Source organism: Priestia sp. D51 (assembly GCF_053345675.1).
Genome location: NZ_JBLTIR010000005.1, coordinates 1 through 54,773, shown reverse-complemented (window position 1 = coordinate 54,773; position 54,773 = coordinate 1). Strand labels below are relative to the sequence as shown.

65 protein-coding genes and 1 riboswitch (1 of these 66 running past the window's edge) are annotated in these 54,773 nt (G+C 38.1%); of the genes, 37 read left to right on the top strand and 28 right to left on the bottom strand.

Going from position 1 to position 54,773, the window contains the following annotated elements; all coding sequences use genetic code 11:
* On the bottom strand, positions 1–853 hold the 5' portion of the coding sequence (locus ACNHOZ_RS19985; protein WP_305120079.1) for a M23 family metallopeptidase. It extends 149 nt beyond the left edge of the window; only the first 853 of its 1,002 coding nucleotides appear in the window; the start codon lies at positions 851–853; its stop codon lies off the left edge, out of view.
* A gap of 316 nt (positions 854–1,169) precedes the next feature.
* Between ACNHOZ_RS19985 and lipA the strand changes: the two genes are divergently transcribed.
* Positions 1,170–2,069 carry a lipoyl synthase gene (gene lipA / locus ACNHOZ_RS19980; protein WP_013059637.1) on the top strand — a complete coding sequence of 300 codons (900 nt, stop codon included), beginning with the start codon at positions 1,170–1,172 and terminating at the stop codon, positions 2,067–2,069.
* A gap of 342 nt (positions 2,070–2,411) precedes the next feature.
* Here lipA and ACNHOZ_RS19975 read toward each other — a convergent pair whose 3' ends face one another.
* Complete coding sequence (locus ACNHOZ_RS19975; RefSeq protein WP_033580449.1) at positions 2,412–3,053, bottom strand: YhcN/YlaJ family sporulation lipoprotein; 642 nt, start codon at positions 3,051–3,053, stop codon at positions 2,412–2,414.
* 196 nt (positions 3,054–3,249) lie between these two features.
* Between ACNHOZ_RS19975 and ACNHOZ_RS19970 the strand changes: the two genes are divergently transcribed.
* Positions 3,250–3,525, top strand: a complete 276-nt coding sequence (locus tag ACNHOZ_RS19970) for a YutD family protein (protein WP_447697279.1) — start codon at positions 3,250–3,252, stop codon at positions 3,523–3,525.
* Positions 3,526–3,573: 48 nt separating this feature from the next.
* On the opposite strand, the gene ACNHOZ_RS19965 is transcribed toward ACNHOZ_RS19970, so the two are convergent.
* The gene (locus ACNHOZ_RS19965; protein WP_033580450.1) at positions 3,574–3,840 is read right to left on the bottom strand and encodes a DUF3055 domain-containing protein; all 267 of its coding nucleotides are present in this window, start codon (positions 3,838–3,840) and stop codon (positions 3,574–3,576) included.
* 162 nt (positions 3,841–4,002) lie between these two features.
* On the opposite strand from ACNHOZ_RS19965, the gene ACNHOZ_RS19960 reads away from it, so the two are divergent.
* Together ACNHOZ_RS19960 and ACNHOZ_RS19955 are read left to right on the top strand one after the other, a co-directional pair.
* Positions 4,003–4,440 (top strand): DUF86 domain-containing protein, encoded by a 438-nt coding sequence (locus ACNHOZ_RS19960; protein WP_013085332.1) that lies wholly within the window; start codon positions 4,003–4,005, stop codon positions 4,438–4,440.
* 74 nt (positions 4,441–4,514) lie between these two features.
* Entirely contained in the window at positions 4,515–5,285 is a 771-nt protein-coding gene (locus tag ACNHOZ_RS19955; protein WP_013059632.1) for a TIGR01457 family HAD-type hydrolase, read from the top strand.
* 37 nt (positions 5,286–5,322) lie between these two features.
* Here the strand turns inward: ACNHOZ_RS19955 and ACNHOZ_RS19950 are convergent, their stop codons facing one another.
* Positions 5,323–5,823: a phosphatidylglycerophosphatase A family protein gene (locus tag ACNHOZ_RS19950; protein WP_013059631.1), complete on the bottom strand. Its 501-nt coding sequence runs from the start codon at positions 5,821–5,823 to the stop codon at positions 5,323–5,325.
* Between the two features lie 176 nt (positions 5,824–5,999).
* Here ACNHOZ_RS19950 and yutH point away from each other — a divergent pair, with 176 nt between their 5' ends.
* From yutH to thrB, 5 genes are all read left to right on the top strand, one after another.
* A complete protein-coding gene (gene yutH, locus ACNHOZ_RS19945) occupies positions 6,000–7,001 on the top strand; it encodes a spore coat putative kinase YutH (RefSeq protein ID WP_447697278.1) in 1,002 nt (333 codons plus the stop codon).
* Between the two features lie 117 nt (positions 7,002–7,118).
* Positions 7,119–8,108 (top strand): 2-hydroxyacid dehydrogenase, encoded by a 990-nt coding sequence (locus ACNHOZ_RS19940; RefSeq protein ID WP_168761556.1) that lies wholly within the window; start codon positions 7,119–7,121, stop codon positions 8,106–8,108.
* A 241-nt stretch (positions 8,109–8,349) separates the two neighbouring features.
* Entirely contained in the window at positions 8,350–9,651 is a 1,302-nt protein-coding gene (locus ACNHOZ_RS19935; RefSeq protein WP_013059628.1) for a homoserine dehydrogenase, read from the top strand.
* Complete coding sequence (gene thrC, locus ACNHOZ_RS19930; protein WP_025752680.1) at positions 9,651–10,712, top strand: threonine synthase; 1,062 nt, start codon at positions 9,651–9,653, stop codon at positions 10,710–10,712. The genes ACNHOZ_RS19935 and thrC overlap by 1 nt, the downstream gene beginning before the upstream one ends.
* Complete coding sequence (gene thrB / locus ACNHOZ_RS19925) at positions 10,706–11,620, top strand: homoserine kinase (protein ID WP_221833770.1); 915 nt, start codon at positions 10,706–10,708, stop codon at positions 11,618–11,620. The genes thrC and thrB overlap by 7 nt, the downstream gene beginning before the upstream one ends.
* 89 nt (positions 11,621–11,709) lie before the next feature.
* Here the strand turns inward: thrB and ACNHOZ_RS19920 are convergent, their stop codons facing one another.
* Entirely contained in the window at positions 11,710–11,940 is a 231-nt protein-coding gene (locus ACNHOZ_RS19920) for a NifU family protein (protein ID WP_013059625.1), read from the bottom strand.
* Positions 11,941–12,133: 193 nt separating this feature from the next.
* Between ACNHOZ_RS19920 and ACNHOZ_RS19915 the strand changes: the two genes are divergently transcribed.
* Entirely contained in the window at positions 12,134–12,460 is a 327-nt protein-coding gene (locus tag ACNHOZ_RS19915) for a YuzD family protein (protein ID WP_028412620.1), read from the top strand.
* Between the two features lie 43 nt (positions 12,461–12,503).
* On the opposite strand, the gene ACNHOZ_RS19910 is transcribed toward ACNHOZ_RS19915, so the two are convergent.
* Entirely contained in the window at positions 12,504–13,568 is a 1,065-nt protein-coding gene (locus tag ACNHOZ_RS19910; protein ID WP_028412619.1) for an NAD(P)/FAD-dependent oxidoreductase, read from the bottom strand.
* A gap of 381 nt (positions 13,569–13,949) precedes the next feature.
* On the opposite strand from ACNHOZ_RS19910, the gene ACNHOZ_RS19905 reads away from it, so the two are divergent.
* From ACNHOZ_RS19905 to ACNHOZ_RS19890, 4 genes are all read left to right on the top strand, one after another.
* The gene (locus ACNHOZ_RS19905) at positions 13,950–14,189 is read left to right on the top strand and encodes a YuzB family protein (protein ID WP_255906002.1); all 240 of its coding nucleotides are present in this window, start codon (positions 13,950–13,952) and stop codon (positions 14,187–14,189) included.
* Positions 14,190–14,491: 302 nt separating this feature from the next.
* The gene (gene dapF / locus ACNHOZ_RS19900; RefSeq protein WP_255905998.1) at positions 14,492–15,346 is read left to right on the top strand and encodes a diaminopimelate epimerase; all 855 of its coding nucleotides are present in this window, start codon (positions 14,492–14,494) and stop codon (positions 15,344–15,346) included.
* A gap of 74 nt (positions 15,347–15,420) precedes the next feature.
* Positions 15,421–15,786: a HesB/IscA family protein gene (locus tag ACNHOZ_RS19895; RefSeq protein ID WP_025752687.1), complete on the top strand. Its 366-nt coding sequence runs from the start codon at positions 15,421–15,423 to the stop codon at positions 15,784–15,786.
* A gap of 149 nt (positions 15,787–15,935) precedes the next feature.
* Positions 15,936–16,454 (top strand): hypothetical protein, encoded by a 519-nt coding sequence (locus tag ACNHOZ_RS19890; RefSeq protein WP_255905993.1) that lies wholly within the window; start codon positions 15,936–15,938, stop codon positions 16,452–16,454.
* 26 nt (positions 16,455–16,480) lie between these two features.
* On the opposite strand, the gene ACNHOZ_RS19885 is transcribed toward ACNHOZ_RS19890, so the two are convergent.
* Positions 16,481–17,473: an NAD(P)/FAD-dependent oxidoreductase gene (locus tag ACNHOZ_RS19885; protein WP_013059618.1), complete on the bottom strand. Its 993-nt coding sequence runs from the start codon at positions 17,471–17,473 to the stop codon at positions 16,481–16,483.
* 493 nt (positions 17,474–17,966) lie between these two features.
* Between ACNHOZ_RS19885 and ACNHOZ_RS19880 the strand changes: the two genes are divergently transcribed.
* The 3 genes from ACNHOZ_RS19880 (at position 17,967) to ACNHOZ_RS19870 (ending at position 20,356) form a co-directional block, all read left to right on the top strand.
* On the top strand, positions 17,967–19,181 hold the full coding sequence (locus ACNHOZ_RS19880; RefSeq protein ID WP_033580456.1) for an NAD(P)/FAD-dependent oxidoreductase: 1,215 nt from the start codon (positions 17,967–17,969) through the stop codon (positions 19,179–19,181).
* A gap of 122 nt (positions 19,182–19,303) precedes the next feature.
* Complete coding sequence (locus tag ACNHOZ_RS19875; protein WP_033580457.1) at positions 19,304–19,627, top strand: YuiB family protein; 324 nt, start codon at positions 19,304–19,306, stop codon at positions 19,625–19,627.
* 81 nt (positions 19,628–19,708) lie between these two features.
* On the top strand, positions 19,709–20,356 hold the full coding sequence (locus ACNHOZ_RS19870) for a 3D domain-containing protein (RefSeq protein ID WP_034264182.1): 648 nt from the start codon (positions 19,709–19,711) through the stop codon (positions 20,354–20,356).
* A 42-nt stretch (positions 20,357–20,398) separates the two neighbouring features.
* On the opposite strand, the gene ACNHOZ_RS19865 is transcribed toward ACNHOZ_RS19870, so the two are convergent.
* Positions 20,399–20,875 carry a divergent PAP2 family protein gene (locus ACNHOZ_RS19865; protein ID WP_013085319.1) on the bottom strand — a complete coding sequence of 159 codons (477 nt, stop codon included), beginning with the start codon at positions 20,873–20,875 and terminating at the stop codon, positions 20,399–20,401.
* Between the two features lie 245 nt (positions 20,876–21,120).
* On the opposite strand from ACNHOZ_RS19865, the gene ACNHOZ_RS19860 reads away from it, so the two are divergent.
* Together ACNHOZ_RS19860 and ACNHOZ_RS19855 are read left to right on the top strand one after the other, a co-directional pair.
* Positions 21,121–22,614 carry a leucyl aminopeptidase gene (locus ACNHOZ_RS19860; RefSeq protein ID WP_168761560.1) on the top strand — a complete coding sequence of 498 codons (1,494 nt, stop codon included), beginning with the start codon at positions 21,121–21,123 and terminating at the stop codon, positions 22,612–22,614.
* Positions 22,615–22,882: 268 nt separating this feature from the next.
* On the top strand, positions 22,883–24,202 hold the full coding sequence (locus ACNHOZ_RS19855; protein WP_033580460.1) for a Na+/H+ antiporter family protein: 1,320 nt from the start codon (positions 22,883–22,885) through the stop codon (positions 24,200–24,202).
* Positions 24,203–24,255: 53 nt separating this feature from the next.
* On the opposite strand, the gene ACNHOZ_RS19850 is transcribed toward ACNHOZ_RS19855, so the two are convergent.
* From ACNHOZ_RS19850 to ACNHOZ_RS19840, 3 genes are all read right to left on the bottom strand, one after another.
* Entirely contained in the window at positions 24,256–24,447 is a 192-nt protein-coding gene (locus ACNHOZ_RS19850; protein WP_033580461.1) for a hypothetical protein, read from the bottom strand.
* Between the two features lie 116 nt (positions 24,448–24,563).
* The gene (locus ACNHOZ_RS19845; RefSeq protein ID WP_013059610.1) at positions 24,564–25,100 is read right to left on the bottom strand and encodes an HD domain-containing protein; all 537 of its coding nucleotides are present in this window, start codon (positions 25,098–25,100) and stop codon (positions 24,564–24,566) included.
* Positions 25,101–25,276: 176 nt separating this feature from the next.
* Complete coding sequence (locus ACNHOZ_RS19840) at positions 25,277–25,645, bottom strand: hypothetical protein (RefSeq protein ID WP_033580462.1); 369 nt, start codon at positions 25,643–25,645, stop codon at positions 25,277–25,279.
* A gap of 106 nt (positions 25,646–25,751) precedes the next feature.
* On the opposite strand from ACNHOZ_RS19840, the gene ACNHOZ_RS19835 reads away from it, so the two are divergent.
* Both ACNHOZ_RS19835 and kapD read left to right on the top strand, forming a co-directional pair.
* Positions 25,752–26,135 (top strand): hotdog fold thioesterase, encoded by a 384-nt coding sequence (locus tag ACNHOZ_RS19835; RefSeq protein ID WP_033580463.1) that lies wholly within the window; start codon positions 25,752–25,754, stop codon positions 26,133–26,135.
* 345 nt (positions 26,136–26,480) lie between these two features.
* Entirely contained in the window at positions 26,481–27,095 is a 615-nt protein-coding gene (gene kapD, locus ACNHOZ_RS19830) for a 3'-5' exonuclease KapD (RefSeq protein ID WP_013085312.1), read from the top strand.
* Between the two features lie 36 nt (positions 27,096–27,131).
* Here kapD and ACNHOZ_RS19825 read toward each other — a convergent pair whose 3' ends face one another.
* On the bottom strand, positions 27,132–27,512 hold the full coding sequence (locus tag ACNHOZ_RS19825; protein WP_063248386.1) for a kinase-associated lipoprotein B: 381 nt from the start codon (positions 27,510–27,512) through the stop codon (positions 27,132–27,134).
* 85 nt (positions 27,513–27,597) lie between these two features.
* Here ACNHOZ_RS19825 and ACNHOZ_RS19820 point away from each other — a divergent pair, with 85 nt between their 5' ends.
* Both ACNHOZ_RS19820 and ACNHOZ_RS19815 read left to right on the top strand, forming a co-directional pair.
* Positions 27,598–27,795 carry a hypothetical protein gene (locus ACNHOZ_RS19820; protein ID WP_033580465.1) on the top strand — a complete coding sequence of 66 codons (198 nt, stop codon included), beginning with the start codon at positions 27,598–27,600 and terminating at the stop codon, positions 27,793–27,795.
* Between the two features lie 103 nt (positions 27,796–27,898).
* Entirely contained in the window at positions 27,899–28,423 is a 525-nt protein-coding gene (locus tag ACNHOZ_RS19815; protein WP_033580466.1) for a superoxide dismutase family protein, read from the top strand.
* Positions 28,424–28,458: 35 nt separating this feature from the next.
* Here the strand turns inward: ACNHOZ_RS19815 and ACNHOZ_RS19810 are convergent, their stop codons facing one another.
* Positions 28,459–29,631, bottom strand: a complete 1,173-nt coding sequence (locus ACNHOZ_RS19810) for a MalY/PatB family protein (protein ID WP_165635032.1) — start codon at positions 29,629–29,631, stop codon at positions 28,459–28,461.
* 169 nt (positions 29,632–29,800) lie between these two features.
* Positions 29,801–30,649 (bottom strand): alpha/beta fold hydrolase, encoded by an 849-nt coding sequence (locus ACNHOZ_RS19805; RefSeq protein ID WP_048021850.1) that lies wholly within the window; start codon positions 30,647–30,649, stop codon positions 29,801–29,803.
* 158 nt (positions 30,650–30,807) lie between these two features.
* Between ACNHOZ_RS19805 and ACNHOZ_RS19800 the strand changes: the two genes are divergently transcribed.
* The 3 genes from ACNHOZ_RS19800 (at position 30,808) to yugI (ending at position 33,077) form a co-directional block, all read left to right on the top strand.
* A complete protein-coding gene (locus ACNHOZ_RS19800) occupies positions 30,808–31,308 on the top strand; it encodes an Lrp/AsnC family transcriptional regulator (protein WP_013059601.1) in 501 nt (166 codons plus the stop codon).
* The gene (locus ACNHOZ_RS19795) at positions 31,308–32,468 is read left to right on the top strand and encodes an aminotransferase (RefSeq protein WP_048021853.1); all 1,161 of its coding nucleotides are present in this window, start codon (positions 31,308–31,310) and stop codon (positions 32,466–32,468) included. Before ACNHOZ_RS19800 ends, ACNHOZ_RS19795 begins: the two co-directional genes overlap by 1 nt.
* A 207-nt stretch (positions 32,469–32,675) precedes the next feature.
* Positions 32,676–33,077, top strand: a complete 402-nt coding sequence (gene yugI / locus ACNHOZ_RS19790) for a S1 domain-containing post-transcriptional regulator GSP13 (RefSeq protein ID WP_013059599.1) — start codon at positions 32,676–32,678, stop codon at positions 33,075–33,077.
* Between the two features lie 35 nt (positions 33,078–33,112).
* On the opposite strand, the gene ACNHOZ_RS19785 is transcribed toward yugI, so the two are convergent.
* Positions 33,113–33,343 (bottom strand): DUF378 domain-containing protein, encoded by a 231-nt coding sequence (locus tag ACNHOZ_RS19785; RefSeq protein ID WP_013059598.1) that lies wholly within the window; start codon positions 33,341–33,343, stop codon positions 33,113–33,115.
* A 220-nt stretch (positions 33,344–33,563) separates the two neighbouring features.
* On the opposite strand from ACNHOZ_RS19785, the gene ACNHOZ_RS19780 reads away from it, so the two are divergent.
* A complete protein-coding gene (locus ACNHOZ_RS19780) occupies positions 33,564–34,727 on the top strand; it encodes an iron-containing alcohol dehydrogenase (RefSeq protein ID WP_013085305.1) in 1,164 nt (387 codons plus the stop codon).
* A 43-nt stretch (positions 34,728–34,770) separates the two neighbouring features.
* On the opposite strand, the gene mnhG is transcribed toward ACNHOZ_RS19780, so the two are convergent.
* Genes mnhG through ACNHOZ_RS19745 form a run of 7 tightly spaced genes read right to left on the bottom strand, consistent with a single transcriptional unit; the run spans position 34,771 to position 40,524 of the window.
* Positions 34,771–35,133: a monovalent cation/H(+) antiporter subunit G gene (gene mnhG / locus ACNHOZ_RS19775; RefSeq protein WP_048021855.1), complete on the bottom strand. Its 363-nt coding sequence runs from the start codon at positions 35,131–35,133 to the stop codon at positions 34,771–34,773.
* A complete protein-coding gene (locus tag ACNHOZ_RS19770) occupies positions 35,117–35,401 on the bottom strand; it encodes a Na(+)/H(+) antiporter subunit F1 (RefSeq protein ID WP_063248384.1) in 285 nt (94 codons plus the stop codon). The genes mnhG and ACNHOZ_RS19770 overlap by 17 nt, the downstream gene beginning before the upstream one ends.
* Positions 35,402–35,878, bottom strand: a complete 477-nt coding sequence (locus tag ACNHOZ_RS19765) for a Na+/H+ antiporter subunit E (protein ID WP_255905948.1) — start codon at positions 35,876–35,878, stop codon at positions 35,402–35,404.
* A gap of 6 nt (positions 35,879–35,884) precedes the next feature.
* Complete coding sequence (locus ACNHOZ_RS19760) at positions 35,885–37,369, bottom strand: Na+/H+ antiporter subunit D (protein WP_075421593.1); 1,485 nt, start codon at positions 37,367–37,369, stop codon at positions 35,885–35,887.
* Entirely contained in the window at positions 37,359–37,700 is a 342-nt protein-coding gene (locus ACNHOZ_RS19755; protein WP_013059592.1) for a Na(+)/H(+) antiporter subunit C, read from the bottom strand. The genes ACNHOZ_RS19760 and ACNHOZ_RS19755 overlap by 11 nt, the downstream gene beginning before the upstream one ends.
* Positions 37,700–38,122: a Na(+)/H(+) antiporter subunit B gene (locus ACNHOZ_RS19750; RefSeq protein WP_013085301.1), complete on the bottom strand. Its 423-nt coding sequence runs from the start codon at positions 38,120–38,122 to the stop codon at positions 37,700–37,702. Before ACNHOZ_RS19750 ends, ACNHOZ_RS19755 begins: the two co-directional genes overlap by 1 nt.
* Positions 38,119–40,524, bottom strand: a complete 2,406-nt coding sequence (locus tag ACNHOZ_RS19745; RefSeq protein WP_255905944.1) for a Na+/H+ antiporter subunit A — start codon at positions 40,522–40,524, stop codon at positions 38,119–38,121. The genes ACNHOZ_RS19750 and ACNHOZ_RS19745 overlap by 4 nt, the downstream gene beginning before the upstream one ends.
* Before the next feature lie 214 nt (positions 40,525–40,738).
* Between ACNHOZ_RS19745 and ACNHOZ_RS19740 the strand changes: the two genes are divergently transcribed.
* The 3 genes from ACNHOZ_RS19740 to ACNHOZ_RS19730 all read left to right on the top strand — a co-directional run bounded on the left by ACNHOZ_RS19740 (position 40,739) and on the right by ACNHOZ_RS19730 (position 43,087).
* Positions 40,739–40,987, top strand: a complete 249-nt coding sequence (locus ACNHOZ_RS19740; protein ID WP_231099262.1) for a hypothetical protein — start codon at positions 40,739–40,741, stop codon at positions 40,985–40,987.
* A 245-nt stretch (positions 40,988–41,232) separates the two neighbouring features.
* Positions 41,233–42,582: a glucose-6-phosphate isomerase gene (locus ACNHOZ_RS19735; RefSeq protein ID WP_028412606.1), complete on the top strand. Its 1,350-nt coding sequence runs from the start codon at positions 41,233–41,235 to the stop codon at positions 42,580–42,582.
* Positions 42,583–42,682: 100 nt separating this feature from the next.
* Entirely contained in the window at positions 42,683–43,087 is a 405-nt protein-coding gene (locus ACNHOZ_RS19730; RefSeq protein ID WP_033580473.1) for a YugN-like family protein, read from the top strand.
* A 9-nt stretch (positions 43,088–43,096) separates the two neighbouring features.
* Here ACNHOZ_RS19730 and ACNHOZ_RS19725 read toward each other — a convergent pair whose 3' ends face one another.
* From ACNHOZ_RS19725 to cdaS, 3 genes are all read right to left on the bottom strand, one after another.
* Positions 43,097–43,885, bottom strand: a complete 789-nt coding sequence (locus ACNHOZ_RS19725; protein WP_033580474.1) for a potassium channel family protein — start codon at positions 43,883–43,885, stop codon at positions 43,097–43,099.
* A 67-nt stretch (positions 43,886–43,952) separates the two neighbouring features.
* On the bottom strand, positions 43,953–44,336 hold the full coding sequence (locus ACNHOZ_RS19720; RefSeq protein WP_255905933.1) for a VOC family protein: 384 nt from the start codon (positions 44,334–44,336) through the stop codon (positions 43,953–43,955).
* 97 nt (positions 44,337–44,433) lie between these two features.
* Positions 44,434–45,060 carry a sporulation-specific diadenylate cyclase CdaS gene (gene cdaS / locus ACNHOZ_RS19715; RefSeq protein WP_028412605.1) on the bottom strand — a complete coding sequence of 209 codons (627 nt, stop codon included), beginning with the start codon at positions 45,058–45,060 and terminating at the stop codon, positions 44,434–44,436.
* A gap of 313 nt (positions 45,061–45,373) precedes the next feature.
* Positions 45,374–45,476, top strand: a riboswitch (SAM riboswitch).
* Between the two features lie 253 nt (positions 45,477–45,729).
* Here cdaS and ACNHOZ_RS19710 point away from each other — a divergent pair.
* The 7 genes from ACNHOZ_RS19710 to ACNHOZ_RS19680 all read left to right on the top strand — a co-directional run bounded on the left by ACNHOZ_RS19710 (position 45,730) and on the right by ACNHOZ_RS19680 (position 51,599).
* Positions 45,730–46,443, top strand: coding sequence for a phosphoadenylyl-sulfate reductase (locus ACNHOZ_RS19710; protein ID WP_028412604.1), 714 nt, complete (start codon positions 45,730–45,732; stop codon positions 46,441–46,443).
* Between the two features lie 19 nt (positions 46,444–46,462).
* Positions 46,463–47,542, top strand: a complete 1,080-nt coding sequence (locus ACNHOZ_RS19705; RefSeq protein WP_080754495.1) for an inorganic phosphate transporter — start codon at positions 46,463–46,465, stop codon at positions 47,540–47,542.
* Between the two features lie 52 nt (positions 47,543–47,594).
* Positions 47,595–48,746, top strand: a complete 1,152-nt coding sequence (sat, locus tag ACNHOZ_RS19700) for a sulfate adenylyltransferase (protein WP_014457931.1) — start codon at positions 47,595–47,597, stop codon at positions 48,744–48,746.
* A 12-nt stretch (positions 48,747–48,758) separates the two neighbouring features.
* The gene (gene cysC, locus ACNHOZ_RS19695; protein WP_028412601.1) at positions 48,759–49,358 is read left to right on the top strand and encodes an adenylyl-sulfate kinase; all 600 of its coding nucleotides are present in this window, start codon (positions 48,759–48,761) and stop codon (positions 49,356–49,358) included.
* Positions 49,359–49,449: 91 nt separating this feature from the next.
* Complete coding sequence (cobA, locus tag ACNHOZ_RS19690) at positions 49,450–50,229, top strand: uroporphyrinogen-III C-methyltransferase (RefSeq protein WP_033580477.1); 780 nt, start codon at positions 49,450–49,452, stop codon at positions 50,227–50,229.
* A 13-nt stretch (positions 50,230–50,242) separates the two neighbouring features.
* The gene (locus ACNHOZ_RS19685) at positions 50,243–51,010 is read left to right on the top strand and encodes a sirohydrochlorin chelatase (protein ID WP_033580478.1); all 768 of its coding nucleotides are present in this window, start codon (positions 50,243–50,245) and stop codon (positions 51,008–51,010) included.
* Positions 50,991–51,599 (top strand): NAD(P)-binding protein, encoded by a 609-nt coding sequence (locus ACNHOZ_RS19680; RefSeq protein WP_255905912.1) that lies wholly within the window; start codon positions 50,991–50,993, stop codon positions 51,597–51,599. The genes ACNHOZ_RS19685 and ACNHOZ_RS19680 overlap by 20 nt, the downstream gene beginning before the upstream one ends.
* 26 nt (positions 51,600–51,625) lie before the next feature.
* Here the strand turns inward: ACNHOZ_RS19680 and ACNHOZ_RS19675 are convergent, their stop codons facing one another.
* The 3 genes from ACNHOZ_RS19675 to ACNHOZ_RS19665 form a co-directional block, all read right to left on the bottom strand.
* Complete coding sequence (locus ACNHOZ_RS19675; RefSeq protein ID WP_013059577.1) at positions 51,626–52,303, bottom strand: MgtC/SapB family protein; 678 nt, start codon at positions 52,301–52,303, stop codon at positions 51,626–51,628.
* A 119-nt stretch (positions 52,304–52,422) separates the two neighbouring features.
* Complete coding sequence (locus tag ACNHOZ_RS19670) at positions 52,423–54,009, bottom strand: AMP-binding protein (protein ID WP_033580479.1); 1,587 nt, start codon at positions 54,007–54,009, stop codon at positions 52,423–52,425.
* 243 nt (positions 54,010–54,252) lie between these two features.
* Positions 54,253–54,447, bottom strand: coding sequence for a hypothetical protein (locus ACNHOZ_RS19665; protein WP_033580480.1), 195 nt, complete (start codon positions 54,445–54,447; stop codon positions 54,253–54,255).
* Positions 54,448–54,773: the final 326 nt, after the last annotated feature.

Here is a 54,773-nt window from a genome sequence, read left to right as displayed (position 1 = left end):
AACCTGAACTTCCTACTCCGCCAATAAGTGTTCCTGGTTCTACAATTTGTCCTACTTTTAAATTTTTTGCAAATCCGCTTAAATGAGCTAAATAGTGATAGTTATTATGAAGGTCACGAATACCGATTCGCCAGCCTCCATATTTATTCCATCCTTTAAGCTCAATAATGCCATAGCAAGGGGATTTTACTGGAACTCCATAATCTGCAAAAATGTCTGTTCCTTCATGGATTCGTTTTCCACCCCAGCCGCGCGCATCTCCCCATGTACTGCGATAACTGTAGTTCGCACGGAGAGGGACAGGAAATGAAGAACCTTTTAAATCAATGCGACCGTAATGGCGAAAAATTTTAGCATTCCCTAAAATAATATCAACCGCTTTAGCCCGGTGATAATAGTTCCAAAGCGCAATTTTAATATAGTCTTCGGACACCCCGAACGTCCGAATATAATCTGCCATGGTAAAAAGCATATCTTCATCATTAAATTGGTCTGCTTTTTTGTCTCCGTTCCCATCTTTACCCATTCCCCCGAGAAGAGAAATAGTAAGTGGGTTTGTATCTTCCAAATTTGGATTTAAAGAACCTGACCATTTTTCTGGAGGATAATAAATGGCGATCGCACCTTTTTCTCTTGGAATATCTTTATGAGAGCGTCGAATATTTCGTTCATACTGGTCAATCCCAGCAAAGTAATACCAAGGAATTGTAGTAGCGGCTTCCATTTGGTTATACAGCTCTAATCTCTTTTGAATAAGCATTTTTTCTTGATCTGCTGAAGATTCAGCTGTTACGTGGTGCCATCCTGTGAATACAGACATGAACATAAAAAGTAAGATAATCGTTTTGCGCATCGTGTTTCCCCCTTTCTAAAAATAGTGTGTAACACTAGTTTGCAGCGAGAAAAAAGATTTCATAAATATTAATTAATGGAAATCGCTTCAAAACTTTTTAAAAGAATTTTATTCAGAAGATAAATGGAAATTATACGGACGATGAAAACGCACACATTTGGATGGAAAATAGAAGAAAACTGAGGAAAATAAAGAGCAGACAACTTGTCGAATCTCACTTTTTTATGATAAAGTGACATATAGTTATGTTTTTAATATGTAGTTAAAATTAAGCATATAGGTTATAGACATTTTCTAGATTGGTGGAGTTGATAATATGGCAACAAAAGAAGAGCATGTCCGCAAACCCGAGTGGCTGAAGATTAAGCTAAACACAAACGAAAATTACACAGGCTTAAAGAAAATGATGCGTGAAAAAAACCTTCATACAGTTTGTGAAGAAGCAAGATGTCCGAATATTCATGAGTGTTGGGCTGTTCGTCGTACGGCAACTTTTATGATTTTAGGAGAAGTATGTACACGTGCCTGTCGTTTTTGCGCGGTTAAGACAGGTTTACCAACAGAATTAGATTTAGAAGAGCCAGAACGCGTAGCAGATTCTGTTCAGCTAATGAACTTAAAACATGCGGTTATCACAGTAGTAGCTCGCGATGATTTAAAAGACGGAGGAGCAAGCGTATTAGCTGAAACAATTCGTGCGATTCGTCGTAAAAATCCATTCACAACAATTGAAGTATTGCCTTCTGATATGGGCGGTGTGGAAGAGAACTTACGTATTGTAATGGACGCACGTCCTGATATTTTAAACCATAATATTGAAACAGTACGCAGCCTTACGCCTCGTGTTCGTGCTCGTGCTAAATATGAGCGTTCTCTTGAGTTCCTTCGCCGTGCAAAAGAAATGCAGCCGGATATCCCTACAAAATCAAGTATCATGCTTGGTCTAGGAGAAACAAAAGAAGAAATTATTGAAACGATGGATGATTTGCGTGCGAACAATGTAGATATTATGACGCTAGGCCAATATCTACAGCCAACTAAAAAGCACATAAAAGTTCAGAAATATTACCATCCAAATGAGTTTGAAGAGCTAAAAGAAATTGCATTATCAAAAGGATTCAGCCATGTCGAAGCAGGTCCTCTTGTACGTTCTTCTTACCATGCAGATGAGCAAGTTAACGCTGCTGCCAAAAACAAAGCACAAGAAAGCAAATAAGGTAAAAAGAGGCTGGGACGAAAGTCGTTTAGCCGAAGTGAAAAACGAACCATTAATCAAATTGTTTGATTAGTGGTTCGTTTTTTTTGTTACGGTTAACGTAAAATTTATCTGTTTTGTTCCTTCTAGCAGTTGATTGGAGGGCAAGGCGAAGACTCCTGCGGGAACAGCGGAACAGGTGAGACCCCACAGCAGCGCAAGCGACGAGGAGGCTCAGCGGCCGCCCGCGGAAAGCGAAGCCTTGCACGGAAATCAACTGCGGTGTCACAAGCGGTTCAGCTCATGTGTCTCATTTCTTCGTCTTTCGATTACATTCTTTTAGTTACGTCTCAACTTTTTTGTCTATTCCACCATATCTTTGTCCGTCATCGGTTCATTCAATTCGTTTTTCTCTCTTCCATTTGCATCTTCTCCGCCGTTCATTTTACGCCCTTGGGGAGATTTTAGCATTTGTTGAATAACAGCATCGATTCGTTTTCTAGCATCATTTGTTTGTGTATTCATTTCACTGATATTTTCGATTTGGTCCATCTGTTTCGGATTATCTGAGACGTATACATGATAATAACGAGGGACTACAGACATAGCTGTACGTTTTACCTGATCGGCTGCGTTATTCCTGTTTTTAGCATCTGTTTTATAAGCAACAAGCACATCTTTATCCGTTACTAGCGTAGCGGCTTGTTTAATATTTGGGATAGCGGTGCTCAGTTTACTAATATTGTCGGCTGCTTCCTCTCGGTTAAATGTTCCTACTTGGTTCATATTGGAACTTTGTTCATTTGTGTTTTTAGTGTATCGGACATATCCATAATTTGTGCCGCTATTATTATTTGGATTATAATAATGATTAGGCTCGTTTACATTAATGGCATCTGGGTTGTTTGGTGATAAATTTTCATTTTCAGCTGTGTTTTTATTTTGACAGCCAATGGTTAAAATACTTGTTATTAAAGCGATTCCAAGAATAGATTTCTTCACCATTTCCACCTCCTGTAGTTAAATATCGTACGCCAGGTAAACCGGCGAACCTTCATGTGGAGCATAAAAGATCAGTAGGTATAACGATAAAACTCCTACAGGATTAGAGTGCTGCTTATACGTGAAAAATTTCATGTTAATTGATGGTTTCATCATCATAATTATGGTATGGTAAATTTTAAGAGAAGAGGTGTGAGCAATGGTCTGTATCAATAATATTTGTTATGAAGTATTAAAAGATGAGCGCGAGGCATTTAATGAAGAGGCGTTTAGAGGTCGCTTTATCGACGTGCTGAGCCGCTATGACTATATTGTGGGAGATTGGGGATACAATCAGCTTCGACTGCGAGGCTTTTTTGATGATCGTAACCAGAAGGCAACGTATGATACGAAGATTAGTACGCTTCAAGATTATTTACATGAATATTGTAATTTTGGCTGTGTGTATTTTGTCTTAAAAAAAGTCCATAAGTAAAAAAAGGCAAGCCGAAGACACTAATTGTCCTTCACGCTGCCTTTTTTTTTAGATGATTTCATATAAAAATTCGCGAAGTTCCTGACCATCTTCGCTGTTTAGTTTAAATACTTCTTCAAGATAGTGGGGTTCTTCAAGGTCATCTTGTCCAATAATGGCAAAGCGTCCTCCTTGAATATCAAGAACAACTTGTTTGCCATAATAACGGTCGGTTTGGATAATAGCTAAATCAAATCGTTGATTTTCGCCCATAAAGCTGACAAACCGGGTCTTTGTAGAGACGACATCGTCATATAGATAAAAGCGTTCGCTCATAGGTATACTCCTTTCATAGGTTGTATTTGTATCATATCAAATAAGGTCAAAAACAAAAATGAATTTATCAAATGGATAATGGGTCATGATAAAATAGAACAGGAACCCCGTTTGTTTATGAAAGAAGATTTATACAGAGCTGACAACTAGGGAGGAAATAATATGTACTTTGTAGATCGTGAAAAAATAGAAGCCACGCTTGTTTTTTTTGATGAACACGTTCGTTTGTTTGCTGAGCATTCGAGCTGGAACACAGAAATAGAGAAAAAGGCATTAGAGAGAATTGTACATCTTTTAATTGAAAACGTTTTAGATGTAGGAAATGCAATGATTGATGGTTTTATTATGAGAGACCCAGGCAGTTACGATGATATCATTGACATTTTAGTTGATGAGAAAGTGGTTAAAAAAGAGGAAGAAACACCATTAAAAGAGATTGTTCAATTGCGTAAAAGCCTTGTTCAAGAATATGTGGATGTTAATCATCAGGATATTTATCAAAAAGTGATGCAGCATAAAGACGTGCTGGCGGCATTTTCAGAGCGCGTAAGGACATATCTAGAGACAGAGTTAGGACCTGTGTCTGCTTTTCGTAACTAAAGGCAAGCAATTTGTAGTTGTATAAAAAATAAGCTATGATTTCAAGTATGAGACTTGAAAGGAGATCACACAACATGAAGGAATATAAAGGATATTTGATTGATTTAGATGGAACCATGTACAAAGGAACAGAGCTAATTGCCGAGGCGCGTGATTTTGTTATTAAATTAAAGGAAAAAGGAATTCCTTATTTATTTGTAACAAACAACTCAACAAAAACGCCCGATAAAGTAGCTGAAAAGCTAGAGGCATTTGGCATTCCTGCAACAGAAGAGCAAGTTTTTACAACGAGCCAGGCAACAGCTAATTATTTGCATGAACGCAAAGCAAACGCTTCAGCTTATGTAATTGGTGGAGAAGGAATCCGACATGCGTTGCTTGAAAAAGGATTTACCATTGAAGAGGAAGATACGGATTTCGTAGTTGTTGGTTTGGATCAGGAAATTACATATGAAAAATTAGCAAAAGCATGTTTAAACGTTCGAAACGGGGCCTTTTTTGTTTCGACGAACGGAGATATTGCGATTCCTACTGAAAGAGGCTTACTGCCTGGTAATGGATCTATCACGTCCGTTATTACGGTTTCTACTCAAACAAATCCAGTATTTATTGGTAAACCAGAAAGTATTATTATGGAGCAAGCCCTTGAAGTCATCGGTACGCCAAAAGAAGAAACAATTATGATTGGTGATTACTATGATACAGATATTTTAGCAGGGATGAATGCAGGCTTAGATACATTATTAGTCCATACAGGGGTAACAACAAGAGAGTTACTAGAAGGATATGAGAAAAAGCCAACTTATACGGTAGATTCACTAAAAGAGTGGATGGAGCGAATTTAAAAAGCTGTCAATTGACAGCTTTTTTTGTTTTTAAAACCTATTCTTGACTGGCAGCCCGATGCGCTAACCGGCTAGAAGCAGCGGCAGCAATTGCGCCTACTAAATCATCTAAGAAAGTGTGGCACTCTCCAGTAGATTTATCATTTAATCTTTCTAAAATACCCGGCTTTTGTTTATCAATATACCCGTAATTGGTAAAGCCGATTGATCCGTACACATTTACAATCGATAATGCTAAAATTTCGTCGATACCGTATAAACCTTCATCTTTCTCAAGAATATCCAACAGAGGCGGCTCAATCACTTTTTTTTCCGTGAGGACATCTAGTTGAATACCCGTTAAAATAGCATTTTGAACTTCTCGTTTAGAAATGACGCGCTCAACGTTATATAGACAGTCTTCGATTGTTAAGTTTGGGTGATACTTTTTTTGCAAGTAATAGACCAGTTCAGCAATGTCTGTAAGAGCCACGCCGCGTTCTATTAACCATTCTCTTGCTTTTTTTTCTAATTCACTTTGTGTATGTTTTTTCTCCAAGTATCATCACCTGTTTTCTATATATTTTTAAGTCTAAAGTTGTTTCATACTACTAACCCGGAGTAAATAACTATAAATGGTGTATTTCTAATCTATTCATTCCTCCGTAAATATTATGACAAGTAATGTTGTTTTCCATCATATAATTTCTTGAATGAATGAAGAGAGGGATTAAAATGATACAAACCATTTATGAGCATTACGGATTACGTCCAAATGAATTTATGCCCGTTGGTAAATTTGAAGGTTTTCAGTATCGAGATATTTTATATACAATCATTAATGTAAAGCAAATGGAACAAGACGAGTTAAATGAACTATATCAAATGAGTCAATTTCTGATGGGCCAAGGTGATCGCCATGTGGCAACATTTATGCCTAATTTAAATGGAGAAATGATTACAGAAACTGAAACTGAAAAATTTATCATTTGCCGATGTCTTGCGGAAGAGAAAAACCCCAATTTTTCACCTGGGCACGAGCTAGCTGTTTTTCATCAAAAAGGGAGGCTGTTTCCTTATGAAATGGAAAAAGCAAACCGGCTAGGGCAATGGAAGTCCATGTGGGAGAAGCGTCTCGACCAGATGGAGCAATTTTGGTATGGAAGATTACGTGCTTTACCTAATCAAGAGATGGAAAAACGTTTTTTAGAAACTTTTCCTTATTACCTAGGATTAACGGAAAATGCTATTCAATACCTAGTAGACACGGAAATTGACGATTTGCCCCGGTCAGTTGACGCTGCGACGATTTGTCATCATCGGTTCGGCCAAAAAACATGGGGGGAAGACCACGTTTACAAGCTCCCGGCAGACTGGGTTTTCGATCACCCTAGCAGAGATATAGCTGAATATATAAGGGAACAATATTTATTAACATACGCTGTCGATGAAAGGCACATGCATCAGTTTTTAAGTGAATACGAAAAGGTCAATCCACTTTCTTCTTTTTCATGGAGACTGTTATATGCTAGACTTCTTTTTCCCGTTCATTATTTTGAGGTCATTGAAGGATACTACAGTGTACAAGATGAGCGGGAAAAACAAAAGTATTATGAGAAGCTTGAAGGAGTATTAGCTCATTCTTCTCACTACGAAGCTTTTCTGAAGCGCTTTTACCAGTCGGTAGGCATTTCAACGTCTCGTTATCACATTCCTGAATTAACATGGATTCATTAAAAAGCGATTACTATAGAATATGATAAAATAGAAAAATAGGTGTTGGATAATCCAAACCCGTTTTTCTATTTTGTTTTTGTGCATGCAGTTTAAAAAGGATAAAGAGGTGGCGTACATATGGACAAGCCGTTTGTATTTATTACGAGAAAAATACCGAATGAATTAATTGAACCTTTAAAGGCAGTAGCGAATGTGGAAATGTGGGATAAAGAAGATGAGGCAGTTCCTCATGAGCTGCTTTGTGAAAAAGCTAAGCACGCACATGCTCTATTAACAATGCTTTCAGACCGTATTGACAGTGAATTGCTTACGCAAGCTCCTCATTTAAAGCTTGTAGCTAACTTAGCGGTCGGATTCGATAATATTGACATAGAAGCGGCAACTGAACGCGGAGTTATCGTTTCTAATACACCCGATGTTTTATCTGATACAACAGCGGATTTAACGTTTGGTTTGTTAATGAGTGTAGCTAGACGTTTAGTAGAAGCTGCTGAATACGTGAAAGAAAATCAGTGGAAAAGCTGGAGCCCATTTTTGTTAGCGGGTAGAGATGTTCATCATAAAACATTAGGTATTGTTGGAATGGGGAAAATTGGAGAGACGCTTGCGAAACGTGCTACAGGTTTTGATATGGAAATCTTGTATCACAATCGGAGCCGCAACCTCCAAGCAGAACAAAAGCTCGATGCAGTTTACTGTGAGTTAAATGAGCTGCTTGAGCGATCTGATTTTATTGTTTGTTTGACACCGTTAACGGACGAAACCAAACATTTATTTAATGCTGAAGCATTTAAACAGATGAAAACAACAGCGATTTTTATTAATGCTTCAAGAGGAGCAGTGGTTGATGAGCAAGCACTGTTACATGCAATTCAATCAGGTGAAATTGCCGGAGCTGGCTTGGATGTATTCGATCAAGAGCCTATTTCTGCTTCTCACCCTCTTCTTCAATTGCCTAATGTTGTAGCGCTTCCTCACATCGGCAGTGCGAGTATCGAAACGCGCATGGAAATGATTTCTTTATGCGTAAAAAACATTAAAGCAGTGCTCACAAACGAGTCTCCTATTACAATTGTAAATAAAGAAGCGTTTGCGAAAAAATCATAATGGAAAAAGGCAATTTCATTTCAGTGAAATTGTCTTTTTTTTATTAAAAAACAGTGGTAGCCATGTTATGATAATAAAATGAAATATTTTAAAAATTTACATTTATCTTTATATACCAATTTTTTTAACAAGTTTACGAGAAAAGATGGCCAGTAAACCTTGTAAAAAAGAAAAATAAGGTCTATAATGTCCTCTATAAGAGAACAAATGTATACGTAGAAAGAACACAGAGGTGAGGAATATGACAAAAAGTATTTCAGTAGGATTATTAGGGTTAGGAACGGTAGGAAGCGGAGTAGTCAAAATTATTGAAAATCATCAGGATAAATTAAGTCATCAAGTCGGATGTCCTGTAGAAGTTAAAAAAGTAGTAGTTAAAGATATTGATAAGAAACGTGACGTGGAGATCAGTGAAGATAAATTAACAACGAATGTTGAAGACGTTTTACATAACGCGGAGATTGACGTTGTCATTGAAGTAATGGGTGGCGTTGAAGAAACAAGAGACTATATCTTAACAGCCCTTCGTAATAAAAAGCATGTGGTAACGGCAAACAAAGATTTAATGGCGGTTTACGGCTCAGAATTGTTAACAGTAGCTTCTGAAAATAATTGTGATTTATTTTATGAAGCAAGTGTAGCTGGCGGTATTCCAATCCTTCGCGGATTAGCAGATGGATTAGCATCTGATCGTATTACGAAGATGATGGGAATTGTCAATGGAACAACAAACTTCATTTTAACGAAAATGACAAAAGAAGGAAGCGCCTATGATGAAGTGTTAAAAGAAGCGCAGGATTTAGGATATGCTGAAGCGGATCCAACTTCTGACGTAGGTGGTTTAGATGCTGCTCGTAAAATGGCAATCTTGGCTACACTAGGGTTTTCAATGAAAATTGATTTGGATGATGTTCGTGTTCAAGGTATTACAGAAGTAACGGAAGAAGACTTGCAATATAGTAAACAACTAGGCTATACGATGAAACTGATTGGATATGCACATCGTGACGGTGACAATGTAGAAGTGAGTGTTCAGCCAACTCTTTTAGCAGATACACATCCTCTTGCTTCCGTAAGCGATGAGTACAATGCTGTGTATGTATACGGAGAAGCTGTCGGAGAGACGATGTTCTACGGACCGGGGGCAGGAAGCCTGCCAACTGCCACTGCTGTCGTATCCGATTTAGTAGGCGTTATGAAAAACATGCGTTTAGGTGTGAATGGTAAAAGTGCGGTAACACCTCAGTATCCAAAACAGTTAAAAGCAGAAGATGAAATGTTCTCAAAGCATTTCTTACGTATTCATGTTAAAGATCAAGTTGGCGCATTTGCAAAATTAACAACACTATTTTCAGAGCGTGGCGTGAGCTTCGAAAAAATTATCCAACTTCCTGTGAAAGGAAGCGAATTAGCTGAGATTGTTGTTGTTACACACAAAACATCTCAAAAAGATTATGAGGAAATCCTTCAGCAGCTTAGGGATTTACCAATTGTAGAAAATGTAAAAAGCAGTTACCGCGTAGAGGGAGTTGGCACAGTATGATGTGGAAAGGTCTATTAGCTGAATATAAAGAATTTTTACCTGTAACAGAGAAAACACCTATGCTTACGCTACATGAAGGAAATACGCCTTTAATTCATCTTGCTCATTTATCAAAAGAGCTAGGCATTGACTTACATGTAAAAGTAGAAGGGCTAAATCCAACGGGGTCATTTAAAGACCGCGGAATGGTAATGGCTGTAGCCAAAGCAAAAGAAGAAGGAAGCAATACGGTTATTTGTGCATCTACAGGTAACACATCCGCAGCTGCCGCAGCTTATGCATCACGCGCTGGCATGCGCTGTATCGTTGTTATTCCAAATGGGAAAATTGCGATGGGGAAATTAGCTCAAGCTGTTATGTATGGTGCAGAAATTGTAGCAATTGAAGGAAACTTTGACCAAGCGCTTTCTATGGTTCGTAAGCTAAGTGAAACATCACCGGTTGCACTTGTAAACTCTGTGAACCCATACCGTATTGAAGGGCAAAAAACAGCTTCTTTCGAGATTTGTGAACAGCTTGGAAAAGCGCCGGACGTTTTAGCTATCCCAGTGGGGAATGCAGGGAATATTACAGCTTACTGGAAAGGATTCAAAGAATACAGTGAGCGTCACCAAACGTCTCTTCCTCACATGCATGGTTTTGAAGCAGAGGGTGCAGCGGCGATCGTGCGTAATCAAGTTATCGAAAATCCAGAAACAATTGCAACGGCTATTCGAATCGGAAATCCAGCAAGCTGGGATTATGCTGTAAACGCAGCAAAAGAATCAAACGGAAAAATTGATGAAGTGACAGATGAACAAATCTTAGAAGCATATCGTACAATTGCACGCAAAGAAGGCGTATTTGCAGAGCCAGGTTCTTGCGCTTCAATTGCTGGTGTGTTTAAAGATGTAGCTTCTGGTAAAATTGCAAAAGGTTCAACGGTTGTAGCTGTACTAACAGGTAATGGATTAAAAGATCCAAATGTAGCAATCGATGCTCATAACGTAAAGCCAGTGGTTTTACCAAATGATGAAGAAAAGGTATTTGAGTATATCCAAGGTGTCGTTGCTTCATGCTAGAAAATGAGCGTTTTGTCATTACGGTCCCAGCTAGCTCTGCTAATTTGGGGCCAGGATTTGATTCCATTGGAGTGGCTTTATCCCGCTACTTAAGATTAACAGTAGAGCGTCATGACGAATGGGTTTTTATCCCTGAAACGAAAGAAGTGCAAAGTATTCCTACAGGTACAGATAACTTAATGTATGAAGTGGCACAAGACGTGGCTCGTCAATTTAACATTGATCTTCCAAGTGCGAAGGTCAATGTTTGGAGCAACATTCCATTAGCAAGGGGACTTGGAAGCAGTGCATCGGCTATCGTAGCTGGAATCGAACTGGCCAATGTACTGTGTGACTTGCGTTTATCACAAAGAGAAAAGCTTCGCATCAGCAGCTTAATGGAAGGACATCCCGATAACGTCAGCCCGTCTATTTACGGTGGCATCGTTGTTGGTTACCATCATGAAGATGAAACATATATTGCTCAAATACCTGAATTTGATGTCGATATCGTGATGGCTATTCCAGAATATGAGTTAAAAACAACGGATGCCCGTGATGTGCTGCCTTCCGATATTAATTATCGTCATGCAGTAGAAGCAGGAGCGATCGGCAATATGCTAGTAGCAGCCTTGTTAAATAAAGATTTGCCTCTGGTAGGCGAATTTATGGAGAAAGATTTATATCACGAACCATATCGCATGAGACTCGTGCCAGAACTTTCTCTTGTGCGAAAAGAAGCAAAAGCTCTCGGCGCATACGGTGTGTCACTAAGCGGAGCCGGTCCGAGTGTATTATGTTTAGCACCAAAAGGAAAAGGAAAAGCGATTGCTGAACATATGTATGCTTTACTGCCGAACTGTGAAATAGATGTTTTACAAATTGACCGCAAAGGTGTATTTGTAGAAGCTGAAGTCACAACGAGCTAATAAAAAAATCCTCATTCATTTGAATGAGGATTTTTCATTTGCAAGCCCCAATAAAATGGGAGGTTGCTTTTATAATAAAATCAAAGAGATTAGAATACTTGTTCTACTTCAACTACACCAGGTACTTCTTCTAAAAGGGCACGTTCGATACCAGCTTTTAGCGTAATTGTTGAACTTGGGCAGCTTCCGCAAGCGCCTAAAAGACGTAATTTTACAATACCATCCTCTACGTCTACTAGCTCACAGTCTCCACCGTCGCGAAGTAAAAACGGACGAAGTTTTTCTAATACTTCTTGAACTTGCTCGTGCATTTCTGACATAACTATCGACTCCTTTCTTCTACTCTTATTATAAACGGTCTTTCATGAAAAATCTATTGGAGTATACATCGTAATGTTACCTTAAAAGAAAAAGATGTGCAATAAATCAGTTTTGTGTAAAATAGTATTCATAATGAAGTAAAAGTGTGAATAATCGTACAGTTTATATGTAAAGATTCAAGGGGGATGTGCTATGCAGTCAACTGAGGTAGAAGTGTGTATTTATGGAGCTGAAATTGTTTGTGCAAGCTGTGTTAACCTGCCGTCTTCAAAAGACACCTATGATTGGCTAGAGGCAGCTATTTCTCGTAAATATCCGAACCAACCGTTTGCTATCACGTATGTAGATATAAACGAGCCGCATACGGATCCGGAAAAAGCAGCTTTTGCCAAGCGTGTGATTGAAGAAGATTTATTCTATCCTGTAGTGGTCATTAATGGAGAGATTGTTGGGGAAGGCAATCCGAAATTAAAGCGCGTATTTGAGGAAATGGAGAAGTATGGTTTCCGCGCATCATAACGAAAAAAGCCGTTAGATTGTCAGTCATCTAACGGCTTTTGTTTTATCCACTGTGGTGTTTATACATCCAAAGAATACCTGATTTCAATAATCGAGCTACGCGTCCTGTAATCGGACGTTCGGCAACTAAGCCAAACCCATGCTTTTTGCCTAATGAACCAAGTATGCCTTTTAATTTAATAGTTGGCAATTCATCAGGAAGCGCTTCGCCTTTCCAGCGGTGAAGAAGCACTTGCACAATTTGTTCAGCCTGACCTTCTGCAAGCTGAGCACTTGGGGCGTGCGGTAGGCTTGCACAGTCACCCAAAATGTAGACATTTTCATCGTCAGGCAAGTTATGGTATTTTGTCAATACGACGCGTCCTTGAGGATCTTTTTCCACGTCTAAATCGCGTACCACTTTATTTGGCTGAATGCCTGCTGTCCACACGATTGCATCGCTTTGAACGGGCTCATCATGATTATAAAGAATGTTCGGTTCTACTTTTGTAATATTAGCACTATTTACAATTTCGACACCGTTTGAAGTAAACCAAGTTTGAACGTAATTGCTTAAACGTTCTGGGAAAGCAGATAAAATTAATTTACCGCGGTCAAATAAGATGATTTTTAAATCCGGGCGGCTTTCTCTTAGCTCACTTGCCAGTTCTACTCCGCTTAATCCAGCTCCGACAATTGAAACAGTAGCGTGGGCCGGTAAGTTGTTTAATGTCTGATAAGTTGCTCGTGAAGCATCAATGGATTGAATGCTGTATGTATGCTCAAGAGCTCCGGGAACTCCATGATATTTATCTTCGCATCCGAGTCCTACAATCAGGTCATCGTAAGCGATCATTTGATCATCCACATAGACGCATTTCTCTTTCAGGTCTATTCGTTTTACACAGCCGTAGCGGATTTTTAAGCGAGGGTGTTCAGGAAAAGCAACACGGACATGTTGATCAGAGATTGTTCCAGCTGCAAGTGCATAGAATTCAGTTTTTAGTGAGTGATAAGGTGCTTTGTCAATAAGCGTTACTTCTACATCGTTAGGCAATTGATTCGGAAAAAGGCGCTGCAAAATGCGCATACCACCGTATCCGCCGCCCAGTATGACAAGGTTCTTCATGTGAATTTCCCCTTTAGCTTCATGCATTTTTGTTTTCTCTCTATTATTCTTGCTTTTAAGAATAGGAGGGTACAAATTACCGTTAATAAGGATGGTTGCCAAAAAGATATGAAAGGCTATATAAGATAACATATTTTACTTAAATAATAATTTAATATAACCTCGTTTGGTTTTCTATACATAAAAGTATAACTAAATTAATAAAAAACCACAATATGTTTCAACATAATTTCAAGCTATCCACGTAATAAAGCTTATTTATGCGTTTTTGAAAAAAGTCTATAAATCTAAAAAGCGCGCGCGAAATGAACGTGAATTTCTAAAGTTGACGTTGAAAATGAAAGGAGATAGGATAAACTAATAGTAGAGAGGTGAAAAAACGTGATACAGCCAATTATTGAATTTTGCGTTAGCAATTTAGCCAGCGGTTCTCAAGCAGCTTTAGAAAAGCTTGAAAAAGATTCAAATCTAGATATTATTGAATACGGATGTTTAGGTTATTGCGGGAAATGTTCACAATCTTTATTTGCCTTGGTAAATGGAGAGATTGTTACGGCGGAAACACCTGAACAGTTAGTAGATAATATCTACATTCATTTAGAAGAAAACCCAATGTTTTAAACTATCCCCGCTGTCGTATCTCTTTTTAGCAGGAGAGGGACATGAGGCTAATAGAATAGATGATGTAAGCACGGCTAGTCTTGCCGTGCTTTTTTATGCGTTTTTGCGCAAATATATGCGCTTTAACCATCCTCTTTGTAATCATAAAGCTTCTTTTGTTTTTTAATACTCTAAAGGAGGACAAAATAAAAAACTCCTTAATCTTTATGATTAAGGAGCTAAAAAAACGGGGGATGATATTATTGTGTACAAAAGAGAATCACTTTATACTAGAGCTACATAAAAAAATAATGGGTGATAATATGAAAAAATTTCAGTTTACAAAAATGCATGCACTTGGCAACAACTATATCTACGTAAATATGTTTGAAGAACATATAGAAGAGCAAGAGTTAGCACCGCTTGCTGTAAAAGTCTCAAATGTTTATACGGGAATCGGATCGGATGGAATGATTCTTATTTGTCCATCTGAACGCGCAGATGTGAAAATGCGCGTATTTAATAATGACGGCTCGGAAGCAAAAAACTGCGGAAACGGTTTAAGATGTGTAGCTAAATATGCATACGAACATAATTTAGTAACAAGCGAAAGATTTTTTATCGAAACGCTTTCTGGAGTTGTAGAAGCAACGGTGCATCCGCAGGGAAGTGAAGTTCCAGAAGTAACAATCGATATGGGAGAGCCTATTTTAGCTAGAGAACAAATTCCAATGACGGGAACAAGCCAATACCAAGTTGTTGATGAAGAGATGGAATTTGGAAAAGAACGGTTAAAAGGGACGGCTGTATCAATGGGAAATCCTCACGTCGTCTTTTATGTAAAGGATATTGAACAAGCGCCTCTTACTACACTAGGTCCGGTAGTTGAAAAAGATGCGCGTTTTCCAGAAGGAGTGAACGTTGAATTTGTCGAGGTAGTGAACGAAAGAGAGCTGAACTTTCGCGTATGGGAAAGAGGTTCGGGTATCACTCAAGCATGCGGGACAGGAGCATGCGCTGCTGTTGTTTCTTCTGTGTTAAATGAGAAGACGAAAAAAGATGTGCCTACTGTTGTACACCTCGCTGGAGGAGATTTAACGATTGTTTGGCAAAATAAAGGCAATGTGTTAATGACAGGTCCAGCCAATGTGATTTGCGACGGCACGTATTATTATTAAAAATGAAGAAGCAGACGATTTGTCGTCACAGACATTTCGTCGTATACTAAACAAAAAAGGAGGTCTGTTTAAAAATGAGTCAAGATATCCTAACAATTACAGAAGCTGCAAGCTTTCAAATAAAAGATATGATGAAAGAACATGAAGAAGAAAATGCTTATTTACGTGTTACTGTAAATGGAGGAGGCTGCTCAGGTCTTTCTTACGGCATGGGTTTTGCACACGAAGTAAATGAAAACGATACGCTGTTTGAACAACATGGCATTAAGATTCTTGTAGATAGCGAAAGTGCTCCAATTTTAAAAGATGTAAAAATTGATTACAAGCAATCTATGCTAGGCGGAGGGTTTACAATTGATAACCCGAACGCCATTGCAGCATGCGGCTGCGGCTCTTCTTTCCGTACAGCAAGCAACGCAGGTGCTCCTGAAGAGTGCTAAGTATATTTTTACAAAAAAGCTTTCTTCACCTCATCTGGTGAAGAAAGCTTTTTTAGTGAGAAATTTTTGTATGTTACATCATCTACCAAACTTATTGACCGAATAATCAGTCTTTTTTATACTCAATAAAAAAGAGGAGATGAACGGATTTGATAGATGCGACTCGCTACGACGCGGAACAAGTAGGAGGTTATGGAAGTTTTCGTAAAAAAAATACCCTGCCTATTCTATGGAAGGGGTTTATAAACTGGTTAAAAATTGAAAATAGGAAAATGGAGTCTAAGGATGCAAAAAGTATTCACTTCAGTGAATCGCATTTATTTGTTCAACATTTGCCTTTTTCCTCAGGTGAAGTCTGTCATCAAAACTCGTCCTCTGCGCCTCTTAACCATTCTGAACCTTACATTCGCTATTATGAAAATGCTAATGCATCTCTGGCCGAAAGCTATGGAGCAGTGGAAGGAGAGCATATTCTGCTGATTGAACGTATTGTCGGTCAATCAGAGGTAGTAAAATATTTAAGCAAGCTCGAAGGCTTGAAGGCCTACAGAATGAGCGTAACTAGTCAAGAAGGAAACCATTCCTTTTATGAAATCTGTTTAATAAGCAGTGATGCAGAAATGATGAGTGAAATCATTCATCGAATGGTTACACCAATCCAGCAATGAAAAAAAGCAGGCGAGAGCCTGCTTTTTTATGAGAACATTGACGTACTGTGCATAGGCTGTAAGCGAGCCTTTGGGTCAATGTATGCTTTAGCGTTATTAACGGCAGTCGGACCTTCGCCAAATCCTGCCACGATGAGTTTTACTTTTCCATCATATGTGCAGACATCACCTGCTGCATAGATGCCAGGAATGTTTGTTTCTTGCTTTGAATTAACAACAATTGCATTTTTCTCTAAATCTAAGTCCCATTCTTTAATTGGACCTAGAGAAGAAACAAATCCAAAGTTTACAATAACATCATCTACGTCTACTACTGTCTTTTCTTCACCTTTTGTATTTTCTAACACAACTTGTGTAATACGGTCATCTCCAATAAATTCAACCGGTACATATGGTGTTTTAATATCAACTGATGAATTATGCAAGTTTTCTACGCTATGTTCATGAGCGCGGAACTTGTCTCGGCGATGCGTTAACGTTACTTTTTCTGCGATCGGCTCTAACATAAGAGACCAGTCTACAGCAGAATCCCCACCCCCGCATACTAATACTTTGCGGCCTTTGAATTTATTCATATCATCCACAAAATAGTGAAGGTTCGTTTGCTCGAACTGTTCTGCGTTTTCTAGCTCAATTTTACGGGGCTTAAATGCACCGTTTCCAGCCGTAATAATAATTGTTTTTGAATAGTGGACTTCAGAATTAGTAGTTAATCGGAATACACCGTCCGCTTGTTTTTCTACCTTTTCTACTGCTTGCTCTAGTGCAACTGCAGGTTTAAATTGATCCATTTGCTCTTTTAGGTTATTGACTAATTCTTGAGCACGTACTTTTGGAAACCCAGCTACGTCATAAATATATTTTTCAGGATATAAAGCAGAAAGCTGTCCACCGAGCTGTGGTAAGCTTTCAATAATTTTTACGCTCGCCTGACGCATACCGCCATAAAATGCTGTAAATAAGCCTGTAGGGCCGCCTCCGATGATGGTAATATCGTATACTTGTTTATCTTCTTTCATTTATAATCACCTCTAGATTGTTCTGTGCCAATGCATATTCTACTTTATGATAGCATAGTAAATTATAAAATATCATTAAAACACGCTGGAATGTTTGAGAAACTTTCTCAACTTAAAGATCAGTATTTGCAATCATTAACATAACCACACGTTTTGGTCAAATATAAAACTGGGTATACAGGAAAGTAATTGAAAATTTAAAAGCTTGTAAATACAAAGTGAAGGGTTGAAAAACCGATGAAAAAAGCATAAGATGTTGGTGTAAATCAAGCTAGGACTTATGCTTACATTTTTTTGAAAAAGAAAAAATGTATTTTTTTAAAAAAGAACGTGAAGTGATTCACATTATTTTTCGTATATGAATAATAAATGGATAGCGATGATCGTTCTTGCTCAAACTAACATAAAAAAGCAAACCAAATAAAATTGCTCTTATCATTATATTTGTAAGACATACTTGTGACTATAACTAAAAAAGGTGGATGACATTCCTATGAAAAAGCCTAAAATCGTCATTTTGGGTGCCGGGTATGGCGGCATTATGACAATTGTTAATTTACAAAAGAAACTGGGTGCTAGTGATGCGGAAATTGTTTTGGTAAATAAAAACGATTACCATTACGAAACGACATGGCTTCATGAAGTATCGGCAGGTACAATTCATCAAGATCGCTCTCGTGTTCCTGTTAAAAATTTAATTAACACGAATAAGGTTACATTTATTAAAGACACGGTCGTAGATATTAAGTTAGATGAAAAGCGTGTTCTTCTTGAAAACAGTGAGCTAACGTACGATTATTTAGTTGTTGCTTTAGGGTACGAAGCAGAAACTTTCGGAATTAAAGGTTTAAAAGAACATGCATTTACCATTACGAGCATTAATGCAGCACGTCAAATTCGTGAGCATATTGATTATGTGTTTGCGACGTACAACAATGAAGTGGAAAAAAGAGACGAACTTCTGACAATCATTGTTGGAGGTGCTGGCTTTACCGGCATTGAATTTGTGGGAGAATTAGCAAATCGAGTCCCTCAGCTTTGCAAAGAGTTTGATATCCCGCGTGAAAAAGTACGCGTTATTTGTGTAGAAGCAGCGCCTACGGCCTTGCCAGGTTTTGATCCGGAACTTGTAGAATATGCGGTAACACAGCTAGAACGAAAAGGAATCGAGTTCAAGATCGGAACAGCGATTAAAGAGTGTACAGAAGAAGGAATTATTGTATCAAAAGATGACCAAGTGGAAGAAATCAAATCAGCAACAGTTGTATGGGCTGCAGGTGTTCGAGGCAGTCATTTAATTGAAAAAGCTGGATTTGAGAACATGCGCGGACGTGTAAAAGTAAGCAATAGCTTGCTGGCACCAGGGCATGAAGATGTGTTTGTTATTGGAGATTGTTCACTAATGATTAACCCAGAAACAGAACGTCCTTATCCGCCAACAGCTCAAATCGCTATGCAACAAGGCGGTACCTGCGCTGAAAATATTAGCCGTTTGATGAAAGGGCAAAAAGAATTAAGCGAGTTCAAACCAGATATTAAAGGAACGGTATGTTCGTTAGGGCATGATGACGCAATTGGCGTTGTATACGGTCGAAAACTATTTGGTTCAAGCGCATCTTTTATGAAAAAAGTTGTTGATAATCGCTCGCTTTTCCTTCAAGGCGGAGCAGGTCTTGTATTGAAAAAGGGAAAATTTAATTTCTTTTAAAACAAAAAGCAAAAGGTCTTCAAACCTTTTGCTTTTTTGGTATTAACTTACTTTTCTGTGATTGACGCCTTGATTACTCTTAAGTAAACTGAGAGTATAAAGAGTAACGGAGGCGAAAAGCAATGGAAATGAGTGTGCCTGTCCTAATTATCTCCATCTTGTTGTTTTTTGTGTTGTTTTTTGGAATCGGTTTCTTGTTGAATATGCTGCTTCGCATGTCTTGGATTATGGCCATTATTTATCCCGTAATTTTTATTCTTATTATTGATGATGTAAGAGCGGTTGATTACATTCAACATCCCGCTCACTCCTTTCAGCAGCTAGGTACAAAAGTGCTATCTTTAGCCACAGCTGACATTGCGATTTTAATGGCTGGTTTTATAGGTGCACTAGCTTCAGGTATTACCATTAAATCTTTACGAACAAGAGGGTACCAAATGTTTTGAATGTAAATTCTTCTCGCGAACGAATAATTTGTTTTTATGTTGGAAACAAATAGATTCGTGAGAGGAGTTGTGGAAATCACAATGATTGGAAAAATAGCAAAGCGATTCATTATGTGCCTACTACTGGTCGGAGCGCTGTTTACAACATATGAAGCAATTACTGGCGTCCCAATAAACACGGTTATCAAATATATGCCTTTTATAAACAGTACAGGGCATCCTCTAATGAATGAAAGGCTCTTACCATCATTTCTAAAACCACTAAGAGCTGAAGCAGCTAGCAATGACAGAGAGCGTCTGACAATTGAAGAAGCATTTGATTGGTCGCGTTATCCAACTAAGAATGTATTGGCTACGGGTTACACAGCTGGTTACGAATCAACTGGGAAAAATCCCAATCATCCAGGGTATGGTATTACATATTCGGGCGTTAAAGTAAAACGTGACTTGTATTCAACCATCGCTGCTGATTTAACCATATTTCCAATCGGCACGATCTTGTTCATTCCGGGCTATGGGTACGGAGTGGTAGCAGATAAAGGTGGGGCTATTAAAGGCAATCATCTTGATTTATACTTTGAAACTGTTTCTGATGTGTATAACATATGGGGTAAGAAAGAATTAAACGTCTATGTAGTCAAATCAGGAGACGGCCGTTTAACTGAAGAAGAGTTAACAATGCTGAATGAAAAGAAATCGATGCAAGTTTTTCGTCAGCAGGTGAAATAAACGAGAAACACATGAAGCATTCTTCATGTGTTTTCTTATGTTTTATGGCCATACATAATACGTTACAAAAGCAACTGCTATTCCTGTTAAGGCTCCAAAGAAAACTTCAATAGGCTTATGCCCAAGCAGTTCTTTTAGCTTCACTTGTTTTTCGTCCTCTTCATTGGTCGTCCACAGCTTTGCCTCTTTTACTGCGCGCTGAAAGTCTTCAACCAAACGATTTAAAACTGTTGCTTGCTCTCCTGCGTGTCTTCTTACTCCTTTAGCATCAAACATGACAATGATGGCAAAAATAGCGGATAGAGCAAAAATAGGGGATTTAAGACCTTCTGCTAGCCCAATGGCAGTTGCTAAGGAAGTTACGGCTGCGGAGTGAGAGCTTGGCATGCCCCCCGTACTAAAAAATAAGCTGCCGTCTATTTTTTTAGTAGCTACAAAAGAAAGGGGAATCTTAATAAATTGAGCAAAGAAAATAGCGATTAATGAACTCCAAAGTGGAAAATTTGAGAATAACTCCATTGAGATGTCCTCCCTCAACTTAAAATGTCTAAAAAGATAAATCCGTATGATGAAAACAGTGGTAGATGAAAGTATATGTGTGAAACTAAGGTTTTTGAACTGTGATTAAAAATTGTATTTCTGCTATCATATGTATATAGATGAAAACAGTGGTGAATATGATATATATTCCACTTGCTGAATAGATTAAACAAAGCAGATGATAAATAAAAATAAAATATCTATACGTAAAAGGGAGGAATTTTATGTTTTCGCACGTAGAAACATATGGTGTTGATCATCAAACAGAAGCGCTCGTAATCGGGTTATTTAATCAAAACCAACAGTTTGAAGGCTTTCTAAAAGAAATTGATGATGCCTTAGGTGGACAGCTCATTCATTTGATTAAGGAAGGAGATATTCGCGTACAGGAAAAGCGTATATCAACGATTCATACACTAGGAAAATTAGGAGCAAAACGTCTTTATTTTGTAGGGCTCGGACGAAAGCAGGCGTTAACTAAAAATGGGCTCAAAGAAAGCTTTGGCCTTTTATTTAAAAAGTTAAAAGAAGCAAAAATTTCAAACGCATCGGTCGTCCTTCCTACATTTGATACAGGAGAGTGGTCAGAGCAAGAAACTGCAGCTTTAATAGGAGAAGCTCAACAGCTTGCTATGTACGAGTTTGAAAACTACAAAAAGAAATCAAACGAACCTGACAAGCAGCTTGAAAAAATTGAACTGTTTTCTTTTTATAAAGACGTTGTACAATCTGCGTTGGTTGGATATACGTACGGGAAAGCAACAAACTCAGCCCGCACTCTCGTTAACTTACCAAGCAATATGCTAACGGCTACAGATTTAGCTAATTATGCAGTAGAAATGGCACATACATATGGTTTTGAATATGAAATTTTAGAAAAAGAAGAGATGGAAACGCTAGGGATGGGCGCGTTGCTCGCAGTCAATCAAGGTTCCGCAGAGCCTCCTAAAATGATTGTGCTGAAATATCAAGGTAAAGAAAAATGGGAAGACGTTATTGGGTTGGTAGGAAAAGGGATTACCTTTGACACAGGTGGTTACTCTATCAAATCTAAAGACGGGATTGTAGGCATGAAAACAGATATGGGTGGAGCTGCATCTGTTCTTGGTGCAATGGAAGCGATTGGAGAATTAAAACCTCATCAAAACGTAGTAGCGGTCATTCCATCAACTGACAACGTTATTAGCGCGCGTGCCTTTAAACCAGATGATGTTATTACAGCAATGAATGGAAAGACAATAGAAGTGCTGAACACAGATGCTGAAGGGCGTTTAGCACTAGCTGATGGTATTTCATATGCCAAGCATCATGGAGCAAATTATTTAGTAGACGTGGCGACATTAACGGGTGGTGTAATTGTAGCTCTTGGTACACACACAACTGGGGCAATGACGAATGATTCTGCTTTATTGCAGCAAATAGCGAAAGCGAGCATTGAGACAGGCGAACCGATTTGGGAGCTGCCTATTACAGAACGAGACAAAAAGCGTGTTCGGGGAAGTAAGGTAGCAGATTTAAATAACTCTCCTGGACGGGAAGGGCACGCAATTATGGCAGGAACCTTTATTGGTGAGTTTGCAGAGCAAACACCATGGGTTCACTTGGATATTGCTGGAACTGCAACATCCGCTGCTTCTCATGAGTTAGGACCTTCAGGTGCAACAGGCGTGATGGTGCGAACCCTAGCTGCGATGGTTTGTTCATTTGAAGCCAATTAATAAAAAGAACATAGCAGTGATAGAAAGAAACGTAAAAAGAAGCATCGAAGATGCTTCTTTTTTAATATGTTTACATAACATTTTTTTCTTTTTAGGAAGAAAAGATTGTTTAAAAAAATCCTTATATTGTTAAGGATGTAGAGAAGTTAAACAAACGTTTATTTAGTAAGATGATTGACTTTTTTTCTATACCTAATATAATGAACATGTTGTTTATCTCTCTAATGTTTTAATGAGATAAAGTAAAAAGGAAAATGGAGGTTTCAAAATGAATGCAGTATTAATAGCTGTGCTCGTGATGCTAATTTTGAGCTTATTGCGTATCAACGTTGTCTTTTCTTTAGCGGTCGGAGCGCTAATTGGAGGACTTGTTGGCGGTATCAGCCTCACAGATACAGTAAGTATATACACAGATGGTCTTGGAAACAGTGCTTCTGTTGCATTAAGCTATGCTTTGCTTGGAGGATTTGCAATGGCTGTTTCGCGGACAGGGCTGCCTGATGCCGTTGTTCAGCTAGCGTTGAAAATAGTAGGAAAAGAAGGAGAAACGAAAAAGAAGTCACTGTCAAAAGTACTAATTTTATTGATCATCCTTATTATTTCGTGTTTTTCTCAAAATGTTATTCCGGTTCACATTGCATTTATTCCGCTTTTAATTCCACCGCTATTAAAAGTATTTAATCAGTTGAAAATAGATCGCCGATTAGTCGCAACAGTTATTACATTTGGATTGGTTACACCTTATATGTATTTGCCGGCAGGATTCGGTAAGATTTATCACGACATTTTATTTACTAACATCAAAGAAAGTGGATTAACGATTGATAAAGGAGATATTACCACGGCGATGGCTCTTCCAGCTTTAGGAATGGTAGCGGGCTTATTGTTTGCTGTGTTTATTTCGTACCGTAAGCCGCGCAGTTATAAAGACATTGACATTGATCAAGGCGCAGAGGAGCGTACAGGTTACACAACAAGAGGGATTATAGTAGCGTTACTTGCGATTGTAGCGGCTTTAACTGTGCAGCTCTTAGTAGATTCTATGATTTTCGGAGCGCTTGCAGGAATTGTGGTCGTTTATTTCAGCGGGGCTTTGAAGTGGAATGAAGCAGATCCAGTATTAACGAACGGAATGAGAATGATGGCTTTCATCGGATTTGTTATGCTGTCAGCCTCTGGTTTTGCAAAAGTTCTTCAAGAAACTGGAGATGTAGAAGCACTTGTAAAAGGCTCTGTTGCTCTTATTGGCGGAAACCAAATGCTGGGTGCATTTCTTATGCTTGTCATCGGGCTTTTAGTCACAATGGGCATTGGTTCTTCTTTCTCTACCATTCCAATTATCGCGACGATTTTTGTTCCTCTTTGCTTAGAACTTGGTATGAGTCCAATGGCAACGATTTGTATTGTTGGTACAGCGGGAGCGCTTGGAGACGCTGGTTCACCAGCTTCAGACAGTACGCTTGGACCAACATCTGGACTAGCAGTCGATCGTCAACATGATCATATCTGGGATACGTGTGTACCAACTTTTCTTCACTATAACATTCCACTCATTATTTTTGGGTGGGTTGCCTCAGTTATCTTGTAAATAGAGGGTCTCTAATGAAAAAAAAGCAGCCGATCAAAACCGGCTGCTTTTTTTCATGCTTGAGAAAGAGTAGAAGCAGTGCTGTCACAAGCTCCTAATGCTTGCTCTACAGCCTGAAGAGATTGTTCAATATGCTCGCGATTTGAATCTTTCTCTACTGTTTGAAGAGCTTGTTCAAGGCTTGCTTTTGCCTGATTTAATGACGTACAAGAATCCTGCACGTAACCTCTAGCGTTTTTAGACATTCTTCTTCCTCCTAACTAACCAAAAATGAGAATCAATAAGTAGTATGAGTAATTTGCAGGGAATTATGAGGAGAAATAATAAAAAGGATTAACTCTTATGAAAGGAGTTAATCCTGTCAGCCTAACTGTTTAAATTGGTTGGAATGTAGAAGTTCAAGCACTTTCTTATCAAGCTCCTTAATTTTCTTTACAGCCAAATTGTATTCCATTTCACGGTAATGATGTTTGCCGCCTGGCTCTTCATCAGCTTCATCAGCTAGTTTGACTACTTTTTGAAGAGGGCGTTGCTGAATGGTTCCTTCAGGCAAATAGGAGTCTGTGTGTAGTAAAATAGCTAAGGCAATTTCTTTTGCCGCCTGAGGTTCCTCGCCTAAACGAATGAGTAATTTATGTGCACGTTCAGCACCTTTAATAGCGTGAATATCATTTTGACGATACTTCTCATAATCCCACTGACCATTTGTGTACCATTCGTAGTGGCCAATATCATGAAGCAGCGCTGCTTTTGTAGCTAAATCAGGGTTTACATTATGCTGTACAGATAGACGAAACGCATGATAGGCGACCGATACAGCATGCGCAACGCCAGATCGTGTTAAATATTTTTGAGCGATAGGATGCGTGAAAATTTCTACTAGCGTAACATGTCTCATCATGTCATCCCTCCTAAAGAAAAAATATATTTCCAAATACAATATCATATTTATTTCCTAAATACAATTATCGTGTAATTTGTTTTTACATCCAAAAACGGCATATATTATAATATTCGAAACAAAACAACATGTACATCTTTTTCAAAAGAAAATAAGACTTTTTTCCTTGTGTTTTACCATTTAATATTTAACGAAACGTGACAGCAGTCAAATTGGTTATCGGGATGAATAAACGTAATTTTAATATAGTCTGGCGTATAAAAAACATCAATTTTGGCCTTAACGCCTGTTGAAAGAATGAGTCTTTTTACTTCACTCATTTTAGATTCTTGAGCAGCAGCTTTTATTTTTTTTATTAAAGCTGGCGAAGCGTTAGCTCTTTGAATAAATATGGTAGCGCTTTGCATGGTAGAGGGAATCACTTTAAGAGATTGCTGGAAAGTCGCTATGTCCGCCTCAGGTAAGCTAGGTACCCTGTATGTATAAGGGTGAGGCATGTAGTACGATGGCCAGTAGTAAGACAAGGGAGCAAATGGTTTCATATAAGAATCCTCCTAAAAAACGGATTTTTATTATGTATATGTAGAGGGTTCGTATATGTTGTAGCAAAACCGTTATTGTATACTAGGTACAAAGGGAGGTATGTATATGAAAACAAAAGATACGCTGTTAGAAGCATTAGGAATTGAGATTATTAGCGCAAGTGAACAAAGAGTGGAAGCGACGATGCCTGTTGATGAGCGAACGCGTCAGCCATTCGGGCTTTTGCACGGAGGAGCATCGGTGGCGTTAGCCGAAACTGTGGCTAGTCTAGGTGCTATTAAAAGTGTAGATATTGAAAAAGAAATCTGCGTGGGTTTAGAGATTAATGCTAATCACATCAAAGGGAAAAAAGATGGAACAGTTACAGCTATAGGCGTTCCTTTACATAAAGGAAAAAAAACAGCGGTTTGGGAAGTGAAAATTCAAGATGAAGAAGAGAATTTAATCTGTATATCCCGGTGCACGCTTGCTATTCTGCCTAAAGCTTAAATATAAGAAAGGCTTAGTCTAAAAGGTGTGAGGTATGCTTTTGAAGTCAGGAGGAGCACCTCACACACTGATGTGAGAGCTTAAAGAGAATTTGGAAGAGCGGATACATAAAAAAGTGAAAAAATAGGTAAAAAAAAGAAGCGAAATTATGTCTATTCGTGACAGTTACCCTGCGCATAGAGACATGCTCTAGAATATAGTAGTAGTAAAGTATTCTTTTTATTCAGCAACTAGAATATTCATAATATTAAAAATAAGAACAGAAAATAGACCTTCCGATTGTTCAATCGTGCTATAATAGCATTAATATAGTAGGGCGGTTTATTTTACAAAGGGGTGATAATATTGGATAAGAACTCTCAGTATTTATTCATTGATTTTGAATTTACAATGCCAGAGTATAAAGGTTTTCCAAAAGGCTTTTTTCCGGAAATCATTGAAGTTGGTTTGGTGTTTGTTAAAAATCAAGAAATCATTGATCGTTTCTCCTCTTACGTACAGCCTACACACTTTACAAAATTAACTGAGCGCTGTAAATCATTTCTCCATATCGAACAAAATCAAGTAAATGAAGGAATTACGCTAGAGCAGCTTGTACAGCGACTGGGCATGTATAAAAACAGCACGATTATTACATGGGGAAACATGGATATGAAAGTATTAAGGCAGTGCTGTCAAAAAAATAAGGTGCCGTTTCCTTTTACAGGTAAAGAAATTGATCTTTCGATGGAGTATAAGCGCTTTTTTGGAGATCAAAATCAAACCGGCCTTTGGAAAGCTGTGCAAGAGTATGGTAAAGAAGGAACTGGAAAGCACCACTGCGCGCTTGACGATGCGATGACGACACTCAACATCTTTAAGCTTGTAGAAAAAGATAAGCGGTACCTTCAAAAGCCGGAGCCAACGACCATAGGAGATCGAATCGATTTTTCAAAAGTATTAAATAAATTTGCATTATAAAAGCCAAATCACTTCTATGTGAATTTGGCTTTTTGCTTAATGAATACCGTACTCTTTTTTTAACTCTTCTAAACAGGTAATACTTGCTTGAGCAAAAGCGCTATCTTTGGCTTGTTGTTCAGCTATCTTTAATTCAAGGGCTTTTTTTAGTGAATGCTTATAATCAGGAACGCTGTCTTCATAGAGATGAACCATTTTTTGAGGAATGTTGGCCTGCTCTCGAAACGCAAGTGCTTTTCGCTCGTGAAAAAAAGGTACGTCCACTTGTCCAGGATTATGTAAGTCACCTTGTTCTGGATGCTTCAACACAGCTTGAATTCGTACAACATAATGCAGATCTCGAACTTGTGTAATTTCACCGATGTATTTCCCGGTTTTATAAAGTGCTGTAACGGTTTGACCAATTGTAAATGTCATATTGCCAGATCTCCTTTAAGTAAAGTGTTTGTTATAAACAGTATAAATCAAAACCTACTACCGTTTCTATGAAAGGATGTTGTACATGATGTATTTAATGTTTTTGCTTTATTTTCCGGAAGATAAAACAGAATATATTCCTGCTTTTGCTACAATGGCGATTTTTGTACTAGCAGCAGTTGCAGTCTGGCGGTTCATCATCAAGGTGTCTAAAAAAGAAGAAGAAAAAACGAAGGAATTAGAAGCAAAGTTGAAAGAACAAGAAAATAAGAAGTCACTCTAATGAAATGCAAATAAAATGTAAGCGTTTAAAATGACATGTTGCTGGACAATCTATGGAAAGACATCTAAAACTTTCGCTAGTGCGTATGCGATTGGAGGGCAACATGAAAAAACTACTACTCATTGGAACCGTGCCTTTTTTCTTGTTAACGGGGTGTATGGAAAAAGAAATATCCAATAAAGAAGTCAAAGTCTATAACGCAGATGGAGATAGCATCGGTACAGTCAAATTGAAAGAGCAGGCTGATGGAATTGAGTTTACGTACGATTTAAGCGGACTTCCACCTGGCGAACACGGCGTACATATTCATGAAATGGGGATTTGCAAAGCTCCTAACTTTAAAAGTGCAGGAAATCACCTTGATCCTGATAAAAAGAAACACGGACTGTTAAATCCAAAAGGACCACATTTAGGCGATATGAAAAATATTGTGGTAGAAGACGATCAGACGTATAAAGGAACGGATATGGTTCCTCAAGTCACGTTAAAAGAAGGAAAGACGTCTCTCGTTAAGCGTATGGATGGTTCCTCTCTTGTAATTACTGAACAAGGTGATGATGGAATGACAGAGCCATCAGGTAATTCTGGCAAGCGAATCGCGTGCGGAGTTATTTCAAAAAAACATTAAAAACAGCGTTCTTTCGTGAGAAAGAACGCTGTTTTTTACGTTAAAGCTATTTTTAAGCGATTTAATCCTTCTTGAAGTTGTTCATGTGAACAGCCAATGTTCAAGCGAATAAAACCTTTTCCATATGTGGAACTGTATTTTTCGCCTTTTTCTACGGCGATTTTGCCTTTTTCTAATAAACGTTCATGTAATTCTTCTTCTGATAAGTGCAGCTTGTTGCAGTCAATCCATAGTAGATAAGTTCCTTCCGGCTGAATGACTCGCAGTTCAGGTAAGTGTTCACTTATAAACCCTGTCACGAGATCTACATTTTTCTTCAGATACACAAGCAGTGCTTCTAGCCATTCGCCACCTTCGCTGTAAGCTGCTTCTAAACCAATGATTCCAAATGTATTTAGATTAGAGAAACCTTGTTTTTGCTGCTGCTGAACATACTGTGTGCGCAGCTTCTCATTTGGAATAATAATAGCTGAAGCTTGAAGTCCTGGTATATTGAATGTTTTGCTAGGGGCCATACACGTAATGGTTCGATTGGCTGCATCTTCACTCACCATGCTGATGGGAATGTGTTTATAAGGATGGTAAATTAGATCAGAATGAATTTCATCTGAAACAATTAATACATTGTATTTTTGACAAAGATCGGCAAGCTTCTTCAGTTCTTCTTTTGTCCACACGCGTCCTACTGGATTATGAGGACTGCAAAGAATCATTAATTTTACGCCTTCTGCAAATTTTTTCTCTAAATCTGCAAAATCAATTTCGTATTTATCGCCCGCAAGTTTTAACGGATTTTCAACAACTTCTCGATCATTTACCTCTATCATGTTGAAAAACGGAGTATAAACTGGAGGTTGAATTAAAATTGAATCTCCAGGTTCCGTAAATGCTTGAATAGCCATACTCAGGGCAAATACAACTCCTGGACTGTATGTAATCCATTCATGATCAATGGTCCACTGATGCTTGTTTTTTACCCAAGATGATAAAGCATTTGCCGTAGATTCTGTAGGGGAAGTGTAGCCGAAAATACCGTGTTTGACACGCTCATTAATGGTTTGAAGAACATTAGGCGGCGCTTGGAAATCCATATCAGCTACCCAAAAAGGCAGAACATCTTTTGCTCCAAAAACGAGATCCGTTTTGTCCCACTTTACGGACTGCGTACCTGTACGATTAATTAATTGATCAAAAGAATAAGTAGACAATAAAAGTACCCCCTTTTTTAATATAATAGTTTGCTTATTTTTAATACGTTTGTCAACGAAGTTAACTTGTGAAGTCAATAAAGAAAGTGGGAAAATTGGCTGAAGCACCACTAATAAATTTTTTATTAAAGTTAGCGCCTCGTGTGAAATATATGAACTCGCTCCGTCATTATTGAGACAGGGCTTTTTCACCGTACAAGAAATCGACCATATGAGACTGCACAATGTCGGGACACTCTTCTGGTAAAAGATGTCCAATTTCCTTTAACGAGATAAAGGTAGAGTCTGTCAAATCATCTTTTAATTTACGTCCGAGATGTAAAGGGACAACTCGGTCTTCTTCTCCCCAAATGAGTAAACTTGGTTTTTTTATGTGCTGCAAATCCTTTGAGGAGAGGTCTCCTTCTCGATCACGAATCATTCTTGTTAAAGCCATAAACGTACGGTCATCCAAAAAGGGTTCAGTATAGCCATCAATCATTTCTTCGTCGATTAACTGATGATCAAATACGACATTTTGCAAGTTACCTAATACACCTTTGCGAGACAGCCACGTTTTTACCCACAGATAAAAGAAGGGAACATAAGAAGACATGACCAACCCATAATGTGAAGGGCCTAAATAAGCTGAGCTGCACAGAAGAACGAGTTTTGATACACAAGAAGGCTTTAATTTTGCTACGTTTAAACAAACCTGTCCTCCCATTGAGTGTCCCGATAGTACAACATCTTTCAATTTTAAGTATTCAATCAACTCGATGACAATTTTGGCTAAGTTTTTATACGAGTATTGAAAGGTTAACGATTTTTCACTTCGCCCAAATGGCGGAAGGTCCAGCGTAATGATAGAAAACGTATCTTCAAATAAAGGAATTAAACGCCGAAAGCTAAAACTGGATGATAAAAAGCCGTGAATAAATACAATAGCTGGTTTATCAGGGTGATAGTTATGGCATTCGTAGTAAACATTGACGCCATTAAAAGTACGCTGATGGCAAGTAATTTTAGAGTCAGTCAATTTGTTTCACTCCATCTTTTTCTTTCTAGTCTGTCCTAATTTCCAGCAATCTATAAAATGAAACTCAATTACCGGTATAGATTTCACATTAAAGATGTGTTTAAATTTGATATAATGGAAAAAGTGAAAAAATTTAATCGGTGTAGGAGGGGAACGCGGTGTTCTTAGAAGAAAAAGAGTTAGAAATTTTAGAAATTCTAGAAAAAAATAGCCGTATTTCAATAGATAGTATTTCAAAAATGGTGGATTTAACGTTTGAAGAAACCTCTAATATTGTTAAAAAGCTAGAGAGAGAAAAAGTAATTGTGCAATATTCAGCTGATATTAACTGGAGACGAGTAGATGGACATGAGGGCGTCACAGCTATGATAGATGTAAAAGTTGCACCAAAGCGAGGAGTAGGCTTTGACGAGATTGCGGAGCGCATCTATCGTTTTCAAGAAGTAAAATCCGTGTACCTAATGTCAGGAGCATATGATTTGTCTGTTATTATTGAAGAAAAATCAATGTCTGAAGTAGCATTTTTCGTTTCTGAAAAGCTTTCTACGCTAGACTCTGTTTTATCTACAACGACTCACTTTATTATGAAAAAATACAAGCACGATGGTACCATCTACGACCAAGGCGATGAAGATCGCAGAATCGTGGTGTCTCCGTAATGAAAGAGCGCTTGTCAACAACTGTACAACAGCTGAAACCTTCAGGTATTCGCCGCTTTTTTGATTTAGCAGCAAGTATGGATAACGTCATCTCTCTTGGAGTAGGTGAACCTGATTTTGTCACATCTTGGGCTGTTCGAGAAGCGAGTATTTTATCGTTGGAAAGAGGATATACCTCTTATACAGCAAATGCGGGGCTTTTAGAGCTCCGCTTTGAAATTATGAAGTATATGAAAAGAAATTTTAACGTCTCGTATGATTATAAAGATGATATTATTGTGACCGTTGGAGGAAGTCAGGCTTTAGACATTACAATGCGAGCTTTGATTAACCCTGAAGATGAGATTATTGTCGTGGAGCCAAACTTTGTGTCTTACAGCCCGTTAATTTCGCTAGCAGGAGGAGTTCCTGTGGCAATTGAAACAACGGCGGAAACAGAGTTTAAACTACAGCCTAGACAGATTGAAGAAGTCATTACAAGTAACACGAAAGCCCTTCTTTTATGTTCTCCTAATAATCCAACAGGAAGTTCGCTATCTAAAGAAGAGTTGCAGGCTATTGCGGATATTGTAATCAAGCATGACTTGCTTGTTATCACGGATGAAATATATGCAGAATTAACATATGATGAAGAATTTACATCTATTGCTTCTTTAGAAGGAATGAAAGAACGAACTATTATTATTTCAGGCTTTTCTAAAGGGTTTGCTATGACTGGATGGCGTCTTGGGTACATATGTGCACCAACTGAGATTGCTAAAGCAATGCTGAAAATTCATCAGTATACAATGATGTGCGCGCCTACCATGGCCCAGTATGGAGCAATTGAAGCACTACAAAACGGGCAGCATGACGTAGAAGAGATGAGAAAAAGCTATCGCAGAAGACGGAACTATATGGTGAAGTCATTAAATCAAATTGGTCTGGAATGCCATTCTCCCGGAGGAGCGTTTTATGTATTCCCGTCTATCACGAAAACGGGATTGTCATCGGAAGAATTCGCTGAGCAGCTTTTGCTTGAAGAACGAGTAGCCGTCGTGCCAGGCAATGTATTTGGAAAAGGCGGAGAGGGACATATTCGCTGTTCATACGCCTCTTCAATGGAATCATTAGAAGAATCCATAAAACGGATTAGCCGTTTTGTTGAAAATAAGTTATAATAAAAATAAGATATTATGTCATATCGTATAGACGGTTTGATATAATATCTTTTTTGCTATGATGAAATGTAGTGTTAGTTTATATTTGTGACGAAATTGGTAAATAATAAATATAGTATAACTACTTTTTGATTCAATCTATGAACTGTGCTATAATTTTAAATTGGCTATAATGGTGAAAATAATAAGGTATCTAGGAGTGTTTATATGTCAAAATTTGAAATCGGTACTGTTACAAAAGGTAAAGTAACAGGAATTCAACCATACGGTGCATTCGTTGCATTAAATGAAGAAACTCAAGGATTAGTTCATATCTCAGAAGTAAAACATGGCTTCGTTAAAGATATTAACGAACATTTATCAGTAGGAGACGAAGTAAACGTTAAAGTTTTATCTGTTGATGAGTCAACTGGTAAAATTGGTTTATCTATTCGTGCAACTGAGCCAGCTCCAGAAAAAACTGAAGCTTCTGCACCTAAAAAACCTGCTAAAAAGCGTCAAGGTCAAGCAACAGTTCATACTGAATCTACTCAAGGATTCAACACATTAAAAGAAAAATTAGAAGAGTGGATTGAGCAATCAAACCGCGAAGATCTAATTAAGAAATAAGAAAAAAGAAGGATAGCTTAGCTATCCTTCTTTTTTTAATGTTCCGTTCTAGGTTCTGTACGCTCTACTTCAGCAGAAGGTTTAAATAATAGACCTAGGTTAATCAGTCCTGCGATTCCAACCAATCCATAAATAATGCGGGAGAAAGCAGATGTTTGACCGCCGAAGATTGCTGCTACTAAATCAAATTGAAAAAAGCCAATAAGTCCCCAGTTAATTGCTCCAATAATCGTTAATACGAGCGCAATACGTTGAATACCACTCATGATGAACCCTCCTTGTTTTGTAGTTCACTTATTAGCCTGCTTTTTTTAGAGGGAAATATGCATATTTGCTTTTGGAAGATACAGACAAATAAACGTTCATTTGGATGGGGTGAGCATCTAGCCAACAGGGAATAATCTTTAGGAAGTCAATTTTCTTTACAATCAAAAAGTTGTTCTTCATAATGATGCATGTAATCAAGCTCGTAAGGAGGAGTTTATAGTGAACAATTTTACATTTTATAATCCTACAAAATTAATTTTTGGTAAAGGTCAATTAGAGCAATTAAAAACAGAAGCAAGTCGCTTTGGTAAAAAGATATTATTAGTATACGGCGGAGGAAGTGTAAAACGCAGCGGTTTATACGATCAAGTAATGGATGTACTGAATGACATGAATGCAGAAGTACATGAGTTAGCGGGAGTAGAACCGAATCCTCGTCTGACAACTGTTCGCAAAGGAATCGATATTTGTAAAGAAAACGGTATTGAATTTTTACTTGCAGTAGGTGGAGGAAGCGTAATCGATTGTACAAAAGCAATCGCAGCTGGCGCAAAATATGATGGCGACGTATGGGACATCATTAACCGCGACGTATTCGCAGCTGAAGCTCTTCCATTTGGAACAGTGCTAACATTAGCAGCAACAGGTTCAGAAATGAATGCTGGTTCTGTTATTACAAATTGGGAAACACAAGAAAAATACGGCTGGGGCAGTCCGGCAACATTCCCTCAATTCTCTATTTTAGATCCGGTTAATACATTTACTGTACCAAAAAATCAAACAGTTTATGGCATGGTTGACATGATGAGCCACGTATTTGAACAATATTTCCATGCTGCAACAAATACGCCGCTTCAAGATCGCATGTGTGAAGGTGTGCTACAAACGGTTATTGAAACGGGACCAAAATTATTAAACGACTTAGAAAACTACGAGTTACGTGAAACGATTTTATATAATGGTACCATCGCATTAAACGGTATGTTACAAATGGGACACCAAGGCGATTGGGCTACTCATAATATTGAGCATGCGGTATCAGCTGTATATGATATTCCACATGCGGGTGGACTCGCAATTTTATTCCCGAACTGGATGAAACACGTAATGGATGAGAACGTAGATCGCTTCAAGCAAGTAGCTGTACGCGTATTTAACGTAGATACGGAAGGTAAGACAGATAAAGAAGTAGCACTTGAAGGTGTGGATAAGCTTCGTGAATTCTGGTCAAGCCTAGGTGCACCAACTCGCTTAGCTGATTATGATATTGGCGAAGACAAATTAGATCTTATGGCTGATCGTGCAATGGCCAAAGGTGAATTTGGTAAATTTAAAAAATTAAACAAAGAAGATGTACTAGCAATCCTACGCGCTTCTTTATAAGATTCTCGATAAAAAACGCCGTGCAAACCGCACGGCGTTTTTTTTATTCATGATGGGTAAGCTTTTTCTGCTGTTTGGTTTTCAAATCATCCCGAACGGTTTTATCAGAAAGAGGAACTCCGCTGTAATAAGCTGCTCTTCCTAGTAAATGCCCAGCAATAGGAGAGGTGATAAACACAAAGGCAATCGCTAAAATTAACCGTGCACTAATATGGCCAGTGTCAATCCAAAAGTAGAGTAAGCAGCCCACTAATATAAACAGAACGCCTAAGGTAGCACTTTTGGAGGCAGCATGACTTCTTGTGTACGTATCAGGCAAACGAATAAGCCCAATCATGGTCACAACTGTCAGAAGAGACCCTATGAGTACCAAAGCTCCTACAATGATTTCACTGATCACGTTCATATTCAATCACTTCTCCTTTCTCTAAAAACTTAGAAAAAGCAACGGTACCTACAAAGGCTATGATGCCTAGCAGTAAAATGACTTCGAAAAAAGCCTGAGTTCGAAAAATAATCGAGATGATGGCCGTGATAGCAATGATGTTAATTCCAATAGCATCAAGGGCCATTGCTCGGTCAGCAGTTGACGGACCTTTTACCACTCGGTAAACAAACCCAATAGTTGAAGCAGAAATGAGAACGAGCGAAACGTTTAGAAAAATATCGAGCATTTAACGACTCACCTCCATAATAGCTTTTTCGAATGTTTGCTGAATATCTGTAATAATGTCATCAATATCGTCGGTATTGATTGCATGAATATAGATAGTAGAATTATCATCTGATACATCCATTACCAGTGTGCCTGGCGTTAGCGTAATTAAAAGAGAAAGAATGGTAATTTCCCATTCACTCTCCAGACAGGTTGGCATTGCAAAGATGGCTGGCTGAATATTTAATTGAGGGCGCAATACGTCTTTCGTCACTGCAATATTGGCTTTGAATAATTCTCGTATGAAAATAAACAGCAGCTTAATGATCGCATATACTTTATGCAGGTAAAAACGTCTGTGAAAAAAACGGCGGAAAACAAACAGCAGTACCGCTCCCCAGAAAAATCCTATAATAAAGGAAGGTAGTGTCCAAATCCCTCTCAAAAACATCCATGTGAATGCAATGATTACGTTTAATAATAGTTGAAATGACATGCAGATCTACTCCTTTAACACCGATTGGATATAAATTGAAGGATCCATAAGCGTTTGAGCGGCTGTCGACACATAAGGAATAACAGCTTCTGCACCTAGTCCTAAAAAGACAGAAACAGCAAGTAAGATAGCGGATGGGTATAGAATACCTTTAAGGGATACTTTTTCATGCTCAGAAGAAAGCGTAGGTTCACCCCAGAAGCAGCTCATGAAAATCTTAATGGCAGAATATAAAACGAGCAGGCTTGAAACGAGTAAAACTCCTACAAACGTGTAGCTCTCTGATTCTAAACCGCCTTGAACTAAAAGGAATTTTCCAATAAAGCCGCTTAGGGGAGGAATTCCTGCCAACGAAATAGTAGCGATAAAAAACATCCAGCCAAGCAGCGGATAGTCTTTAATTAACCCACCCATTTTCTTTAATTTTGTTGTTCCAGTTATTCGAATGATGCTTCCAGCAAGAAGGAAGAGAGCTGCTTTAATAATCATGTCGTGAATTAAATAATAAATGGCTCCTTCAAAACCTGCTTTTGTTGTTAAAGTTACACCGTAGACAATGACTCCGACAGCAATAATAATATTATAAATTAAAATTTTATTCACATCCGAATAAGCAATGGCGCCTACTGCACCAACAACGATAGTCAAAAGCGCAACGTAGCCGATAATTTGATGAGTGAATTCAGGATGATGGTAAAACAGTAAAGTGAAAGTCCTGAAAATCGAATAAACGCCTACTTTTGTGAGCAATGCACCAAACAACCCGATGATAACGGGTGGAGGCGCACTGTACGAACCTGGAAGCCAAAAATACATTGGGAATAAAGCTGCTTTTAATGCAAATACAATAAATAAAAGCATGCCAATGGTTGTTAAAATTCCCGGCTGATTAGCCTCTGCAATTCGCTGCGAAAGGTCTGCCATGTTGAGAGTTCCTGTTACGGCGTACAAATAAGCAACAGCAATTACAAACAAAGCAGATGAAATGACATTGACTAAAATATACTTAAGAGACTCTCGAAGCTGTGCTTTTGTACCGCCAATTACAATGAGAGCGTACGAAGACATAAGCATGACTTCAAAAAAGACAAATAAGTTAAAGATATCACCTGTCAAGAAAGCGCCAAATACGCCTACTAATAAAAACTGTACAAACGAATAAAAGTAAAAGTGTTCACGTCTTTCGCCAATTGTATGAAAAGCAAAAAGAACGCAGCATAGTGTTACGATACTAGCAGTAAGTACGAGAAGGGAAGCGAACATGTCCGCTACTAGAATAATTCCAAAAGGAGGTTTCCAGTTCCCAAGCTCGTGAGTTAAAACACCTTTTGATTGAACCAACTGTACCAAATATGCAGCAAAAGCAGTGGTGGTGATTAATGATAAAACACTGATTATCCTTTGAAGTTTAATATTGTCTTTGAAAAAAATGAGCACAACACCTACAACAAACGGGATAAGCAGTGGGATGATTACAAAATTACTCGTCATGTTCATTTCCCCTTAACTTGTCCATATCGTCTGTTCCGAGTTCTTGATAAGCCCTGTAAGCTAGTACAAGGAAAAAAGAAGTGACGCCAAAGCTTATGACAATGGCAGTTAAAATGAGGGCTTGAGGTAAAGGATCTGTATAAGAAGAAGCCTTTTCTCCCAGAAGGGGAACACTCCCCCCTTTTAATCCGCCCATCGTTAAAATCAACAGGTGAACACCGTGGCTTAATAAGCCTGTTCCAATAATAATTCGCAGTAAACTGCGGGATAACATGAGATATACAGCGGCAGTGAATAGAATCCCTGCCACTATGGACATTAATATTTCCACTATTCACTCTCTCCAATCGTTTGAATAATGGTCATCGTAACACCAACAACTACTAGATATACGCCTAAATCAAACAGCACAACGGTAGCTAAAGATGTTTTCCCGAGAAGGGGAAGGTTAAAGTAGCTATATGTGTGAGTCAGAAATGGGACTTTGAAAATAAATGACCCAAGCCCCGTTAAAATAGCTAGCAGCAGTCCAGAGGCCGCCACCTTCTTATAGTCAAATGGGATGACTTTCGATACCGTTTTTATATCGAAAGCCAGCAGTAGTAATACAAGGGCTGCTGAGGTAGTAAGTCCCCCAACAAACCCTCCCCCGGGTGTATAATGACCTGCAAAGAAAAGATGAATGGCAAAAATGATAATAATGAACGTGACTACTTTCGTTGTGGTTTGTAGTATCAAATCATTTTTTTTCATTCTTCTTCCTCCTTTGTTAACCGAAGACGAATCATGCCATAGATAGCAAGAGCTGCTATACAAAGTACAGTAATTTCAAATAATGTATCAAATCCGCGGAAATCAACAAGAATCACGTTCACCATGTTTTCGCCGCCTGCTTTTTCATAACTGTTTTCAATAAAGTAATGTGAAATGGATTCAAATAGTTTTGTACTGTTTGCTGATATGCCAAGCAATGTAACGGTCGTTCCTACAAGAAGGGCAACCAGTAAATTTGGCAGTTGAAACTTCACCCTTACTTTTCGCTTCCGAAACTCCGGCAAGTAGTAGAAACATAGTAAAAACAGTGATACGGATACAGTCTCAATAACTAATTGAGTCAAAGCTAAGTCAGGAGCGCGGAATAATACGAAAAATAAAGAAAGTGTATAGCCGACAACTCCCAGCGAAATAATGGCTGTGAGGCGTGATTTTGCCAATAAAGTTGTAATAGTAGCCGCAACCATTACAACTGCTAGTATGGCTTCATAAACGCCGATAGAAGCAGTATCTTTTAGATCAATCGCAAAGGCATTCTGAGAAAAGAGCGTTACGAGAAGTAAAATGCCTATGAAAGTAAAAATGATTAAAAGATAGTCTCTAATAAATCCTGTCATTAATGTTTTCATGATGCGCGTTGAGCCTTTTTCCAGCCCTTTAATGCCATAATTATATCCGTTGTTAAGCGTTAAAGAAGAAGGAAATCGTGTATAAATTTTTGACCACTTTTGAAGTGTCATAAACAACAAAATACCAAATGTAATGACCCCTAGCGTCATAAATAATTCTGGCGTAAAGCCGTGCCAAAATTTAATATGCACTTGATATTCTTTACCTGCCTCTAGCAGGCTAGGTGCGATAGAGGCCATTGTTGGCTCAATAAGAGTTGATTCTAATAAATTAGGAGCAAAGCCAAAAATAACAACCAGTGATGCTAAAATAACCGGTGAAATCAGCATGCCTACTGGTGCTTCATGCGGCTTCTTCTCCAACTTTTCGGGCTGGTATTTGCCTGTAAAGGTTTTAAAGATAAGAATCATACTATAGACGAACGTAAAAATACTTCCCACCCAAGCGATGATAGGCAGCAAAATTCCCCACGTCTGCATGCTATACATATCCATTTTTGTCACGTTTACCATGCCTGTAAAAAACATCTCTTTACTTAAAAATCCGTTAAAGGGAGGGAGACCTGCCATTGAAAATCCCCCAATGATAGCAATGGTAAATGTGACAGGCATGAAGCTCATTAACCCGCCTAACTTTCTAATGTCACGCGTGCCTGTTTCATGATCGACAATGCCTACTACCATAAACAAGCTGCCTTTGAAGGTAGCGTGGTTAATCAAATGGAAAACTGCTGCAGTAAGAGCCACTAAGTAGATATTATCGTCTAAAAAATCATAGTGAATAGCTGCGCTACCTACTCCTATAAGTGACATAATCATCCCAAGCTGACTAATTGTTGAAAAAGCTAAAATGCCTTTCAAGTCTTGTTGCTTTACTGCTGAAAATGAGCCCCAAAACAGTGTAATTAGTCCTATGATTGAAATAACAAAAAACCAAGTGGCACTTATAGCAAAAACAGGGCTTAGTCTTGCTAAAAGATAAATTCCCGCTTTTACCATTGTAGCTGAATGAAGGTATGCACTCACTGGGGTTGGAGCTTCCATTGCATCTGGCAGCCAAATATGAAAAGGAAACTGAGCAGATTTTGTAAAGGCCCCTAATAAAATGAGGACTAGAGCTGGAATAAATAGATGACTTGATGTAACCACATCTACGTTTGAGATAATTTCGCGTATGCTGAAAGTACCTGTCATGACATATAAAAGTACAATTCCTGCTAATAGGGAAAGTCCTCCGAATACGGTAATGAGCATAGATTTTAAGGCTCCGTATTGAGATTTCTCTCGTTTGTACCAATAACCAATCAATAAAAAAGATGAAAGGCTTGTTAATTCCCAAAAGCTGTAAAGACTCATTAAGTTGTCTGATAATACAACTCCTAGCATAGACCCCATAAAAAGAAGCAAATAGACATAAAACGAATGCAGCGCTTCTTTTGTCTTAGAAAGATAATAAATGGAGTAAAAAATAACAAGTGTCCCAATTCCAGTGATTAACAGAGAAAATAGAAGACCGAGTCCATCCACATAAGCATCAAAGTTAATGCCCAGACTAGGTATCCATTTCATTGAATGTAGGTAGGTTTCCCCTTTAGAAACACCACTGATATATTGTGTGAAATAAATGAACAACACAAGTGGGAGAGGTAAAACGAACCACCCTGTATGAATACGCTGGAATTTCCTATACAGAAGCGGGACAAAAAAGGCTAATAAAAAAGGCGATAAAATCACCAAGTGCAACCACGACAAAAGACAAACCTCCTTGTGATATTCAATTCTGTAACCGATTATATAATAATTTAATTATGCATGCATCCATGCTAATTCTTAGTATCAGCGGATTTTTCAAACCTTATTAAATAAATAGAAACTCGTCACAAAATCCATAAAAAAAACATAAAAAAATTTTTTTAGACGTATAAAAATCAGGTGAAATTGTCACTCTAAGAGTGAGGTGATGGAAATGTATAGGAAACAAATAACCATCAGTTTTCTCATTTTTAGCGCATTATGTATGAGCGGATTTGTACTAAATAATCACTTAGAAATGAAAGAAGAAAACAGGATGCTACTCACTTCTAAAAACGAAGCTGAAAATTCTATATCAATAGACTCTTCCCTGTTAAAAGCTTCTTATAAACCGAGACAATATGTAAAGATAGGTGAAATGAACTATATTTCACCATCCGGTAAGCAAATGAAAAACGATTGAAGACCACTCTTTAGTCGTTTTTTATTTGCTTATTATTTGCGTAATCGTGCATGAATTACGTTTTTTAATCAAAGAACATTAGTTGACTTCATAACTGAATTTATCGTTAAATAAAAGGGTACATACAATGATTGCAGTTTCAACAAACTATAATGATTGTGTCAAATTGTAAGTGGATTCCCTTGAATTCAGCTAACAGTTTCGATAAAGTGGAAAATAAAGATATTTTAATGGAGGAACAGACTATGACACATGTTCGTTTTGACTATTCAAACGCGTTATCATTTTTTGGTGAACATGAACTTACATACTTACGTGATGCCGTGAAAGTAGCTCACCATTCAATTCATGAAAAAACAGGTGCTGGGAACGACTTTTTAGGATGGGTAGACCTTCCTACGGAGTATGACAAAGAAGAATTTGCACGCATTCAAAAAAGTGCAGAAAAAATTAAATCGGATTCAGATGTATTAATTGTTATTGGTATTGGAGGATCTTACTTAGGTGCTCGTGCTGCTATTGAAATGCTTCAGCATTCATTCTATAACACATTATCAAAAGAACAGCGTAAAACTCCGCAAGTTATTTTTGCTGGTAACAACATCAGCTCAACATACATGAAAGACCTAATGGATGTTTTACAAGATAAAGATTTCTCTATTAATGTTATTTCAAAATCTGGTACAACAACAGAACCGGCGATTGCTTTCCGTATCTTCCGTAAATTATTAGAAGAGAAATACGGCAAAGAAGAAGCACGCAAGCGTATTTATGCAACAACAGATAAAGCGCGCGGCGCATTAAAAACATTAGCGGACGAAGAAGGCTATGAAACATTTGTTATTCCAGATGATGTAGGCGGCCGTTATTCTGTATTAACAGCGGTTGGCTTATTACCAATCGCCGCTGCAGGTCTTGATATCGAACAAATGATGAAAGGGGCAGCTGATGCTCAAGAAGCATTTTCATCATCAGAGCTAGAAGAAAACGCAGCTTATCAATATGCTGTAGCTCGTAATGTTCTTTATAATAAAGGAAAAACAATTGAAATGCTGATTAACTATGAGCCAGCTCTTCAGTACTTTGCTGAGTGGTGGAAACAGTTATTTGGTGAAAGTGAAGGAAAAGACCAAAAAGGTATTTACCCTTCATCTGCTAACTTCTCAACGGATCTTCATTCTTTAGGTCAATATGTACAAGAAGGTCGCCGTGATATTTTTGAAACAATTGTACAAGTTCAAGATTCTCGTCATGAGCTAACAATTGAAGAAGATGCAGCGGACTTAGATGGACTAAATTACTTAGCTGGTGAAACAGTTGACTTTGTAAATAAAAAAGCGTTCCAAGGTACAATGCTTGCTCACACAGACGGAGGCGTTCCAAACTTAGTTGTGAACATTCCAGCGCTAGATGAGTATACATTTGGATATGTTGTATATTTCTTCGAAAAAGCATGCGCAATCAGCGGCTATTTATTAGGCGTAAACCCATTTGATCAGCCGGGAGTAGAAGCATACAAAGTAAATATGTTTGCTCTTCTTGGAAAACCTGGTTTTGAAGAGAAAAAAGCAGAATTAGAAAAGCGTTTGAAATAAATAAAAAGTTCACCTTCTTGTTAGAAGGTGAACTTTTTTGCTTTTGAGATAAAGGATAAAAAGCTGGAAAAAGGACATGTTAAAACAGAGGAGGGATAAGATGATTGAATTATCTTCAAGATTAGACGGCACATTATTCAAGCTTTATGAATTAGAAAAAACGCTTAAGCCGCTTGGGTATAACATTGGAGGAAATTGGGATTATGATCATGGTTCATTCGACTATAAGATGAATGATGAAGTCGGCTATCAGTTTTTACGCATCCCGTTTACAGCTACGAATGGAGAACTGGATTCTAAAGGAACAACCGTACAGATTGGTACGCCATTTTTACTTTCACATAAGTATCAAATTGGCTTAGATGACAATGTTCACAATGGAAACGTGGGTGCTTCATTTAACCAGTTTGCAGAACCCCAAGACGCAGACGCTTCATTTCCAGAAAAGTATATCAGCTTAGGAGAAGAGCTAATTAGAGAGGCAGAAGAGGCGCTGCTTCAATAATTGAAAGGATTATTCTTTTCTTAAACTCTCTAATTTTTTCACAAAAATATGTTCGTACATGACCTGACTAATCAACTCGTTTGTTTTAATCATTTCATTTACCCCTAAATTTTGCGCATTTTGAATATGCTTTTTTGTTAACAGTTCAACGATGCTGTAAATAGAAGGGTTCAATCCTTGCAGAGCGACTAGCGTAACAATCGTATTCATGTCTGCATATTCTTCTGTCTTATGCTGATCGGCAGTAATCAGCACTTTTTTTGCGCACCGAGCATTGGCAAGTTCTAATACCTCATAGTGAGAGGGACTTCCTTTAATAAAATGAACGCGATCACAGATCATGGGGTTTTTAGTCAGAGAGTCGTCGATAAGAACAATGTCTTCTTTATGAAATGCGTCGCGATAAGACTCTAGCACGAGTTTGGCGCGCTCATTCCACCCCACAACGATGAAGTGATCTTTTCCATAAAACTTTAAATTCCCTTCCAAATAAGCGCTCTCAGCGGAAACAGCAATTTTAGAAAGCGTGACAAAATAAGTAGTAATAAATCCCGTTCCAACCAGGACTAAAATAATTGCAGCTAACCTTCCAATCGTAGTGGTGGGAGCAAAATCACCGTACCCTATAGTAGAGATTGTAATAATAACCCACCAAATTCCTTCAAACACATTCCCAAACGTTTGCGGCTCTAGGAAATGTATAAGCATGCCGAAAAGTAAAACAAGGCAGCCGATAATAAAAAGAAGCCGCACTAAAATAGAACGACGAAAAAGTCGGAATAATAGCCATTCCATCATAAAAAAACCTCCAGTGATTAGTCATAGCCACAGTATGACCATTTTTCACTGAAGGTATAAGATATCTTTATCTTTTTACTTCGTAATATTCAATCCATTCTTTGTCTGGACCGTAGAAAAATAAGTATCTTGCTCCATTTGGCAAAGTTACAATGTTTTCTTCCACAAATGAAATGCCTGCTGATTTTAAACGCTCAAACTCCTCTTCAATTCCATCTACTGCCAGCGCAAAATGATGAACTTTACCTTCACTAGGTAAGCTTGAGTTATACCCTTGAATTAACTCTACGATTACATTGCCTTCTAAACCTAGAAAAGCTAGCTTCAAAGACGGATCGGTATGTGGTAGTGTTTCGATGAGCTCCAATCCCACTTTTTGTGTATAGAACTCAATAGATTCTTCTATATCCTTTACTTGAACGCCTACATGTTCAAATTTTAAAATTGCCATATGCATCACCCGTATCTATAGTATGTAAAAACTATGAAATATATTAAAGAGAAAGGATAGATAAGTCAAGATAGGGCTGCTTATCAGGAAAGGGCTCTTAAATCATATTTTTGCTGGAGTGAATAGGGTAGAGGCTTCCATCAAGAGCAAACGAAATTTTACCTGTTTCTTCAGATACAACTAAAATTAATGCATCCGATTTTTCCGACATTCCAATTGCTGCACGGTGACGTGTTCCCAACTTTTTGTTCGTTGAAATAATAGACGAGAGAGGTAAAACATTAGCAGCTGAAATAAGCTGATTATTTCTAATTAGGACGGCTCCGTCATGTAAGGGTGTCCCTGGATAGAACAGTGTCTCAACTAGCGTAGCGCTGACAGGAGCTTGAATAGGCATTCCTTTTTGAATAAGAGGATCAACATTTTGTTCCCGTTCAATGACAATTAAAGCGCCGTGACGTTTCTCAGAGAGGTTATGAATAGCTAGGGACAGAGCAGCGTATTCAAATGTATAAGGCGATAAGTAATGACGCAAGTAATAAGAGGCGGCCGTAGCTTGAACATCTTGAAATAACCTTCTCATCTCCTCAAAATCACATAAAATACAATGATCACTCGTGTCTAAATGTTTAATTAAATTAGAGGCTTCAGTTGAAATCTGCTGTAAATATGTTCGCACATTATTTTTAATTGTATCGTCTAATTGAAAGGGTTGTCTCTCCATCTTATATAGCTCCTATCTGTCAGTCAGTGTTATCTGTAATGTGTGCTAATGTGAGTGAATTATCCGTAAAGCTCATAAATCCGTTATTAATTTTATAGAGAGATTTTGCATTTTATTTAGCAAGAGAACATAAAAAGTCGGGGAAAAAAGAAAGCGTTTTATAAACTGATATGTTCACATTTGGGTTAAATTTACATATGTTGTTTTAAATAAAAGTATAGATATTTCTGTGAATTTAAAGTATAGTTTTCTTATCGGATATATAATTTTTAATGTTGACAAATATTCTAAATATGCTAAAATTTTTAAAAAATGCTTATCAAGAGTGGTGGAGGGATCTGGCCCGCTGAACCCCGGCAACCTGCTTAGCAAGGTGCTAATTCCAGCAAAGTGTGTATCATTTTGAAAGATAAGGTGAAAATTATTGCCTACCCAGTCTTTCAATACGGAAGACTTTTTATTTTGATATAGCGCAAGAGATATTTTGAGGAGGGACAACGATGACTGTAAACCCCGACTTAAAACAAACCTTTGAACACGCCGAAGCAAAGTAAGAATTAAATAGTTTCGCTGACTAGACACACTAGAGGCGGTTTTATCCAATTCTAGTGGGTAAAACCGTCTTTTTTTATTGGATAACGCGGATAACTAAGAATTGGAGTGGAGAAAATGGCAGACTTATATACGTACGAAAACTGGAGCGATACATTTCCAGAGTTCGACAGTAAAGATGAAACAAAAGGAGCCCTTTCAGCATTGCAGTGGGCGTATGATACCTACGGAGATTCAATTATTTATGCGTCAAGCTTTGGGATCGAAGGAATCGTGTTAATTGATTTAATTTCAAAAGTGAAAAAAGATGCTGAAATTGTCTTTTTAGATACAGGGGTTCATTTTAAAGAAACATATGAAGTGATTGATGCAATTAAAGAACGCTTCCCTGATTTACGTATTCATATGAAAAAGCCGGATTTAACTCTTGCAGAACAAGCTGAAAAACATGGAGATGAGCTTTGGAAGAGTCAGCCTAACCTATGCTGTCAAATTCGAAAAATCATTCCGCTAAGAGAATCCCTTGCTCCTTATGATGCGTGGATTTCTGGTTTGAGACGTGAGCAGTCTGAGTCTCGTGCCAACACGAATTATTTTAATAAAGATGAGAAATTCAAGAAGGTGAAAGTTTGTCCGTTAATTCATTGGTCATGGAAAGAAATTTGGCGTTATGTGTATAAGCATGATTTGCCATACAACAAACTTCATGATCAAGGCTACCCAAGTATCGGCTGTGAGCCCTGTACCGCACCTGCCTATAATGTAGACGATTTACGTTCAGGAAGATGGGCAGGTACACAAAAAGTGGAGTGCGGATTACACGAATCTTAAATACGAAAGAGCTGAATAAATGATGCTTTTATATGTTGCCTTTATCATTGCGCTTTTTTTTGCAATGAATATTGGGGCAAGCGGTGCAGCAGCTGCTATGGGCGTTTCATACGGCTCCGGTGCAATTAAAAAGCGAAGAGTGGCCCTGTTCATCTGTGCTGTAGGAATTGTGCTCGGAGCTGTTACCGGAGGCGGTGAGGTGGTAAAAACCATCAGTTCAGGTATCATACCTGAAAAACTGCTGTCAGTAGAATTAGTTATTATCATTCTGGCTGCTGCAACGCTGTCACTCTTTTTCGCGAATTTGATTGGTATCCCTTTATCAACAAGTGAAGTAACAGTTGGCTCAGTTGTTGGAGTAGGGGTAGCTTATCAATCTCTGTATGTAGAAAAACTTTTAATTGTCATGTCTTTTTGGATTATTGTTCCGCTAGTTTCATTTGTTATTGCTTTTTTGATTGGGAAAGTGATAAAGCGCAGAGCGCATAAAAAAGAAGCAGAGGGAAAGTGGAAAAGAGTTTTAACGATTTTAGTTATTGCAACGGGATTCTTTGAAGCCTTCTCAGCTGGAATGAACAATGTGGCAAATGCTGTCGGTCCTCTAGTAGGAGCTGGATTAATGGATGCTACAACGGGTGTCATAGCAGGAGGATTGGCGGTGGCGCTCGGAGCTCTTTTACTAGGAGGCCGAGTTATTGAAACAAACGGAAAAAAAATTACTCGCTATTCTGTAGGAGAAGGCTGTATTATCTCGGGTACTGGTGCTTCTCTTGTTACAGTCGCTTCACTGTTTGGTTTGCCAGTACCGCTTACACAGGTCACTACGTCTTCTATTATTGGAATAGGCGCAGCGAAAACGGGATTTACGAAAGAACAGCGAGAAGTGGTCATTCAAATGTTAAAGGTTTGGGTGGTATCCCCTGTATTTTCACTCGTAATCTCATATGTTCTTGTGAAATTAGTACTTGAAAGCGACTTATATTCATTTGTGGTGCTAGCTAGTGGATGTATTGCTACAGGAGGTATTCTAAGCTTAGCTAGAACGACTAGAAGAAAAAGAGCAAGCCTGCAGTCGGAAAAAGAAAAAATGACTGCGTGATTCAAGTGCTTTTTATTATATTGTGTTAATTACTTAAGGAGGATTTTACAAAATGACAACAATTCAAGCACACGGTGGAGAATTAATTAATTTATATCAACCAACATATGACTACACGTCACTAACAAAAGAAATTGAAGTAGACAACATGGCTCTAAGCGATTTAGAACTAATTGGAATTGGTGCTTATAGCCCAATTACGGGGTTTTTAGGAGAAAAAGATTATCAATCAGTTGTTGAAAATATGCGTCTAGCAGATGGAACTGTATGGAGTATTCCTATTACTCTTCCCGTAACAGAAGAGCAGGCTAAAGAATTAAACATTGGCGACAAAGTAAAACTAGTTCAAAGCGGTGTGACATATGGTGTTTTAGAAGTTTCTGAAGTATATACGCCAAATAAAGAAAAAGAAGCGGAAAATGTGTACCGCACAGCAGAACTTGCCCACCCTGGTGTGAAGAAAATGATGGAACGCCCAAATGTATATGTAGCAGGTCCAATCGTACTTGTAGAACGTACACCTAAAACGCGTTTTGAAAAGTATTACCTAGATCCAACTGAAACAAGAGCAGCATTTGAAGAGCGCGGTTGGAAAACGGTTGTTGGATTCCAAACTCGTAACCCTGTTCACCGTGCGCATGAGTATATTCAAAAAACAGCATTAGAAATTGTAGACGGCCTGTTTTTAAATCCACTTGTAGGAGAAACAAAGTCAGATGATATCCCAGCAGATATCCGTATGGAAAGTTATGAAGTACTTTTAGAGAACTATTATCCTAGCGATCGTGTAGCTTTGGCAGTTTTCCCTGCTGCAATGCGCTATGCTGGACCTAGAGAAGCTATTTTCCATGCAATGGTTCGAAAAAACTTTGGATGCACGCATTTCATTGTAGGCCGTGACCACGCTGGTGTTGGTGACTACTACGGAACATATGATGCACAAAAAATCTTCAGTAACTTTACGGCAGATGAATTAGGAATTACACCTTTATTTTTTGAACACAGCTTCTACTGCAAGAAGTGTGAAGCGATGGCATCAACGAAAACATGCCCTCACAGCAAGGAAGATCATATGATTCTATCTGGTACCAAGGTACGTGAAATGCTTCGTAACGGAGAAGTGCCACCAAGCACATTCAGCCGTAAAGAAGTAATTGAAGTGTTAATTAAGGGATTAGCAAAACAAAAAGTATCTTCAAAATAAGGAGCGGTTGAAGTGAGTAAATCAACAAACATTACGTGGCATGATGCTGGAATTACAAAACAGGAAAGACGCGAGCAAAATAATCATCACAGTTTTGTATTATGGTTTACGGGCCTTTCGGGTTCAGGTAAATCTACCGTAGCAAACGCAGTGGCAAAAGCGCTTTTTGATAAAAATATTCGCAATTATGTATTAGATGGTGACAATGTTCGTTTTGGCTTAAACAAGAATTTAGGGTTTTCTGCTGAAGATCGTACAGAAAATATCCGCCGTATCGGTGAGGTTTCTAAGCTGTTCGTAGACAGCGGTCAAGTGGTACTAACAGCATTTATCTCTCCATTCCAAGAAGATCGCGCTCAAGTGCGTGAGATCTTAGAGGGGAATGAATTTTTGGAAGTATACGTAGAGTGTCCGTTAGAAGAATGTGAAAAAAGAGATCCAAAAGGCCTTTACAAAAAAGCAAGAAGCGGAGAAATCCGTGATTTTACAGGAATTGATTCTCCCTATGAGTCACCTGCTAATCCTGAAGTAACAATTAATACAAGTACACAGTCTGTAGAAGAATGTGTACAAACTGTTATTGAATATTTATCTAACCGAAAATTCATCTAAATGACAGCGGACTTTGTCCGCTGTTCTAATTCAAATTAAAATTTGGGAGCGCTGCGGAGACGTGGAAATGATGGAAGGGTGAAAGGCATTCATGGGGAAAGTATATCTAGTCGGTGCAGGACCAGGAGATCCAGATTTAATTACATTAAAAGGGTTGAAAGCAATTCAGCAAGCAGATGTTATCTTATATGATCGTTTAGTGAATAAGGACCTGCTGGAGTATGCTAAAAGTGATGCTGATATTATTTACTGCGGAAAGCTTCCAAACTACCATACCCTCAAGCAAGAAACAATCAATAACTTTTTAGTGAAATTCGCTAAAAAGGGGAAAATTGTAACGCGCTTAAAAGGCGGAGATCCATTTGTTTTCGGACGCGGAGGGGAAGAAGCAGAAGCTCTCGTGCAACAGGGCATTTCATTTGAAATTGTTCCAGGAATTACATCAGGTATCGCAGCTGCTGCTTATGCAGGAATCCCTGTCACTCACCGGGAATACAGCGCAAGCTTTGCTTTTGTAGCAGGACACCGTAAAGACAGCGAGCATGATGCAATCAAATGGGATAGCCTAGCCAAAGGTGTAGATACTCTTGCCATTTATATGGGAGTGAGGAACTTACCGTACATTTGCCAACAGTTAATGGAACATGGAAAAACCTCAGCTACGCCAATTGCATTGATTCACTGGGGCACATGTGCGGACCAGCGCACTGTAACTGGAACTCTTGGTACAATTGTTGATATTGTTAAAGAAGAACAAATTGAAAATCCCAGTATGATTATCGTTGGTGAAGTTGTAAATTTTCATGACCGATTGAATTGGTTTGAGAAGACTGGACAGCATTACTATTCGTATGCACAAGAAGCTTACTAAAGAGGTTGATTATATGGATGCAGTTTTATATGTTTGCCATGGCAGCCGCGTAAAAGAAGGCGCTGATCAGGCAGTTGCTTTTATTGAAAGATGTAAAAAAAATCTAGATGTACCGATTCAAGAAGTTTGTTTCCTAGAGCTAGCTTACCCTACTATTGAACAAGGATTTGAAGCGTGTATTGAACAAGGTGCTACTCGTATTGCCATTGTGCCGCTGCTGTTATTAACAGCTGCCCATGCAAAACATGATATACCTGAAGAAATACACAAAGTATATGAACGCTATCCACAAGTAGAAGTACTGTACGGAGAACCGTTCGGCGTAGACGAACGAATTGTTGATATCTTAGTAGAGAGAATCAATGAAACCAATGTGGATAAGCATGAAGATTCGATGGTATTGCTGGTCGGCAGAGGAAGCAGTGATCCTGCTGTAAAAAAAGATTTTAACGAAATAGCTCAACTGCTAAAAGGTAAAGGAGCTTTTAAAGAAGTGAGCACATGCTATTTAGCTGCCGCTGCCCCTAATTTAAAAGAAGGCCTGCACCTTGCTAAACAAACTTCGTATAAGCAAGTATTCGTTCTCCCGTACCTTTTGTTTACCGGTATTTTAATGAACGAAATTAAGGAAGAATTGGAGCAGTTATCAACAGATGACCAGCAGTTTATCTTAGCAAACTACCTAGGTTATCATGATGGACTTGCACACATTTTAAGTCATCAAGTAAAAACGTTATTATCGAGCAGAGGAAATCAATACGATGTATACCGTTATGCTTGATTTAAAGGATCGTTCGGTCTTAGTAGTTGGAGGCGGAACAATCGCAACTCGTAGAATTAAAGGTTTTTTACAAGAAGGAGCAGCCATTACAGTGGTTGCTCCAACTGTTTCAGCTGAAATAAATGAGTGGGAAGCTAAGAATCAGCTGTGTGTAAAAAGAAAAAAAGTAGGAGAAGAAGACTTACTTAATGTTTTTTTTATTGTTGTAGCTACAAATGATAAAGCTGTGAATAAGTTCGTTAAGCAGCATATTAAAAATGATCAGTTGGTTAATATGGCCAGCGGTTTTTCCGATGGAAATATTCAAATTCCTGCACAGTTTTCTAGAGGGAGATTATCGCTAGCAATATCCACAGATGGCGCTAGTCCTTTGTTGACAAAACGAATAAAAGAAGAATTATCTTCGAATTATGATGAGAGTTACACACAGTATACACAGTTTTTGTACGAATGCAGAGTTCTTATCCACAGATTGAATGTGTCAAAGAGCCGTAAACATGAGTTGTTAACAGAAATTATCGAGGATCAATACCGGCTGTCTCTAGTAAAACAGAGGGAATTTTTACAACAGATTGAAAAATATAAATAAAAAACGGCCAATTGGCCGTTTTTCATTTATACATTTTCAACTTCAATGCTACGAATACCGCTGATTTTTTGAATCTCGTAATACACTTCTGTAGTAGGACGCTGATTATTAACTGACACTTTCATACGTATATATAATTCATTGGTGTCTAAATCTTTGATTCGAATATTTTTTATTGTAATATTCTTTTCTCTAATGCTGTTAGTTGTATCAAAAATATTGTGCTTATCAGCCAGCTTAAGTTGAAGAATAAGCTCTTTCTCGCGCAGTTGCCTAGGCCCTAGAATAGTAATAAGGAAAGGGAGAAGTTCAACGCTGATGATGAGCAGTACAACTCCGGTAATAGCTTCGGGATAAAACCCTGCACCTACAGCAATACCTATACCTGCTGCCCCCCAGATAATAGCGGCTGTTGTAAGCCCAGAGATGCTGTCATTTTCTTTTCGTAAAATAACACCCGCTCCTAAAAAACCAATTCCAGAAACAATTTGAGCAGCCAGACGAAGCGGGTCCATTGTGATATGATCACCTTTATTAAAAATTTGAGAAGACTCAATCGAAACAATCGTGAGTAAACAGCTAATAATGGAAATTACGAGAGATGTTTTTAAACCAACAGGCTTTCGTTTTAGTTCCCTTTCAATTCCAATAATAAGACCAAGTACAGCAGAAATACCTAATTTGAGCAACATTTCATTTTCCATTATTTTCACCTATTTCAATAGACATTGTTGTTTATATCTGTATGAAAGAAGAAAAACAGATATGTATCAGTATAGTAAACTTTTCTTCATAATGACAGGTGAAATTCGAAAAAATCTGATTATTTATAAAGCGCTACGATTGTTTCTTTTAATTTATATTTTTGAATCTTGCCGGATGCCGTCATGGGAAAGTCGTCTATAAAATAAATATGTTCGGGAATTTTGAAATGAGCAAGCTTACCTTTGCAAAAGTCTTTGATTTCTTGAGCGGTAAGAAAAGAATCTTGCTTGAGTTTAATGCATGCAGCAACTCGTTCTCCATACTTTGGATCAGGAATACCGACAATTTGCACATCTTCTACCTCGGGTAATCTATATAAAAACTCTTCAATTTCTCTTGGGTAAATGTTTTCTCCACCTCTAATAATCATATCTTTTAGACGTCCTGTAATTTTTACATAGCCATCTTTATCGATGGTAGCTAAATCTCCTGTATGTAGCCAGCCCTCTACAATTGTTTTTTCTGTTTCTTCCGGCATTTTGTAATATCCTTTCATTGTTAAATATCCTTTTGCACAAAGTTCTCCTTGTTCTCCAAAAGAAGCTTGTTTACCTGTAATTGGATTAATAATTTGAATCTGTACATGATCATGTACTTTGCCAACCGTTTGTACTCGCCGCTCGATAGAATCAGTTGGGGTTGTTTGGGTGATTACAGGAGATGTTTCGGTTTGACCATAGGCGATGGTAATTTCGCTGATACCCATGTCATTTATGACTCGTTTCATTACTTCTGCTGGACAATTAGAACCAGCCATGATTCCTGTGCGAAGAGTAGATAAGTCATATTGATTAAACTCAAGTGCATTTAATTCCGCAATAAACATAGTTGGTACACCGTGAAGCGCTGTACATTTTTCTTTCTCTACGGTGCGTAAAACAGAGGAAGGCTGAAATTCAATAATCGGTAGCATAGTAGCACCTACGGATACGCATGCTAGAACGCCCAGTACACATCCAAAACAATGAAAGAAAGGAACTGGGATGCATAAGCGGTCTTCGTTAGTCAGTTTCATAGACTGAGCAACTAAAAAGCCGTTATTTACTATATTATGGTGACTTAGCATAACTCCTTTTGGAAAACCTGTTGTTCCGGAAGTATATTGCATATTGATAACTTCATGGATATGTAGGGATTGCTCATACTTATCGAGCACCTCATCCGATACCATTGAGCTACTCATTAAGAACTCGTTCCAAGAAGTATGTTCGCTTGATTCACTTAAGTTTATAAGATGTTTTAGATTGGGAAGATTATGTTCAATACCGGTGATAATAGACGTATAAGAAGTGCTTTTAAATTCATCAATGAAAAATAGCGCTGCTGTATCAGAATGCCTCAATACATACTCTAATTCAGAGGATTGGTAGCTTGTATTAAGGGTAACCAAAACAGCGCCTATTCTAGCTGCTGCGAATTGCAGAAGTAACCATTCCGGCACATTTGTAGCCCAGATAGCGATATGATCGCCTTTTTTGAGACCGGTGGCTAGAAGTGCCTTTGCAACTCGAGAGGTTTCTTGATAAAACTCTGCGTACGTATAGCGAATATTTTGTTCAGAGTAGATAACCGCTTCTTGATGCCCAAACTTTTTTGTACTTTCTTTTAAAAGTTCTCCAACCGTTACTTCAAGCAATGGTTTCATTTGGTTTCCTCCTTGAATAATGTTAAAGTATATATGAAAGCGTTTTCTAAAAGTAGTTTATCAAATTTAAAGAAAGTGTTCCAAAAAATCATTCGACAAATTCCTTCACTGTCCATCGCACGTATGAAGAAGGGGGGAGCTGAGTTTATCGTATTGATTTCAATAAGTAAGTATACCGAATGCGAATATTGTAATAAAATAAAGAAATGTCTCCTTATTATAAGAAGACAACGTAACATCATGTTAATAAAGAATGGTATAAAAATATGAAGTAAACAAACAAAAAATTATGCTGAATGTTGAAAGTGAAATAAATGAAAGGCCGTTGACTTTGCCTTCTTTATTAGACATTTGAATTGATTCCCAATAAGCAAGTGAAATTAAGAGAATAGACATACAAAAGGACAAATAGAGTGCAGCTGCAATTAAGGTATCCAAGTGAACGCCTCCTTGGCGGATAATGATTTAATAGACATTATGCTAGCTTAGGTCTAGATATGCTAGTATCTATTAATTGGCTAACGTTTCGTGTACAAGAAAATAGTTTTTAAAAATATATCGAAAAACTATTGCACAATAAAAGAAGGCATGGTATATTATTAAATGTCGCTAAGATGAACTGCTAAAGCAAACATCGAAGTGATAAACAAATAAAAACTTGTTGACAACTAGATTGCAACTTGTTATGATAGTAAAGTCGCTTAAGAGCGGCGGTTGAACTTTGAAAACTGAACAAAGCGACAAACGTCAACGTTAATTTTTAT

What these genes read in the sequence shown, in the direction of transcription:
- sat (WP_014457931.1), top strand. Translation starts at nt 47,595, where the DNA reads ATGACAACAATTCAAGCACACGGTGGAGAATTAATTAATTTATATCAA.
- ACNHOZ_RS19710 (WP_028412604.1), top strand. Translation starts at nt 45,730, where the DNA reads ATGGCAGACTTATATACGTACGAAAACTGGAGCGATACATTTCCAGAG.
- ACNHOZ_RS19955 (WP_013059632.1), top strand. Translation starts at nt 4,515, where the DNA reads ATGAAGGAATATAAAGGATATTTGATTGATTTAGATGGAACCATGTAC.
- yutH (WP_447697278.1), top strand. Translation starts at nt 6,000, where the DNA reads ATGATACAAACCATTTATGAGCATTACGGATTACGTCCAAATGAATTT.
- ACNHOZ_RS19965 (WP_033580450.1), bottom strand. Translation starts at nt 3,840, where the DNA reads ATGAGCGAACGCTTTTATCTATATGACGATGTCGTCTCTACAAAGACC.
- ACNHOZ_RS19880 (WP_033580456.1), top strand. Translation starts at nt 17,967, where the DNA reads ATGAAAAAGCCTAAAATCGTCATTTTGGGTGCCGGGTATGGCGGCATT.
- thrB (WP_221833770.1), top strand. Translation starts at nt 10,706, where the DNA reads ATGCTAGAAAATGAGCGTTTTGTCATTACGGTCCCAGCTAGCTCTGCT.
- ACNHOZ_RS19970 (WP_447697279.1), top strand. Translation starts at nt 3,250, where the DNA reads ATGGTCTGTATCAATAATATTTGTTATGAAGTATTAAAAGATGAGCGC.
- ACNHOZ_RS19675 (WP_013059577.1), bottom strand. Translation starts at nt 52,303, where the DNA reads ATGGAAAATGAAATGTTGCTCAAATTAGGTATTTCTGCTGTACTTGGT.
- yugI (WP_013059599.1), top strand. Translation starts at nt 32,676, where the DNA reads ATGTCAAAATTTGAAATCGGTACTGTTACAAAAGGTAAAGTAACAGGA.
- ACNHOZ_RS19815 (WP_033580466.1), top strand. Translation starts at nt 27,899, where the DNA reads ATGAAAAAACTACTACTCATTGGAACCGTGCCTTTTTTCTTGTTAACG.
- ACNHOZ_RS19895 (WP_025752687.1), top strand. Translation starts at nt 15,421, where the DNA reads ATGAGTCAAGATATCCTAACAATTACAGAAGCTGCAAGCTTTCAAATA.
- ACNHOZ_RS19720 (WP_255905933.1), bottom strand. Translation starts at nt 44,336, where the DNA reads ATGGCAATTTTAAAATTTGAACATGTAGGCGTTCAAGTAAAGGATATA.
- ACNHOZ_RS19960 (WP_013085332.1), top strand. Translation starts at nt 4,003, where the DNA reads ATGTACTTTGTAGATCGTGAAAAAATAGAAGCCACGCTTGTTTTTTTT.
- ACNHOZ_RS19875 (WP_033580457.1), top strand. Translation starts at nt 19,304, where the DNA reads ATGGAAATGAGTGTGCCTGTCCTAATTATCTCCATCTTGTTGTTTTTT.
- ACNHOZ_RS19680 (WP_255905912.1), top strand. Translation starts at nt 50,991, where the DNA reads ATGTATACCGTTATGCTTGATTTAAAGGATCGTTCGGTCTTAGTAGTT.
- ACNHOZ_RS19825 (WP_063248386.1), bottom strand. Translation starts at nt 27,512, where the DNA reads ATGACATTTACAATTGGTCAAACCGTTACAGCACTTTATAAAACCGGG.
- ACNHOZ_RS19855 (WP_033580460.1), top strand. Translation starts at nt 22,883, where the DNA reads ATGAATGCAGTATTAATAGCTGTGCTCGTGATGCTAATTTTGAGCTTA.
- ACNHOZ_RS19770 (WP_063248384.1), bottom strand. Translation starts at nt 35,401, where the DNA reads ATGCTCGATATTTTTCTAAACGTTTCGCTCGTTCTCATTTCTGCTTCA.
- ACNHOZ_RS19795 (WP_048021853.1), top strand. Translation starts at nt 31,308, where the DNA reads ATGAAAGAGCGCTTGTCAACAACTGTACAACAGCTGAAACCTTCAGGT.
- ACNHOZ_RS19740 (WP_231099262.1), top strand. Translation starts at nt 40,739, where the DNA reads ATGTATAGGAAACAAATAACCATCAGTTTTCTCATTTTTAGCGCATTA.
- ACNHOZ_RS19845 (WP_013059610.1), bottom strand. Translation starts at nt 25,100, where the DNA reads ATGAGACATGTTACGCTAGTAGAAATTTTCACGCATCCTATCGCTCAA.
- ACNHOZ_RS19920 (WP_013059625.1), bottom strand. Translation starts at nt 11,940, where the DNA reads ATGTCAGAAATGCACGAGCAAGTTCAAGAAGTATTAGAAAAACTTCGT.
- ACNHOZ_RS19725 (WP_033580474.1), bottom strand. Translation starts at nt 43,885, where the DNA reads ATGATGGAATGGCTATTATTCCGACTTTTTCGTCGTTCTATTTTAGTG.
- ACNHOZ_RS19705 (WP_080754495.1), top strand. Translation starts at nt 46,463, where the DNA reads ATGATGCTTTTATATGTTGCCTTTATCATTGCGCTTTTTTTTGCAATG.
- lipA (WP_013059637.1), top strand. Translation starts at nt 1,170, where the DNA reads ATGGCAACAAAAGAAGAGCATGTCCGCAAACCCGAGTGGCTGAAGATT.
- ACNHOZ_RS19915 (WP_028412620.1), top strand. Translation starts at nt 12,134, where the DNA reads ATGCAGTCAACTGAGGTAGAAGTGTGTATTTATGGAGCTGAAATTGTT.
- ACNHOZ_RS19935 (WP_013059628.1), top strand. Translation starts at nt 8,350, where the DNA reads ATGACAAAAAGTATTTCAGTAGGATTATTAGGGTTAGGAACGGTAGGA.
- ACNHOZ_RS19865 (WP_013085319.1), bottom strand. Translation starts at nt 20,875, where the DNA reads ATGGAGTTATTCTCAAATTTTCCACTTTGGAGTTCATTAATCGCTATT.
- cdaS (WP_028412605.1), bottom strand. Translation starts at nt 45,060, where the DNA reads ATGGAGAGACAACCCTTTCAATTAGACGATACAATTAAAAATAATGTG.
- thrC (WP_025752680.1), top strand. Translation starts at nt 9,651, where the DNA reads ATGTGGAAAGGTCTATTAGCTGAATATAAAGAATTTTTACCTGTAACA.
- cobA (WP_033580477.1), top strand. Translation starts at nt 49,450, where the DNA reads ATGGGGAAAGTATATCTAGTCGGTGCAGGACCAGGAGATCCAGATTTA.
- ACNHOZ_RS19850 (WP_033580461.1), bottom strand. Translation starts at nt 24,447, where the DNA reads ATGTCTAAAAACGCTAGAGGTTACGTGCAGGATTCTTGTACGTCATTA.
- ACNHOZ_RS19885 (WP_013059618.1), bottom strand. Translation starts at nt 17,473, where the DNA reads ATGAAAGAAGATAAACAAGTATACGATATTACCATCATCGGAGGCGGC.
- ACNHOZ_RS19760 (WP_075421593.1), bottom strand. Translation starts at nt 37,369, where the DNA reads ATGACGAGTAATTTTGTAATCATCCCACTGCTTATCCCGTTTGTTGTA.
- ACNHOZ_RS19835 (WP_033580463.1), top strand. Translation starts at nt 25,752, where the DNA reads ATGAAAACAAAAGATACGCTGTTAGAAGCATTAGGAATTGAGATTATT.
- ACNHOZ_RS19685 (WP_033580478.1), top strand. Translation starts at nt 50,243, where the DNA reads ATGGATGCAGTTTTATATGTTTGCCATGGCAGCCGCGTAAAAGAAGGC.
- ACNHOZ_RS19670 (WP_033580479.1), bottom strand. Translation starts at nt 54,009, where the DNA reads ATGAAACCATTGCTTGAAGTAACGGTTGGAGAACTTTTAAAAGAAAGT.
- ACNHOZ_RS19735 (WP_028412606.1), top strand. Translation starts at nt 41,233, where the DNA reads ATGACACATGTTCGTTTTGACTATTCAAACGCGTTATCATTTTTTGGT.
- dapF (WP_255905998.1), top strand. Translation starts at nt 14,492, where the DNA reads ATGAAAAAATTTCAGTTTACAAAAATGCATGCACTTGGCAACAACTAT.
- ACNHOZ_RS19820 (WP_033580465.1), top strand. Translation starts at nt 27,598, where the DNA reads ATGATGTATTTAATGTTTTTGCTTTATTTTCCGGAAGATAAAACAGAA.
- ACNHOZ_RS19910 (WP_028412619.1), bottom strand. Translation starts at nt 13,568, where the DNA reads ATGAAGAACCTTGTCATACTGGGCGGCGGATACGGTGGTATGCGCATT.
- ACNHOZ_RS19940 (WP_168761556.1), top strand. Translation starts at nt 7,119, where the DNA reads ATGGACAAGCCGTTTGTATTTATTACGAGAAAAATACCGAATGAATTA.
- ACNHOZ_RS19785 (WP_013059598.1), bottom strand. Translation starts at nt 33,343, where the DNA reads ATGAGTGGTATTCAACGTATTGCGCTCGTATTAACGATTATTGGAGCA.
- ACNHOZ_RS19750 (WP_013085301.1), bottom strand. Translation starts at nt 38,122, where the DNA reads ATGAAAAAAAATGATTTGATACTACAAACCACAACGAAAGTAGTCACG.
- ACNHOZ_RS19765 (WP_255905948.1), bottom strand. Translation starts at nt 35,878, where the DNA reads ATGTCATTTCAACTATTATTAAACGTAATCATTGCATTCACATGGATG.
- ACNHOZ_RS19975 (WP_033580449.1), bottom strand. Translation starts at nt 3,053, where the DNA reads ATGGTGAAGAAATCTATTCTTGGAATCGCTTTAATAACAAGTATTTTA.
- ACNHOZ_RS19730 (WP_033580473.1), top strand. Translation starts at nt 42,683, where the DNA reads ATGATTGAATTATCTTCAAGATTAGACGGCACATTATTCAAGCTTTAT.
- mnhG (WP_048021855.1), bottom strand. Translation starts at nt 35,133, where the DNA reads ATGAACGTGATCAGTGAAATCATTGTAGGAGCTTTGGTACTCATAGGG.
- ACNHOZ_RS19870 (WP_034264182.1), top strand. Translation starts at nt 19,709, where the DNA reads ATGATTGGAAAAATAGCAAAGCGATTCATTATGTGCCTACTACTGGTC.
- ACNHOZ_RS19860 (WP_168761560.1), top strand. Translation starts at nt 21,121, where the DNA reads ATGTTTTCGCACGTAGAAACATATGGTGTTGATCATCAAACAGAAGCG.
- ACNHOZ_RS19840 (WP_033580462.1), bottom strand. Translation starts at nt 25,645, where the DNA reads ATGAAACCATTTGCTCCCTTGTCTTACTACTGGCCATCGTACTACATG.